This is a genomic window from Vibrio sp. T20, from assembly GCF_007858795.1.
Taxonomy (GTDB): Bacteria; Pseudomonadota; Gammaproteobacteria; order Enterobacterales; family Vibrionaceae; genus Vibrio; species Vibrio satsumensis.
On the sequence record NZ_VFEB01000093.1, the window covers coordinates 173,015 to 215,231 of the forward strand.

The 42,217-nt window shown below is 44.1% G+C and carries 34 protein-coding genes (1 of these 34 only partly in view); 14 read left to right on the forward strand and 20 right to left on the reverse strand.

From position 1 onward, the window contains the following. Positions 1-1,778, forward strand: the 3' portion of a protein-coding gene (locus FTW16_RS12390) for an alkaline phosphatase D family protein (protein WP_146491301.1). Its footprint begins 250 nt before the window's first position; the window shows 1,778 of its 2,028 coding nt (coding positions 251-2,028); its start codon lies off the left edge, out of view; it ends in the stop codon at positions 1,776-1,778. Between the two features lie 112 nt (positions 1,779-1,890). Beyond that, positions 1,891-2,340, forward strand: a complete 450-nt coding sequence (locus tag FTW16_RS12395) for a TerB family tellurite resistance protein (RefSeq protein WP_008222106.1) — start codon at positions 1,891-1,893, stop codon at positions 2,338-2,340. 116 nt (positions 2,341-2,456) lie between these two features. Here the strand turns inward: FTW16_RS12395 and FTW16_RS12400 are convergent, their stop codons facing one another. The 6 genes from FTW16_RS12400 to FTW16_RS12425 form a co-directional block, all read right to left on the reverse strand. Then, entirely contained in the window at positions 2,457-2,894 is a 438-nt protein-coding gene (locus tag FTW16_RS12400) for a hypothetical protein (protein ID WP_146491302.1), read from the reverse strand. After that, positions 2,884-3,768 (reverse strand): transcriptional regulator, encoded by an 885-nt coding sequence (locus FTW16_RS12405; protein ID WP_146491303.1) that lies wholly within the window; start codon positions 3,766-3,768, stop codon positions 2,884-2,886. Before FTW16_RS12405 ends, FTW16_RS12400 begins: the two co-directional genes overlap by 11 nt. A gap of 65 nt (positions 3,769-3,833) precedes the next feature. Then, on the reverse strand, positions 3,834-4,529 hold the full coding sequence (locus FTW16_RS12410) for a hypothetical protein (RefSeq protein WP_146491304.1): 696 nt from the start codon (positions 4,527-4,529) through the stop codon (positions 3,834-3,836). A gap of 15 nt (positions 4,530-4,544) precedes the next feature. After that, the gene (locus FTW16_RS12415) at positions 4,545-4,901 is read right to left on the reverse strand and encodes an antibiotic biosynthesis monooxygenase family protein (protein ID WP_146491305.1); all 357 of its coding nucleotides are present in this window, start codon (positions 4,899-4,901) and stop codon (positions 4,545-4,547) included. 307 nt (positions 4,902-5,208) lie between these two features. Further along, positions 5,209-5,739 carry a 3'-5' exonuclease gene (locus tag FTW16_RS12420; RefSeq protein WP_017068784.1) on the reverse strand — a complete coding sequence of 177 codons (531 nt, stop codon included), beginning with the start codon at positions 5,737-5,739 and terminating at the stop codon, positions 5,209-5,211. Between the two features lie 87 nt (positions 5,740-5,826). Continuing rightward, the gene (locus tag FTW16_RS12425) at positions 5,827-7,365 is read right to left on the reverse strand and encodes a sensor domain-containing diguanylate cyclase (protein WP_146491306.1); all 1,539 of its coding nucleotides are present in this window, start codon (positions 7,363-7,365) and stop codon (positions 5,827-5,829) included. 348 nt (positions 7,366-7,713) lie between these two features. Between FTW16_RS12425 and FTW16_RS12430 the strand changes: the two genes are divergently transcribed. The 3 genes from FTW16_RS12430 (at position 7,714) to FTW16_RS12440 (ending at position 13,300) form a co-directional block, all read left to right on the forward strand. Continuing rightward, positions 7,714-8,346: a DUF2760 domain-containing protein gene (locus FTW16_RS12430; protein ID WP_146491307.1), complete on the forward strand. Its 633-nt coding sequence runs from the start codon at positions 7,714-7,716 to the stop codon at positions 8,344-8,346. Further along, the gene (locus FTW16_RS12435) at positions 8,346-10,307 is read left to right on the forward strand and encodes an Hsp70 family protein (protein WP_146491308.1); all 1,962 of its coding nucleotides are present in this window, start codon (positions 8,346-8,348) and stop codon (positions 10,305-10,307) included. Before FTW16_RS12430 ends, FTW16_RS12435 begins: the two co-directional genes overlap by 1 nt. 152 nt (positions 10,308-10,459) lie before the next feature. Further along, on the forward strand, positions 10,460-13,300 hold the full coding sequence (locus FTW16_RS12440) for an Hsp70 family protein (protein ID WP_146491309.1): 2,841 nt from the start codon (positions 10,460-10,462) through the stop codon (positions 13,298-13,300). Between the two features lie 156 nt (positions 13,301-13,456). Here the strand turns inward: FTW16_RS12440 and FTW16_RS12445 are convergent, their stop codons facing one another. The 8 genes from FTW16_RS12445 to FTW16_RS12480 form a co-directional block, all read right to left on the reverse strand. Beyond that, positions 13,457-13,672 (reverse strand): hypothetical protein, encoded by a 216-nt coding sequence (locus FTW16_RS12445; RefSeq protein ID WP_012604204.1) that lies wholly within the window; start codon positions 13,670-13,672, stop codon positions 13,457-13,459. A 236-nt stretch (positions 13,673-13,908) separates the two neighbouring features. After that, complete coding sequence (locus FTW16_RS12450) at positions 13,909-14,382, reverse strand: DUF2947 domain-containing protein (protein ID WP_048664809.1); 474 nt, start codon at positions 14,380-14,382, stop codon at positions 13,909-13,911. A 140-nt stretch (positions 14,383-14,522) separates the two neighbouring features. Then, positions 14,523-15,110, reverse strand: a complete 588-nt coding sequence (gene rimJ / locus FTW16_RS12455) for a ribosomal protein S5-alanine N-acetyltransferase (protein WP_146491310.1) — start codon at positions 15,108-15,110, stop codon at positions 14,523-14,525. 18 nt (positions 15,111-15,128) lie between these two features. After that, positions 15,129-16,673, reverse strand: coding sequence for a transcriptional regulator TyrR (gene tyrR, locus FTW16_RS12460; RefSeq protein WP_019822554.1), 1,545 nt, complete (start codon positions 16,671-16,673; stop codon positions 15,129-15,131). 123 nt (positions 16,674-16,796) lie between these two features. After that, a complete protein-coding gene (locus tag FTW16_RS12465; protein WP_123322120.1) occupies positions 16,797-17,849 on the reverse strand; it encodes a YcjF family protein in 1,053 nt (350 codons plus the stop codon). Between the two features lie 14 nt (positions 17,850-17,863). Further along, positions 17,864-19,237, reverse strand: a complete 1,374-nt coding sequence (locus FTW16_RS12470) for a YcjX family protein (RefSeq protein WP_123322121.1) — start codon at positions 19,235-19,237, stop codon at positions 17,864-17,866. Between the two features lie 211 nt (positions 19,238-19,448). Next, positions 19,449-19,634 (reverse strand): hypothetical protein, encoded by a 186-nt coding sequence (locus tag FTW16_RS12475; RefSeq protein ID WP_004734731.1) that lies wholly within the window; start codon positions 19,632-19,634, stop codon positions 19,449-19,451. A gap of 164 nt (positions 19,635-19,798) precedes the next feature. Beyond that, positions 19,799-21,316 carry a fumarate hydratase gene (locus FTW16_RS12480; protein ID WP_017068776.1) on the reverse strand — a complete coding sequence of 506 codons (1,518 nt, stop codon included), beginning with the start codon at positions 21,314-21,316 and terminating at the stop codon, positions 19,799-19,801. Positions 21,317-21,570: 254 nt separating this feature from the next. On the opposite strand from FTW16_RS12480, the gene pabB reads away from it, so the two are divergent. After that, positions 21,571-22,950 (forward strand): aminodeoxychorismate synthase component I, encoded by a 1,380-nt coding sequence (gene pabB, locus FTW16_RS12485; RefSeq protein ID WP_146491311.1) that lies wholly within the window; start codon positions 21,571-21,573, stop codon positions 22,948-22,950. A 145-nt stretch (positions 22,951-23,095) separates the two neighbouring features. On the opposite strand, the gene FTW16_RS12490 is transcribed toward pabB, so the two are convergent. Both FTW16_RS12490 and FTW16_RS12495 read right to left on the reverse strand, forming a co-directional pair. Then, complete coding sequence (locus tag FTW16_RS12490; RefSeq protein WP_146491312.1) at positions 23,096-24,814, reverse strand: ATP-binding protein; 1,719 nt, start codon at positions 24,812-24,814, stop codon at positions 23,096-23,098. Between the two features lies 1 nt (position 24,815). Next, complete coding sequence (locus FTW16_RS12495) at positions 24,816-25,358, reverse strand: heme NO-binding domain-containing protein (RefSeq protein WP_146491313.1); 543 nt, start codon at positions 25,356-25,358, stop codon at positions 24,816-24,818. A 302-nt stretch (positions 25,359-25,660) separates the two neighbouring features. Between FTW16_RS12495 and FTW16_RS12500 the strand changes: the two genes are divergently transcribed. The 3 genes from FTW16_RS12500 (at position 25,661) to FTW16_RS12510 (ending at position 29,305) form a co-directional block, all read left to right on the forward strand. Beyond that, a complete protein-coding gene (locus tag FTW16_RS12500) occupies positions 25,661-26,260 on the forward strand; it encodes a CoA pyrophosphatase (protein ID WP_146491314.1) in 600 nt (199 codons plus the stop codon). Positions 26,261-26,569: 309 nt separating this feature from the next. Next, positions 26,570-27,823: an aromatic amino acid transport family protein gene (locus FTW16_RS12505; protein WP_076652937.1), complete on the forward strand. Its 1,254-nt coding sequence runs from the start codon at positions 26,570-26,572 to the stop codon at positions 27,821-27,823. 120 nt (positions 27,824-27,943) lie between these two features. Beyond that, positions 27,944-29,305, forward strand: coding sequence for an L-serine ammonia-lyase (locus FTW16_RS12510; protein ID WP_060981746.1), 1,362 nt, complete (start codon positions 27,944-27,946; stop codon positions 29,303-29,305). Between the two features lie 208 nt (positions 29,306-29,513). On the opposite strand, the gene FTW16_RS12515 is transcribed toward FTW16_RS12510, so the two are convergent. Next, positions 29,514-30,656, reverse strand: coding sequence for an amino acid permease (locus FTW16_RS12515; RefSeq protein ID WP_146491325.1), 1,143 nt, complete (start codon positions 30,654-30,656; stop codon positions 29,514-29,516). Between the two features lie 719 nt (positions 30,657-31,375). Here FTW16_RS12515 and FTW16_RS12520 point away from each other — a divergent pair. Further along, entirely contained in the window at positions 31,376-32,998 is a 1,623-nt protein-coding gene (locus FTW16_RS12520; RefSeq protein ID WP_146491315.1) for a methyl-accepting chemotaxis protein, read from the forward strand. A gap of 130 nt (positions 32,999-33,128) precedes the next feature. Here FTW16_RS12520 and FTW16_RS12525 read toward each other — a convergent pair whose 3' ends face one another. After that, a complete protein-coding gene (locus tag FTW16_RS12525) occupies positions 33,129-34,619 on the reverse strand; it encodes a SulP family inorganic anion transporter (RefSeq protein ID WP_146491316.1) in 1,491 nt (496 codons plus the stop codon). Positions 34,620-35,178: 559 nt separating this feature from the next. Here FTW16_RS12525 and asnS point away from each other — a divergent pair. Then, entirely contained in the window at positions 35,179-36,579 is a 1,401-nt protein-coding gene (gene asnS / locus FTW16_RS12530) for an asparagine--tRNA ligase (protein WP_017060416.1), read from the forward strand. 134 nt (positions 36,580-36,713) lie between these two features. Here the strand turns inward: asnS and FTW16_RS12535 are convergent, their stop codons facing one another. Both FTW16_RS12535 and FTW16_RS12540 read right to left on the reverse strand, forming a co-directional pair. Beyond that, complete coding sequence (locus tag FTW16_RS12535) at positions 36,714-36,920, reverse strand: hypothetical protein (RefSeq protein WP_048668648.1); 207 nt, start codon at positions 36,918-36,920, stop codon at positions 36,714-36,716. A 127-nt stretch (positions 36,921-37,047) separates the two neighbouring features. Beyond that, entirely contained in the window at positions 37,048-38,451 is a 1,404-nt protein-coding gene (locus FTW16_RS12540; RefSeq protein ID WP_146491317.1) for a PLP-dependent aminotransferase family protein, read from the reverse strand. 218 nt (positions 38,452-38,669) lie between these two features. Here FTW16_RS12540 and FTW16_RS12545 point away from each other — a divergent pair, with 218 nt between their 5' ends. The 3 genes from FTW16_RS12545 (at position 38,670) to FTW16_RS12555 (ending at position 42,156) form a co-directional block, all read left to right on the forward strand. After that, positions 38,670-38,969, forward strand: coding sequence for a hypothetical protein (locus tag FTW16_RS12545; RefSeq protein ID WP_017060414.1), 300 nt, complete (start codon positions 38,670-38,672; stop codon positions 38,967-38,969). A gap of 291 nt (positions 38,970-39,260) precedes the next feature. Then, the gene (locus FTW16_RS12550; RefSeq protein WP_261383444.1) at positions 39,261-40,763 is read left to right on the forward strand and encodes an HD-GYP domain-containing protein; all 1,503 of its coding nucleotides are present in this window, start codon (positions 39,261-39,263) and stop codon (positions 40,761-40,763) included. Positions 40,764-40,965: 202 nt separating this feature from the next. Beyond that, positions 40,966-42,156 (forward strand): amino acid aminotransferase, encoded by a 1,191-nt coding sequence (locus FTW16_RS12555; RefSeq protein WP_146491319.1) that lies wholly within the window; start codon positions 40,966-40,968, stop codon positions 42,154-42,156. Positions 42,157-42,217 lie beyond the last annotated feature (61 nt).

The window sequence follows — 42,217 nt, forward strand, 5'->3', positions numbered from 1 at the left end:
CGCTAATTCGCTTACAAGGTGAGTTTCCAACCAATACGCCCCTTGAATATGATATTCACACAGAAACAGGCTCACTAAAAGAGCTCGCCCCTCACCTTGTTTACAACGGTAAATCTCGCGTTGAGTTTAAGATATCGACCTCGGCTGATTACATTTTGCATGGCTCTTGTCGTAATCCACATCATCCAAGCAAAGACAGTTTAGTCGCAGCCGATAACAAGATTGCCGATCAAAGCATCGTAGAAAGACCCGATATGCTTATGATGAGCGGCGATCAGATCTACGCCGACCATGTGGCAGGCCCGACGCTAGATGCTATTCAGCAAGTGATTCAACGACTTGGTCTTGTTGGTGAGAGCTTACCGACTGACTCGCAAATTAAAAAAATCAACAGCAGTGATGCTCTGTATAACAGTGAATACCACTTATATCAGCGTCATCACTATTTGCCGCACCACACCGCTTCAGAATCCATGCTCGATAAGTTCTTCCCGAATCGTGGCGTGCCGATTTTTAGTTCTACCGATTGTGAAAACCACTTGGTCACGCTGTCCGAGTTTATCGCGATGTACTTGTTGGTTTGGTCTCCAACACTGTGGCAATGCGTCAATCGAGAGCGTTTAATTGAGAATAACTTCACTCAAGGAGGACGCCAATTAACACCGACTGAGCAGCAACAGTGGCGTGATGAAAGCGTCATCATCGATGATTTCATTGCTGGCTTGCCGCAAGTACAACGTCTGTTCGCGCACATTCCGACTTACATGATCTTCGACGATCACGATGTTACTGATGATTGGAACCTTACCGTGGGCTGGGAGCATGCTGTCGATCAAAACCAGTTCGCTACTCAAGTGATTGGTAATGGCCTTGCCGCCTACTGGATGTGCCAGGGTTGGGGTAACAAACCGGAAAGCTTTAACGAAGCGTTCATCGAGCAAGCAAAACAGCTTTTTACTGTTCAAGTGCGTGCCATTACAGAAAAGCATAATGAAGCCGGTAATGCAGTGACTACTCACTCTATTAGCCGAATAGAACCAGACAAGCATCAAGCCTTCATTGAGATACTGAATCGCTTTGAAGAGTGGCATTACACGATAGACACTTCACCCAAAGTCATTGTGTTAGATACTCGAACCCGCCGTTGGCGTTCAGAGTCACGCATGAATAAACCTTCAGGTTTAATGGACTGGGAAGCCTTGATTGAGTTCCAACATCAGTTACTGCATCAAGATAAAGTGGTGATCGTTTCTGCTGCGCCGATGTTTGGCGTGAAGTTTATTGAAACACTGCAAAAGATGGCAACGACCATAGGCAAGCCATTAGTGATCGACGCTGAAAACTGGATGGCACACCCGGGCAGTGCTAATACGCTGATCAGCATCTTTACCCATACCAAAACACCGACCAACTTCGTGGTGCTTTCTGGCGATGTTCACTACTCATTTGCTTACGATATCAAGCTGAGATATCGCCGTAACAGCCCGAACATCTATCAAATCACCTGTAGTGGCATTAAAAATCAATTCCCTGCTCCTCTGCTTAAATTCTGCGATGTATGGGACCGTTTGTTGTACAGCCCTCGCTCAGTCTTGAACTATTTCACTAAGCGTAAACGCTTGAAGATCGAAAAGCGAAGCCCTGACAATCAGACCTTCTATCGCCTTTCAAACCGCAGCGCGATTGGAGAGTTAAGGCTAGATAGCGATGGTAAGCCACAATCGATTACCACTCTAAGCGGCGATGGCAAAGTGACGCGTTTTCCGGAGCCGACCTAGGATATGTTCCTTATTGCTGGCTTATACGTAATGTCAGTTTTAAGTAAAGGGGCTTGCGATCACACTCTGTAGGCCCAATAGTTATAATATTCACTATTACTGGAACGCTCATATGTTTAATTCACTTACATCGTTATTTAAACAGTTGGTCGAAGGCTCTGATTTAGGCAAAACACCTACCGCCTCACCAAACTTAGCTATCGCCAGTTTGTTATGCGAAGTCGCAGGCGCAGACCATGAGATCAACGAGTCAGAGCAAGAAGCAAAGTTGAACTTACTGCAACGTCTGTTGGGCATTACAGAAGAAGAGTCGAAAGCCTTGTTACAACAAGCTGAACCGCAAGTTGAACAATCTGTTTCTTTGTATGATTTCACTTCACAACTGCGCGAATTGTCACAGCCAGTGCGAATCGACCTGATTAAGGCGATGTGGGAAGTAGCACATGCCGACGGAGAGATTGATCCACTTGAAGATTCAGTGATTAGAAAAACCGCTGAACTTCTCTACGTTGACCACAAAGACTTCATCAAGAGCAAACTTGACGTACTTGGCGAAGACTAAGCTAGTCATACAAATGAGCTGCGTTAGGCAATGAACCTAACGCTGCTGTTGATTGTTAGTAACGCCCCATTCCAAAAACCTGTCCTAATTAAGCGCTTAGCTTGTCGCATCACCAATTAGCGCATTGCCTTCCCATAGAGAATGCCGTTGAGCTCTAGGATCGTACCGTCTTTCGTAATGTAAGCGCCTCGTTGATCGGATATCAAAACACTGCGCTTATTGTCATGGTGCTTGATAAACAGATTTTTAACGTTGAAGGTTTGGTCTCCGTGGGCTTGGTGCTGTTCAAGCTGATAGAAGTAATAGTGATTGCCCCAACGTAGGAACACACCAAACAACTGCTTGGTTTGCACGACTCGTCCATTTCGGTCATAGCCGACATAGCGCATTTTTGAGCGTCCATTATTTAGCTCAAGGGTCAAAACCTCCCAACCATAATTCTCGTACTGGCTTTCAAACTGATACGAACCTTTGGTCGCTACTCCAGAGACTAAACCAAACGCCAAGATCACAAATACGGTTACAACAATCGGCAGCCAAAAGTTACGCTTCATCTGCAGTTCCTTCTACCTTTACACCCTCTTTCTGGCCTTGTGAACAGCGCCCAAACTTGAAATCTGCACTAATGTCGTGCCAACCACTTTCGTCTAGCACCACCACTTGCATACCACCACACTCGATACCCATGCGGTGGAGATAGATCGCCTCTACGCCCGGCTTCGCAAGTGAAGTTAAGTCTTCCACCAGCTCTTGTTCTAACTCGACGCTATCATGGTATACATCGACACCCTTGATGGAAGCTCTTTCCATAAACAACCCAAGATAAGACAGGATAATAACTATAAACAGACTTACCGCGAGTCCACTAATAAGCGGGATAAACTTAGAAGATGCTTGCTTGCCTTGTGCCTGAACATTCTCTGATAGCCCTTGAGTGTCAGCGACTTCGTTTAAATCAGAAGCTGATTTTGACTCCAGCACAGTGGATTCCGAGCAAATAGAACCTTCCTGTTCACCCAAACTGGCAGATTGGGGGATGCACTTGTCTTGTTCGGCAAGGTTTTCAGATACAATATTGCGCTCAAGAGCGGTACCGCTATCTGGTTCGACACTGTTCTCCGGAGCAACAAAACAGTAGCCTTCCTTTTGTACAGTAATTACTTTGCAGTCGGACCCTACTTCTTTGAGAGCACTGCGAACATTTTTGATTGCGACATTCAGAGAGCTGTTAGTAACAATGCGCCCCGGCCAACAATGCGTTAAAAGGAATTCACGACCTAAAGTTTGTGAACAGTTGTCCATTAAATGCTTTAAAAGCAGGCACTCAGATGGCGACAATGTCACGACTTTATTCAATGACGGGTTAATCAATGTACGGTCATCAAGTTCAATAACCAAATCATACTCTTGTAATTTATTATTATTCATAAGGTGAGTTAACACTGTTAATAATCTCACCTTAGAATAACACGAGGGTTTACATTAATTCAAAATCACAGGGATAATTTAAAGCCCAATTCACTGACATTGACGCTAGCGAAGCCTAATTTAACGGCGTTAAGTTCACTTGCAATATCAAGAGCATGTTGCTCATCCTTGGCCAGTACCGCGATAGAATATATTGGTCGAATCATCGCTATCTGATTTGGCTTTGACTCGGCAATAGACTGATTTTTTATATAAGCCGAAGTAATCACACCTTGAGTGCTCCAATCGACCACTTTTTGCAAATCAACGCTAATAATTTTATCTACCAGCATTTGATCTTCTGGCTCTTTCCAAGTCAACTCAATCGCGTAGTTTTTAAAAGCAACTTGAGTGTCTAGCCATTTACTTCCGATGTCTCTTACTTCTGTTATTTCAGCTAGCTCTTTAAATTGAAAAGGAAGATTTCCAATAACGCGTCTTACTTCCTCTTCACTATCAGCTTCCATTACAAATTTAATTATTGGAAACTGCTTTTCGCCAATAAAGCTTTCAGAAACAAACATATCGTGAATTAAGCCAGCATCAATTAAATTAGCAAATGCTTTTTTCTGCTGAGGCATCACCTCAAATACCGCTTGAGCATCATCGGTTTTCCAAGCCACTGACACGCCGTATGCCGCAGCATGACTATAGCTAGAGAATAGAATCGCTGAAAATAGAAAGCTAAAAATAGCTAAAAAGGTTCCTTGAATTGTTTTCATTATGTGGTTTCCTAATTAGTCGCGAATAATTTCATACAAGTTAGGGTCAGCAGAAACCCCTTCGATTTTTAAAGGTGGTAGCTCTTTTCTCATCACTTGTATTGCATCATGGAATTGCTTCTTACTCTCCCATTCAGCGACATTGATAAAGCGGTATGTCGCGTCCGAACTTAAAGAGCGGTGCAATTTAGTGGATATATATCCGGGTTGCTTCACCAATACATCTCGCGCATCTTCCCAATACGTTAATGTCGCAGCTTCATGGACTGGCTCGACTGAAAAAGTGTTAATCAATACAACGGATTGTGCCGAAACCAATGCGCTCACGCTTAGGGCTCCCAATGCCATTCCATACTTAATAATGTTCTTCATCCTATTCTCCTTGTTTTGGGTGAGCTAACGCTATCATCTAGCCCTACCCAATCAAGGCTACAACCTGCGATTTAATATTAATTAAAAAGCTAAATTTCAAACCAATATTATTCACTCGTTAAATAAGCGATGTAGCCATTTACTATTGATAAACCACTCGCTGATATGAGTTTTCTTTCGATAGTAATTACCCTCAAATAGCAAGTACAAAAAAACCACCTAATAAGTAGGTGGCTCTTAATTTGAATAACTCATAAGAATCAGGCTGGTTTTAAGTTTTTAACCAAGTGCCTGTTTAACGCAATGACTACAGCATCGTCAGCGTTAGCTTAGCCAAGTTGTAAGCATCAACATAACCAGAGTGCTGACGGCCTTCCCACTCAATGTTTTTCGCTTCTTGAGCGGCGCGGTGACCAATGCGTTTGTCTTTCAATCGATTCTGAACTCGATAAAGCGTTGCGATATTCAAGAACTCACTGAACGGAGGCTCGATGCCTTTCTCGATACACTCTTTGTGTAAAATGAGGTCGTCACGTCCCCACGCTGCATAGATTTTTTTTGGACCACCGAAATTTTTAATCATCGACTTGATGACAGACTCTAATGGGCGTCCCTGCTTTTCGATTTTTCGAGGTGTAATGCCCGTTAACTCGGCACAGAATAGAGAGACTTCGTCTTTCTCTGGCTTAACGTAGTATTGTGCTCGCTTCACGATAGTGCCAGATGCTAGATCAATCTCAGCAAGACCTACTTCAATGATCTCACCTGTTGTTCCTACACCGTCTTCGCTCCAACAGCACATTTCCAAATCGAAACACACCACTCGATTGTGATTCATACGTCGCCTAATTCTCTCGTCAAAAATTTCGTGAAATTGTACATGAGCCTAATAAAGAACTCGACCCTAGTCGCACTAAGTGCTCATTTAGCCTGCAATTGTGACGCGATCTCGACCATTTAACTTACTTTGATAGAGCATACTGTCGGTTTTCTGAAGTATCTCTTCAATGTTTTCTGTCGAATGAATAGTTGCACCAATACTCAACGTACAATTTAACTGTTGGCCTTTGTACTCACAATGAGAGTGGCTCACTGTACGAAGAATACATTCCAGGTATCGAGCTAACGATTCATGGTCTGATATGCTGGAAATGATACTGAATTCATCACCACCGAGACGGAACACATAATCGCCCTCCTTCAAGCTAACGGAGATAAGTTGAATCACATGAATCAACAAAGCATCACCCGCGGGGTGACCAAATTGGTCGTTGATGCCTTTGAATTTATCTACATCAAACCCAATCAAACTAAACGATTGACCAGATTCAGTGACCTTTTCTAACTCCTTGTTAAATGCACGTCGATTATAGACTTCAGTAAGGCTGTCATGGTTAGCTAAGAAGCGAAGTTCTTCGGTTCTTTCATCCAACATTTGATATAGACGTTCTTTTTCACGGATTTGCATATTCACGATATAAGCAAGTAGTAATGAAATGGTTGTACCAACCAACGCGATTCCTGTTAACACGAGATAACCATAAAAAGAGATGCAAGAATCTATTTTGTAATCAATTTTCCAATCCCGATTGGTCAATTCAATGGTCTTAGTAATGTGATGCCCTGTCACACCTTCATACCCGGCGGTTTCAAATAGAATTGGGGAATCTTCGGCTTCAAATCCCGTGTCAGTAACACGAATGTAAACATCCATATCACCGACGGCAGAGGCTAACAGGTTCTCAAAGTAGTAAGTTGTGCGAACCACGCCAATCACAACACCAAGTAGGTTATCACTTTCGCCTTCAAACACAGGGTGATAAACCAGCATGCCTGTCTTAGGCGTATCTTGAGCTAGACCATCTTGAATCAGACGTACTTTGTCCGAGATATTCGCTTTACGTGTCTGTTTAATATTGTCTAAAACCAGCTTGAATCGCTCACGAGAGGAGTAGAAACCAAGAACGTTGTCGTTAGCTTCAGTATTGGGGTAGAGGTCACTAGCAATGAACGCTGGCTCGCCATCTAAAATGTAACCAAAGGACTTTGCTTCGTGTTTTGGAATAGTGAACAGTTGATAAGACGGGTATTTTTCTTTCATCTTAGCAGTGTGTTCGGCAATCTCGTCTGCCGGCACTTTTTGCATCCACTGCAAGCCGATTAAGCTTTTTGAGCCGTTTATAGTTTGCTGAGCAAAACGATCAAATTTATCCCAGTTTTCAGGTTCGTTAGAATAGAAAAAATTAGCCCCAGAGCCAATGTAAGCCACATCATTGCCGATAAACGCTTCCAAGCTCAGTGTCTGGTGAGTAGCAAAGCTATCCAGATTCATATTTAGCGCACGGTTTTGGTTGAGTGCGACTAATATAAAACACAACACAGTAATCAAAAAACTGATCGAAAACACGACCAATGGGAGAGTTCGTCTCTTCAACCCTGTTAGTGGGTCGGTGGTGTGAGGCATGTGGCTTCCAAATAGGCTCTGATGAGTTAAAAGTATATAACGGAAGGGAATCATGCTCCATTTAAGTTTGGTTTTAAAAATGACATAAAATAGGCATTGTTTACCGAACCCTTACATCGACGACCAATATTCGAACGAATCTCGACTAAATTTCAAGCTAACACGCCAAAAACCTACTTGATTAAAAACATTAAATACCACTCTTAGGCCTTGAATATGCTAGTATCCATCCATATTTATAGCTTGAAAGTGACCATTTCGGCTTCGTGCCACTGAGTTTCTTTCCAATCTGTATATTCCTTTGAACCGACGAATATACCGTTAAATCAATTTTAAAGAGAAATCACTATGATCGTTGATTTGAACCTAATTCCACAAACGTTTGATATGCTTCACGCAGGCCTAACTGCATCAAGCGTTTTACTACTGCTAATTGCTATTTCTCGTAAATCCAAAGTGGTTGAGAAAATCGTAGAAAAACCAGTAGAAAAGATCGTTGAAGTTGAAAAGCCAGTTGAGAAAATTGTCGAAGTAGAGAAAGTTGTCGAAGTTGAACGTGTTATCGAAAAAGTAGTAGAAGTTGAATCTAAGCTAGCAACAGCACCAACAGATTCAGCAATGCAATTACTGTCTATCATGCAGCAAGAAGCGCGCTTAATCGACTTCCTAAAAGAAGACCTAACGTCATTCTCTGATGAAGAAGTGGGCGCAGCGGCACGTGTTATTCACACTGGCGGCCAAAAAGTATTAGCAGATTACGTAACGCTTTCTCACATCCGCAACGAAGATGAAGAAACTCGTATCACTGTCGCAGAAGGTTTCAACCCACAAGAAATTCGCCTAACAGGCAACGTAACGGGCAATGCACCATTCAACGGCACACTGGTTCACAAAGGTTGGAAAGCAACTGATATGAACCTGCCAAAGCTTGCTGAAAACTACGATGCATCTGTAATTGCACCGGCAGAGGTGGAGCTATAATGGAACACCAAAGTCATTCAGCTCAAGAGCATTCACAAGCACTATCTTCTCAAGAGCAACATCAGGCACCTAAGTTCAGTGTTGGTATCGATTTAGGTACTACACATTGCGTTTTGTCTTACATCGACACAAGCAATGAAGACGCTCGTGTAGAGGTGATGCAAATCCCTCAACTGACGGCGCCAGGTACAGTAGAAACTCGCAGCCAACTTGGCTCGTTCCTATACCAACCGCACGAACATGAAATGAATGCGGGCTCTCGCGTTCTTCCTTGGTCTTCTGAGCCTAAAGCTCTAGTGGGTGCTATTGCGCGTAACCTTGGTTCTAAAACCCCTATCCGTTTGGTCGCAAGTGCAAAATCTTGGCTATGCCACGGTGGTGTAAACCGTCGCGATGCATTCCTTCCTGCAGGTAGCCCAGAAGAAGTGGAAAAGGTATCTCCTCTTAAAACGACTGAACTATACCTTGAGCACCTTAAAGACGCATGGAACCACGCTAATCCAGAACACAAACTGGCAGACCAAGATGTTACAATCACGGTTCCGGCTTCGTTTGATCCTGCTGCTCGCGACCTAACAGCTGAAGCTGCACGTAATGTTGGTTTCACTCATCTAACGCTGTTAGAAGAGCCTCAAGCAGCACTTTACAGCTGGATTGATAACAGCAACGACACATGGCGTGATGAAGTAAACGTTGGTGACATCGTTCTTGTTATTGATATCGGTGGTGGTACTACCGACCTTTCATTAGTTGAAGTAACGCAAGACGACGGCAACCTAAGCCTGAACCGTATCGCAGTAGGTGAACACATCCTACTGGGCGGCGACAACATGGACTTGGCTCTTGCTTACCGCTTGAAGATGAAACTGGCGCAAGACGGCAAAGAACTGGCACCTTGGCAAGTTCAAGCGATGACTCATGCTTGTCGCGATGCGAAAGAAGCACTGCTAAACGATGCTGAACTGCAATCTGTGCCAATCGTAGTACCAAGCCGTGGTTCTAAACTGCTTGGCGCAACGCTGAAAACAGAACTGACTCAGCAAGAAGTACAACAAACACTGGTTGATGGCTTCTTCCCTAAAGTTTCTGTGACAGAGCACCCAGTACAAAAGACACGTGGTGCACTGACTCAAATGGGTCTGCCTTACGCTCAAGATGCAGGTATTACCCGTCACATTGCTGCGTTCCTTTCTAAGCAAGCTAACGCGCTTTCTGGAAACAGCGAAGCCGCTCAACAAGATTTCAACCCGTTTGCAAACATGCCGGGTATGCCAGGTGCTGAAGCGCCTGCAGCAGACTTCATCAAGCCAACGGCAATCCTGTTCAACGGTGGTGTTCTAAAATCTAACCTACTTGCTGATCGTCTTTCAGACACAATCAACGAGTGGTTGATCAACGCTGACGCTGAATTTGCGAAACAACTTTCAGGTTTAGATCTAGATCTAGCCGTTGCAAGTGGTGCTTCTTACTACGGCGCGGTACGTCGTGGTCAAGGTGTTCGTATCCGTGGCGGTATTGCATCTTCTTACTACGTAGGAATTGAAAGCGCGATGCCAGCAATCCCAGGTATGGCTCCTCCAATGGAAGCACTGTGTGTTGCACCGTTTGGTATGGAAGAAGGTTCAAGCGTTCAAGTACCTAGCCAAGAGTTCGGTCTAGTGATTGGTCAGCCTGTTCACTTCCAATTCTTCGGTTCAACAACTCGCCGTGAAGATGAAGCCGGTACACACCTTGATCACTGGGCACCAGAAGAGCTAGACGAGCTTCCTGAAATCCAAGTGACACTGCCTGTTTCTGAAGGCCGTCGCGAAGGTGAAGTGGTTCCGGTTACTTTGGCTTCTCGCGTTACTGAGCTGGGTACTCTATACCTAGAAGCAATTGCCACTGACAACGGTCAGAAATGGCACGTTGAGTTCGACGTTCGTGAAGATTCGAACAACGACTCAAACGAACAAGCATAATGAATCAACGGCACCTTAGCGGGTGCCGTTATTTTATCAATACCGTTCCAACCCAGTTCTGCCTGTTTCTCAGGAACGACGTATACGAATAACAACAATAAGACCAAATCTATAAACACACTGGTCATCACTCTGGAAGAATAAGGTTTTGTATGGCAACTCCTCGTTTTTTAGTCGGCATTGACTTAGGCACAACGAATACGGTTGTCGCTTACTGTGAAATCAACGACGACCTACAACATGCTCCCGTTTCTCTTTTCGATATTGACCAACTCATCGGCCCCGGTGAAGTGGTTCGCAAGCCTCTACTTCCATCATTTCGTTACCACCCAGCACAAGGTCAAATCTCCCCTTCTGACCTGACGATGCCGTGGGAACCAAGCCCAGTTGAAGGCGATATCAAAAATGTTATCGTCGGTGAATGGGCGCGTGAATTGGGCGCTAAGGTTGAAGGCCGCCAAGTATCAAGTGCGAAGAGTTGGTTATCACACCAAGCGGTTGATCGTAGCTCAGACATCCTCCCTTGGGCTGGCGCAGCTGATGTCGATAAAGTATCGCCGGTTGTCGCGAGTGCGAGCTACCTGAATCACATTCGCCAAGCATGGAACTACCGTAATCCTAGCAATAAGCTTGAAGACCAAGATGTTGTGGTTACCGTTCCCGCTTCATTCGATGAGACAGCACGTAAACTAACACTCGAAGCAGCAGAACTAGCTGGCTTAGGTAAGATTCTGTTACTCGAAGAGCCGCAAGCCGTTTGTTATGACTGGTATGCACGTCACCAACAAACCGCAGCAGATGAACTTCAACAGATCCCACTGATTCTAGTGTGTGATGTTGGTGGCGGTACCACCGACTTGAGCTTAATTGAAGCCAAGTTCGATGCGAATAGCGACGGTAATAACGAGCTCGCACTCGACCGTATCGGCGTTGGCGAACACTTGATGCTCGGTGGTGACAACCTCGACTTAGCACTTGCTCACCTTGCTGAGCAACGCTTCAATCAAAACAAAAAGCTGAATGCCTCTAGCCTAACCAAACTGATTCAGCAGACTCGCGCTGCAAAAGAGAGCCTGCTTTCTGCCAATGCACCAGATGATGTGAAGATCACCATGCTAGGTAGCGGTTCTAAACTGCTTGGCGGAACTAAGAGTATTGGTTTAACCAAACAAGAAGTTCATCAAATCGCATTGGAAGGTTTCTTCCCGCTTTCTGAGTTTACAGAAGTGCCAGACAAACGCCGCAGTGCTGTTGTTGAATTTGGCCTGCCTTACGTGGCTGACCCTGCGGTGAGTAAGCATGTGGCAGAATTCCTAGCAACTCACCAACAAGTGTCTAAAGCCGCATTGGAAAACTCAGGCTCTATTGAGTTCGATGACACTAAACCTGCAATTCCAGTTGGCGTACTACTCAATGGTGGTGTGTTTAACAGTGAATTGGTAACAGAGCGAATCACTCAGCTACTGGGCAACTGGAACGGTTCTCCAATCACAGTGCTTGATAACCCTCATCCAGATTGGTCTGTTGCCCTTGGCGCGGTTGCCTTTGGTAAAGCCCGCCGTGGCGCGCAACTGAAAATCGGTGGCGGTGCCGCTCGTTCTTACTTCTTGCATCTACAAGAGAAGAACAAGATGGGCAAAGCACTTTGTCTGCTTGCCAAGGGGACTGAGGAAGGACAAGAGATACGCTTAAACAGCCGTCGTTTCTCGCTGACTTTAGGTGAGCCAGTGCGATTTAATCTACTGACTTCAACACACGATCAAATTGCTCACGACACCGCCATTCAAAACGGCGTGATGGTCAATGTGGATGCCGATTTGTTCTCTCCTCTTCCACCTTATATTTCGACCTTGGAAGGCTCAGGTACTGCAGAACTTCAAGCCAACCAAAAAGAACGCGTCGAAGTTTTACTCGCTTGTCAGTTAACGGAAGTCGGCACACTGAAAATGGAGTGTGTAAGTACAGAAGATGACTCTAAGCGTTGGTTGCTCGAGTTTGAAGTGAGAAACAAGCAAGGCGATGAATCTGATGCCTCCACACTTCATCCAAGGTTGGAAGAGTGCAAGGAGTTGATTTCTCGCCTCTACAGTGGCAACAAAAAGAGTGCTGAATCGAAAGAGATCAAGACACTATCTAAAGATCTTGAGAAGCGACTAGGTAAACGCGATGAATGGGACTTCACGACCCTTCGTCACCTGTTTGATACCTTCTCATTAGGTCGTAAGCGTCGCCGCCGCTCAGAAGCACACGAGAAGAACTGGCTGCGTTTGGCGGGATACTCGCTACGTCCTGGCTTTGGCGATCCGACTGACTCATGGCGTATCGAACAAATTTGGGGCCTTTACCAACAGAACATTCAGTTTAAGAACCATCAAGGTTGGACGGACTGGTGGGTATTCTGGCGTCGTGTCGCTGGTGGACTAAACCAAGAGCAGCAAGAAAGTATCTTGGCAGACATCGCTAAGTACCTTCACCCAGGTGCAATGAAGAACCCCAAAACAGCCAAAGATGCGCAAGACAATGGTTATGAAGCTATGGTTCGTTTAGCGGCGTCGCTTGAGCAACTTGAGGTTGAAGACAAAGTACTGCTGGCAAGTTGGTTCTTAAGCAAAGCGATTAATCATAACCAATTTGAACAAGCGCACTGGTGGGCGCTAGGTCGATTAGCATCAAGAACACCTTTGTATGGTAGCCAACACAGCGTGATTCCTAGAGAACAAGCTGAACAGTGGTTATCGAAACTGCTTGAACAGAACTGGCATAAAGAGCAAATGATCGCCTTTGCAGCGGTGATGATTTGTCGTAAAACCGGTGACCGTCAGTTTGATATCTCTGACGACTATCGCAATCAAGTGATTGAGAAGCTCAAGCAAAGCAAGGTGCCAGAGTCTTGGTTAACGCTAGTGAGTGAAGTAACAGAGCTTTCTGAGAACGAGTCTAAGCGCGTATTTGGTGATGCATTACCAAGCGGCTTAAGCCTGATTAATAACTAGTTTCAGGGCTCAATAGATTGGAGCGCTAACTAGTAAAGAAAAAGCCACTTTCGATTCGTTGAAAGTGGCTTTTTTATTGGTGGCTTAAGGCTGGCATGTTTAGTCGACTTATCGCATCTTGGTTAAGAGCCTTAGCCGTATTGCAGTTCATCATTGTTAATGTTTCGTTCCTGTTGGGTTGATAGGAAAATCCGTATTTTCATAAATATCAGATAACTTTTTCGGTTTCTTCTCTTTAGCTCCTTTATTTGATTGATTATGAGTTTCGCTTAAAAGCCATTCCTCATGCATTTTTGCTGAATCCAAAAACTCTGGATCTTCCATTGCTTCCTTGCGAAGTTTATTTACACGTTCGAGAGTATCCCAAATCATAATACTTCACCTCCACTAAGGCAGTACTATAAATATAGTTAATAGAGACAAAACCTCAACGTTACCAATGAGATAGAGATCTCAATTTTGGAATTTTATTGTTTTAACGCAACTACAGACACCACGAAAAACAAGTTGCAAAACAGATTACGTTATCGACGATCCTCAGCGATCATCAGGCACAAAAAAGCGAGCTCTAGGCTCGCTTTTCTATAGCTTTTAACTCGTTCTACAGCTTATGCTCGGTTCCCGATTTTCACAGTACCGTTTGTTGCAAACCAAAGTGCTTCTGAACGACGGCGACCTAATAAAATTGGGCCGTCATCGTAGAACAAAAAGTTTTTCCAATGCTTCTTGAAAATCGCCCATTTGGTTTCAAGAACATTGTATTTTTCGTAACAAAAATAAACAGTTACGTCATCCTGCCAATCAATAAAGTTAAGAATCTCTTCTGGCATTTCAGGCTCATCCGCTTCCCAATGCGCCATCCAGCTGATCTCTTCATTCCAGTTCGATGCTTTGCTTGGCCAGTCTTGTGAGCTTAGGCGTTCTGCATCTGGGCTTTGAGGGCTCACGTTCTCTTTCCAGAACTGAGATGCTCTCGCCTGTGTCATTGGTTTAATCTTTTCCAAGTCCTCAGCTGGCAGTGGCATTGACTGGTGAGTAAAAATCCATTTTCTTTGGTATTCGTCCAAAGTTGTGTATGACATCAAAATTCCTCAAATATCTTCTCAGGCTGATGGATCTACCATGCCCATATGTTCTTTTTTGATACAGCGGCGATGTATTATCGCTTGATATTCGCTGCCTTTAAATTCGCTGTTAACTTGTACGCTTAAATACTATTTATTTAAACATTACGTTTGTCTTCCCAGTTTGGGTTAACTAACGCGGTCAGTATATGGTCTTCCCATTTACCGTTAATCTGTAGGTAGTCTTTGGCAAAGCCTTCGCGAACAAAACCAAGATGTTCCAACACACCAGCACTTCGCTCATTGTGAGGCATATAACCCGCCATTAAGCGGTGCATGTTCTGCACATCAAACATGTAGTCCCTCGCCATGCTCAAGCCTCTGCGCATGTAACCGTGGCCTTGTGCACTTTGAGCCAATGAGTAGCCAACGTTACACGCGTAGAACGGGAAACGAGACAAATTACTGAACGAGATAGTCCCTAACATTTCGTTAGAGTCCGCATTAATCAATAAACAATAGTAACCAAGCCCCATTTTATGAAGCTCGTTTAACTTAATCAGGCGCTGTGCCCAGCCCGTTCTATCAAAAAATGCATCTTCGCGAATTGGCTCCCAAGGTTTCAGGTACTCTCGGTTAACCTGAAAATACTCACTGATCATAATTGCATCGTCTATCTCAGCGGTGCGCAAAATCAGATTCCCATCTCGCTTGTAAATGCGTTCCGGTGTGCTCAAATCTTCCATAATCTTGTTCTTATTCGATCAGTTCTTTCTGATACCGTAATCGCGCAGTTTGTTGGCAATTGAGGTATGAGATACATTCAAACGCTTTGCAAGCTTACGACTTGATGGGAAAGACTGGTAAAGCTTTTCTAGAATCTGAGATTCGTAGTCTTTCATGATTTCATCGAGCGAGCCGTCTAAGCTCAGGTTCGCCATTCCAGCTGTCATTGTTTCAAGCTGTGGCAGGTGGAATTGCTCAACCGTTAGTGTGTCTGAGTCCAACTCTGTTAGCGCACGAAGAACCATGTTGTCCAATTGACGAATGTTGCCCGGCCATTGGTAATTACCAAGCTGGTCGATTAACTCTTGAGTCAGTTTTGGTTTTAACATACCTAATTGCTGCGCGTACTTTGCAACGAACAATTCCAACAGCGGTGCTACGTCGTTTGAGCGTTCACGCAATGCTGGAATAGACAGAGTCAGTACATTCAAGCGATAGAACAAATCTTCACGGAACGAACCCGAGTCTGCTAATTCAGAAAGACGATGACGCGTTGATGCAATAATACGAACATCCGCGTGCATCTCTTCTTCTTCACCAACACGACGGAATGAACCATCTTGTAGGAAACGCAGCAGTTTGATTTGTAGATGCGGGCTCATCTCGCCAATTTCATCTAAAAATACCGTACCGCCATTCGCTTGCTCGAAAATGCCTTTATGACCTTGCTCATGGTTGAATGAACCCGGCGCATGACCAAACAATTCCGTTTCCGCTACGTCATCAGGCATCGATGCACAGCTTAGAATCAAGAATGGAAAAGAAGAACGATTAGAACGGTTATGACACGCTTTCGCCAGCATCTCTTTGCCTGTACCTGTATCGCCTTCAATTAATAGAGGCTGATCCAGCATAGCCAATTTCTTAGCTTGGCTGATCAAGGCTTTATGGCGATTAGAGACACCAACAAAGTGTTCGAAACCTAGGTTGTTCTGTTCTGGGATTGAATCTGGCGAGTTCATCTCTTGGTTACAAGAACGAATCGTCATTACTGCGCTCGCCAGTACCGCTTCGTTGACATCACCACCAAGGTAAATCGGCAGGATCTCAATAGAGAAATCTAAACCATCCAACACGACAACTTCACGATGGCGCGTTACATCACCTTCGATCCAGCGAGCAAAGTTAAAGCTAGGAACAAACGTCGCTAGTGGTTCACCGATCACTTCGTCTTCTTGCTTGTTGAAGAGGTTCAACGCAGCGTGGTTAGCCATATCGACTGAGCCTTTAAGGTCAATCGCAATAACAGGGTCAGGTAGGTTAGCCAGCAGAGCAATCAGCTCTGTGTTATGCCTTTCGCTTGGCATAAATTGGATTTTACGTACATCCTTCACACCTGAAATTCGGCGAATTTCAGCCATAAGTTCACTAAAAGCATCAAAATCGATATCAGGGCAGTTTAGGTAGATAATGCCTTTAACATCAATTTCGATTCCTCTTAAATCAATGCTTTTTGAGGCCAAGATATCGAGCAACTCACGCGTTAAGCCGAGTCTGTCTTCACACAATACTTCAAGACGCACAAATAGTCCTATTATAGGTGTCAGGATAAGTTGACAGTAGTGTGGATTAAGCTCTGAGTTCAGTCAAGAAGAAGAGTAAACATATGTTTACTCTTCTTCTCAAACTATTGAGCTTTCAATGCTTTATTTGAGAGTAATACGCTTTATTTCTAAAAGAACGGCTTTGCGGAGGTCTGCCAGTTTTACTTTTCGCTCGTTATGCCAAGGCATTGGGCGAAGCAATGTCATGGCTTTTAACCCTAATCGAGCAGTCAGAATACCAACACCTAAGCCCTGACCTGCTCGAGCTGAGACTTTACCCGCAAGATCCATCGAGACTAAGTCCATACTCGCATCAATCGCCAGCTCACTCGCCCCTGCCGCTGCCATGTTGATTAACACCAACTTAAACAGCTTAATTCGAGACCAGTAGCCAAGCTCAATGCCATACACATCAGCAAGCTTGTCTATCATGGTGAAATTACGCCACGCCACCAGCAACATATCAGCAGCAGCTAATGGGCTCACCGCAACCAAAGCCGCCGATTCGGTCGAGAACTTAGTGACAATTTGAGTCGCCACTTTGTCTTGTTGGGCTACAACCAGAGCATCGTACATATCCAACACTTCTGCATCACTGTGCGCTGGGTTAATGCTGTTTCGCCACTTATCGTACGAAGGTGACTCAGCAATAATGCCGCCCTGCTTTGCGATGTTTTCACAGAACACTTTACCCTTGCCGACACTTTGGCTTTGCAAGAGCTCTTCACTCTGCTCTTGCACACTAAAGTGATCTTTAAGCGAGCGCAGTTTCCATAGCTCTTTGCCTATTGCGCCTAAACCCAATGAAGCAATAGCAGCAATAAAGCCAGCCCAACCCAACGCAAGCCAATCGGCAGTTTGAATCGCGATTATGACCGAATCAATTGCCTGCCATCCAACTAGGCCAGAAAAAGCGACCAGTAAGCCCGTTCCAAACCATTTCTTCTTTTTGTTCGGTCGAATCACCTGTTCCAATTGCTGCTCAGCTTCACCATCAAGGTCAGTTTCCACTTGTGGTGCGACAGGTACAAATTTTTCTTGCTCTGTGAACAGTTGTTGAGCGCCTAAATCCGGGCCAACTTCGTTCTTATCTTGCTCATCAAAAGAGGTCTTCAACGGTTCATTAAAGACCTGCTTTGTTTTTAATTCACTCATTTTGATTGCCTCAATTACTTCAACTTGTCGCCAATGAGATACTCTAAAACCTTGTCGACTCTTAGGTGTTGGCAAGGCTCATCGGAATGTTGCTCCATCGGCCTAAAGCTCGTGAAATCAAACTGGTTGTTTTCCCAATACTGTTTATTGGGCAACTTACGCGGCACTTCTCCCGGATACATGGTTTGAGAGACATTATCCAAAGTCACACCTTGCAACGCCGGAACATTGTCTGAGCCCGACGAGATATAACCCGCACTGGTCGCTTGAATAGACGCGATACTCATACAACTCATGTCTATGTGTTCAAACGCCGCTTGTTGCCAAGCCGGATGCACCATCTGTTGTAACAGTGACACCAAGTTCGGATGTTGATCCGGTGTCACGTGGTCAGCTTTAGTGGCTGCAAACAAGATCTTGTCGATCTTCGGCGCGAATAAGCGTCTTAAGATATTGCTTCGACCGTACTTAAAGCTCTTCAATAACTGCTCTAACGCGCCACGCATATCCATAAAAGAGTCATAGCCCGCATTAAGTGGTTGCAAGCAATCCACCAACACGATTTGTCTGTCGAACGTCGCGAAGTGATTCTTGTAGAACGCTTTCACGACCTTCTGTTGATACTCTTCATAACGCGCTTTCAGTACCGCATAGTTACTTGTTTTTGAGAACTTACCCTCAGGTGCGATACACGGGAAGAATTGCAGCACAGGCGCGCCTTCAAGCTCACCGGGTAATACGAATCGACCCGGCTGTACCCAATGCAGTCCGTTACTTTTACAAGTATGAAGGTACTGGGTGTAGCTATCGGCAATCGCGACCAGTTTCTTTTCGTCCGCTTCTGCTAGCAAGTCGATATCACCACGCATTACGTTCCACTCTTGCGAGTAGGTTTCTCTATCCCCTTTCAACGCAGCGAATTGAGAATGACTCCAGGTTTCAAAATCCATATCCAGTAAGGGTAAATCAAGCAGCCATTCGCCTGGGTAATCGACAATATCGAGATAAAGGGTGCTGTTTTTACTCAGTAGTTTTTTTGCGCCCTTCACTGGCTTATATTTGATAGCTAGACGAATCTCACTGACATCACGCGTTGGCACAGGCCATTCTGGTGGCTGTGCATTCAACGACTCCATCGCTTCATCATATGAGAAACGTGGAATCATCATGTTGTGTTGAGGGATCCGCTTTGCACCAATAATTCTTCCATCTCTCGCCGATGCAAGCAGTGGTAGGTTTTTATGGGTAGACGTATGAAGAAGCTGATTAACCAGCGAAGTAATGAATGCTGTCTTACCCGCACGAGAAAGCCCCGTGACCGCTACTCGAATATGAGAATCCGTTCCTCTGCTTATAAAGTCACTCATTTCTTGAGTTAGGTGTTTCATTTGAACGACTCCGTGATAATTAGGCTAGCTGATTATGATAATAGCGAGGCAAGCCTATGTTCTTTCCCAGATGGGATAGATTGTATGCTTATGCTTATGCTTATGCTTATGGTGATTAGTATGCAATACACATTCTTAATGCTAGATGAATAAAAGCCCCTGACTACATTCATAATCAGGGGCTTTAAAATTTTTGCACGATATCCGACGTTTAATCGTCTTCAATCAACTTGTAGATAACAAACAGTGCAATCTCTGCAATTAGCCAAAGCGCACAAGTAATCGTCACGTATTTATTATCAAAGATACTAATCCCTTTCAAGATCAGGTCGTAGCCAACAAAAGCACCAATCACCACTGCCAAGATAATCTGTAGGATCTGAATAAAACGAGGCATTCCTCTCTCCTATGTTCTTATATCAAACTATGTGTTTATCACTATATCATTGATAATATGACAAAAGTGCAGATAATGCTGCACTTTTGTCTTCAACTTTCTGTCAAAAATTGCAATTCAAACGCTGAAGTTAGCGACAATTACGATTTTTTGGCTTCGGTTAATTACGCTTTCTCAGCTTCAGCAATCTTCACTTTCCACGTGTCAGGGCCGATCTGGTGTGCGTTCACGCCGTTAGAATCAACTGCTACCGTTACTGGCATATCTTCAACTTCAAACTCGTAAATCGCTTCCATACCGAGATCTTCAAACGCAACTACGCGTGCTTTTTTAATTGCTTTCGCGACTAAATAAGCTGCACCACCAACCGCCATTAGGTACACCGCTTTGTGTTCTTTGATTGATTCAACCGTTGCAGGACCACGTTCCGCTTTACCGATCATACCCATAATGCCAGTTTCGTTCAGCATCATGTCGGTAAACTTATCCATACGAGTAGACGTTGTTGGGCCAGCAGGACCTACCGCTTCATCACCTACAGCATCAACAGGACCCACGTAGTAAATGAACTTGCCTTTGAAATCAACGCCAGCAGGTAAGCCTTCGCCGCTTTCTAGCATGCCTTGAATACGTTTATGAGCAGCATCACGACCTGTTAAGATCTTGCCAGATAGAAGAACCGTTTCGCCGGTCTTCCACTCTTGTACGTCTTCTTTAGTCACTTCATCAAGGTTAACACGGCGTGTATTTGCGCCCGCTTCCCAAGTGATGTCTGGCCACTCTTCTAGCTTAGGTGGTGTTAGCTCTGCAGGGCCGCTACCGTCTAGTGTGAAGTGAACGTGACGCGTTGCTGCACAGTTCGGGATCAAACATACTGGTTTAGAGGCTGCATGCGTTGGCGCTGTTTTGATTTTGACGTCAACCACAGTCGTTAGACCGCCAAGACCTTGTGCACCAATACCCAGTTTGTTTACACGGTTGAAGATGTCTAAACGAAGCTCTTCTTCTGCGTTCTCTGGACCTTTCTCGATAAGCTCTTGGATATCGATGTGTTCCATCAGAGATTCTTTCGCTAGTACTGCTGCTTTCTCAGCTGTACCGCCGATGCCTATACCAAGCATACCCGGAGGACACCAGCCAGCGCCCATTGTTGGTAGCGTCTTCTCTACCCACTCTGCAATATCATCAGAAGGGTTCAGCATAACCATCTTGGTTTTGTTCTCAGAACCGCCGCCCTTTGCCGCGATTTGAATTTCAACTTTGTTGCCTGGAACCATATTAATGTGGACAACCGCTGGTGTGTTGTCTTTTGTATTAATACGCTTACCTGCAGGGTCCATTAGGACAGATGCACGCAATGGGTTATCTGGGTTGTTGTAAGCTTGACGAACGCCTTCATCAACCATCTGTTGTACTGTTTGATCCGTTTCCCACCTAACATCCATACCGATGTTCACGAAACAAGTAACAATACCCGTATCCTGACAAATTGGACGATGGCCTTCCGCAGACATGCGCGAGTTAATCAGAATCTGAGCGATAGCATCTTTTGCTGCTTGGCTCTCTTCTTTCTCATACGCTTTTTCTAGGGCTTGGACAAAGTCTAAAGGGTGATAATAAGAAATGTACTGAAGTGCATCAGCGACACTGCTGATCACATCTTGCTTACGAATAACCGTCATTGCATGCCTCTTTATTGTTCTGGTTCCATGTGGGTTCACAGCTTGGCTATATATGCCAAATCGAATTAGGTGGTTTAGCTTTTTATTGTGTTGAGCTGTATTTAGTTGCTTTAGCAATCGCTTGCATAGCTTTAAACTAAACCACTTGGATTACTCCGTTCTAATCAAGAACCCATTTTATTTTCAATTTATGATACTCTTGCTTCCTCTCACACGCCATGCAGTGATCGAACTCTTTGTCACAAATTAAACAAATGAATAACAACGAATTTCGCTCTACCCAAATCAAGCCGCTTGAATATCAATCAACTTTAGCTAAACAGCTGTTTTCCCATATTGAAAACCTCCCGTGGGCTATGCTATTACGCTCCGCTTCAGAAAGCCACGTTGATAGTCGATACGATATTTTAGTTGCTCAACCCATCGCCACCTTCGAGACAATCGGTGCAGAAACAACCGTTAATGTTAATGAAACGTGCGAGGTTTCAGACTCTGATCCTTTCGAACTACTCGACCAATATCAGCAACAGTTATTACCTGCGACTAAAGAGCACGCTGAGTTGCCATTTGTTGGCGGCGCTTTAGGCTACTTTAGTTATGATTTAGGGCGCAGAGTAGAGACACTTCCTTCACTCGCAAAGCGTGATATTGAAGCACCTGACATGGCGGTTGGCTTGTATGAATGGGCAGTGATCGTTGACCACAAATTGAAAACGGCGTGTATTGTCGGCAGCAATATCGATGAACATCATGATTGGCTGATGCAGAAAATGGCTCAATCAAACGTAACACATGCGCCCTTTGGATTAACCGCGCCGTGGCAATCCAATATGAGTGAAGAGCGCTACGCGACCAAGTTCGATAGTGTTCAAGAGTACCTGTTATCCGGTGACTGCTATCAGATTAATTTGGCTCAGCGCTTCAATGCCCAATACCAAGGCAGTGAATGGCTGGCTTACGAAAAGCTTGAGCAGTACAACTCAGCGCCCTTTTCTGGCTTTATCCGTTTGGCCGACTGCGCAATCATCAGCGTTTCGCCAGAGCGTTTCTTAGAACTCAAAGACAATGTGATTGAAACCAAGCCAATCAAAGGCACACGACCTCGTTCTGACGACCACGTGATTGATGACGCTAACGCGCAAGACCTAGCAAGCGCCGATAAAGATCAGGCAGAGAACTTGATGATCGTCGATCTTCTTCGCAACGATATTGGCCGAGTGGCAAAACCGGGCACGGTTCATGTGCCAAAGCTGTTCGATATTGAGAGCTTCCCTGCTGTGCATCACTTGGTTAGCACGATACGAGCTGACCTTGATGACCAATATTCAGCGACTGACCTTCTGAGAGCTTGTTTTCCTGGCGGGTCAATTACCGGCGCACCAAAGGTTCGCGCTATGCAGATCATTGAGGAATTAGAGCCGCATCGACGTTCAGCGTATTGCGGCAGTATTGGTTACATCAGCCGAAATGGCAGAATGGACACAAGCATTACTATTCGTACTTTGGTGGCAGAGAACAATACGCTTTATGCTTGGGCTGGCGGTGGTGTGGTATTTGATAGTGATTGTGCTTCTGAATACCAAGAAACACTGGATAAGCTGAGTCGAATTCTACCGATACTTGAAGATTGCTAAGCATAGCGTCATTAATCGCCATTCCGCAGCTTTGCAACTAGCAAAAACTCGATATAACAAGAAACCGAAGGACCGCAAAATCACTTCGGTTTTTTTAGTTTCTAAATCAGGGGGTTCACAATTAATCACTCGTTATTAGCGTGGCTTAAACGACCTTCACAGCAGAAGCACCCCACTTCTTGAGCATTTCTTTAAGGTCGATAGCTGTATAAGGCTTACTAAGAATGTCGTCCATCCCACACTGAATACAACGTTCGCGCTCTTCTAGCGTCGTTCCGGCGGTGAGTGCCACAATAGATTTAACGTAACCCTTCTCTCTAAGCTTCTCTGTCGCTTCAAAACCGTCCATGACTGGCATTCTGCAATCCATAAACACTATGTCATATTCATTACCTGAAGCAAGCTCTAGCCCTTCGACTCCATTGCTGGCAATAGCAGGCTCTATCTTGTGCTTACGCAACATCTGTTGGATGATGATCTGGTTCATCTTAATATCATCAACCACCAGCACTTTTAATAAAGACAAGCCGACATCTGATTCAGTATCTTGCGACACTCGACTGTTTTCATCAGAAACATCGATTACCTGCAAAGGCAGTGCAATAGTAAAAGTCGTCCCACTTCCCACGATGCTGGTCACGCTAATATCACCATGCATCAATCCAACTAGCTTACGACAAATAGCCAGACCTAGCCCTGTGCCTTCATAATTTCGGCTACTTGAATTATCGGCCTGAGTAAAAGGTTCAAACAGTGTTTTATAAGCGGACTCAGCAATACCGACTCCGGTATCTTCTACAGAGAAAACGAAGTGCTGGTCACGCCATTCGATATCAACGTTTACATGTCCTTCCTCGGTAAACTTAATCGCATTACCGATTAAGTTTACAAATAACTGAGTGATACGCTCTAAATCGCCTTTGAAGTGAGAAGGAACATTGGTTGCCACACTGATATTAAATTCAAGCTGCTTCTCTTTGGCTCGATTAATAAAGATGCTTTCAATGGTATTTCTTAAATCAAGCAGTGCAAACTTCTTTGGAATCAACTCCAACATTCCCGCATTAATTTTACTGTAATCCAGTAGGTCATTAATGATGGTTCTGAGAAACTCTCCAGATTGGCTCAGGTTATTCACTATCTCACGCTGAGATCCACTTAATTCTGTATCACTGATCAGTTCTGCACTACCGAGTAAGCCATTAAGAGGGGTTCTTAATTCGTGATTAATCATCGCGACAAAATCACGAGTTGCCCTTTCGGACTCCTCTGCTCGTTTACGCGATTCAACATTTCGATTAATAGCAAGCTGATGAGTTAGTGCACTACAGATAAGATCAGTCACCAACATCAGTTGACTCTGTATAAATTCATAGTCTTGATCTAACAACCTGACCTTCACTATTAACGCACCGACTATCACCTTTTCTACCTCTAACGGCACGGTAAGTAGGCAGCCTTGCCAATGAGGCTCTTGAATATCTTGATCTAGTACCTCGACAGCTTCATCGCCATAGTCGTAGGTTTTTAGCTGAGGAAGTAATTTTGGAGGCAATATCAAGCGACTGCCTTCAATCAAATAACTGTTGGTCACATTCGTCGTCAACTGTGACAACATGACATCGTCTAGATCATTCATAAGAAATGTACGACCGAAATCAATCAACAGGTTATCAATCTGTTCTTGGAATTCAATCCGACGTAAATTTGCGTTGGAGCGCTTTTCTAACTGACGCAGCGCAAGCTCAAGTTGTTGGTTTGCCTCAAACAGTTCGAGACTTTTTTGTTCCAACAATGCTTCGGCCACTTTCCGTGAAGCAATTTGACGTTTAAGCTTTTTCTCTAGGGCTGATACCAGATCCATATCACTTTTCTACTTTGAGATTAAACCTAACCACGCTTTGGTCATCATTTTGTGGCGTCATTTCTACCACAATAGATTCACCATGGTATTCAGCACACCCTTCGATAAGCCCTAAACAAACGTGAGACATACACCTTGCGCTTTTGTAGTCAAAAACAAGTTGTGCTTCGGTCGTAGTAATAAAACTGAATTCAGGTGGCTCAGCATCCGGATAGAGCTTCTTCACTTCAACGTGAATGTAGCGCTCTACGTGCTGAATAAATTGAAAGGTGGTATTGCTATGAGCAAGGCTCGCTTTATTAGGTAAAGAGGCGAGTAAGTTCTTAAATACAGACTGCCCGAAAACGCGTTGCAAGCTTGCAGCATCGATATCCGTTTTTTTGCTCAAGTTAATAATGAGCTTAACCAGATCTCTGTGATCATAACTACCAACGGACGTGTAGATCCCTTCATCTTCTGACATTTCTAGAACTTCTTCCAAAAGCTCTAAACCAAACTTGTCTTCAACAAGCTCTAAAAATTCGGTGAATATGATTCCTTTCATCTCATACCTTTTCTTCTATTTCTTTTTAGAATGGGCCACTAAGTTATTGTTATCAAATTCTTAAACGAAAAATCTACGTTTCGTCACCCAATTTTATGACATGGATAACGCTTGCTCGCCTGTATACACATATTGAATATAGCAAAAATCGTCATTTCGAGGAGATTCATCGGTAAACAACCCCTCATGACGCCCAATTCATAATTAAAGAGGGAAAGTAAATGAAGAAAAACTCAGTATTGGTAATCAACCCACTGTTATGTCTATACTTAAAATCATAACAATCAATATATTGGCTTGATATGAATAAAGAAAACTTCCTTCAACAATTCCAACTTAACCCTACCGTTGGCTATCACCCAGAGTCAGTAGAGCGTGTTTCGCATATCAATGGCGATCAATTACGTAAAGCGGCGGTGGTGGTAGGTTTAGTTGAAAGAGAAGATGGTTTACATGTCATTTTTACTAAAAGAGCCGCTCATTTAAAGCATCACCCCGGCCAAGTCAGCTTTCCTGGAGGTAAACACGAACTTTCTGACCCTTCTATGCAATTTACTGCACTCAGAGAGCTCCATGAAGAGGTGGGAATTCGATCGGATCAAGTTAAAATTGTTGGGCAATTACCTGCATTGAGTACTATTAGTAAATTTTCTGTGACGCCGATTGTTGCCATGGTCGATCCTGACTATAAAGCCATCATTGATGAAAACGAAGTTGCCTCAATTTTTGAGGTACCCGCTACCTATGTTTTAGACCAAGCCAAGTTACACAGCCACACTGTTAACTTCAAACAAATCAAGCATCGTGTTTTTGCGATGCCCTTCCAAGAGCACCTAATTTGGGGCGTTACGGCGCAAATCATTCAATCACTGCAGCAACATGTAGTGCAACAAATTACATAGCAACTACGTTTTGTTTAATCTCTGTTAACAAAAAGCAGTCTTTCCATGGAACAGATTTATTAATGCAATTTTACGCAAACGTTTCCCTGGTATAAATCTATACAACACCTCCTTTCGCATTAATAAAACTAATACCAAGCATAAGCATAAATCACCTGTGGCACGCTATTTTCGTGATCAAAAATCCGTTTTTCGCATATCATGTGACACGCCGTTTCATTACATGATTTAGATCTATTTTTTGTAGAAGAAAATTCTGCAGAATTAGCCCCGACTTATTTCCTGTTCCCAAAAAATGAGTAATTTAACATGAACACAACAACTTCTTCGGCAAATGCCGTTAAAGATTCAAGCAAGTTTAACTACAAAGATTTTACCTGGTGTTTATCACTATTCGGTACAGCAGTTGGTGCTGGCGTACTATTCCTTCCAATCAAAGCTGGTGCGGGTGGTTTTTGGCCATTAGTTATCCTAGCTTTAATCGCGGCACCAATGACTTGGTTCGCACACAAATCTCTAGCTCGTTTCGTACTGTCTGCTAAAAACCCTGAAGCTGATATTACAGACACAGTTGAAGAGCACTTCGGTAAGACTGGCGCAAACATTATTACTTTTGCTTACTTCTTCGCTATCTACCCGATCGTTCTTATCTACGGTGTTGGTATCACAAACACAGTTGACTCTTTCCTAGTAAACCAAATGGGTATGGAATCAATTCCACGTCCTCTTCTTTCTGGTGCACTTATCCTTGCTATGACAGCAGGTGTTGTATTCGGTAAAGAGCTGATGCTTAAAGCAACTTCAGCGATGGTTTACCCACTAGTATTCATCCTACTAGCACTATCTTTCTACCTAGTTCCTGACTGGAACACTTCAATGATGGATGTAAGCCCAGAATGGTCAACAATGCCTTCTATTATCTGGCTTGCTATTCCAATCATCGTGTTCTCTTTCAACCACAGCCCAATCATTTCACAGTTCTCTAAAGAGCAACGTCGTGTATACGGTGAAGACGCAGTTAAGAAAACTGACCAAATTACTGGCGGCGCAGCAATGATGCTGATGGGCTTTGTAATGTTCTTCGTATTCTCTGTAGTACTTTCTCTATCTCCAGAGCAACTAGCAACAGCACAAGCACAGAACATCTCTGTTCTTTCTTACCTAGCTAACGTTCACGAGTCTCCACTTATCTCTTACATGGGTCCTCTAGTAGCGTTCGCGGCAATTACTTCAAGCTACTTTGGTCACTTCCTTGGTGCTCACGAAGGTCTTGTTGGTCTAATCAAATCTCGCTCTGGTTCTTCAGTAAGCAAGATTGAAAAAGCATCTCTAGCGTTCATCGTTATTACAACTTGGATTGTTGCGGTAGTTAACCCAAGCATCCTAGGTATGATTGAAACAATGGGTGCTCCAATGATTGCAGCTATCCTGTTCCTAATGCCTGTATTCGCAATGAACAAAGTACCAGCAATGGCTAAGTACAAAACTTCAGCGCCTGTACAAATCTTTACAGCTTTATGTGGTCTAGCGGCTATTAGTTCTGTAATCTACGGCGCTCTTTAATCTCAAGCCCTTTTTATAAGATGTGCTTCATCTTATATCGCGAGATTAGACACAAAATATAATGATAATAAATGAGCCTCCCTACTCCCCTTGGGAGGCTCTCTTTTTGAGGTAATCGCTATGATTAGTGTATTTGATATCTATAAAATCGGTGTTGGTCCATCGAGCTCACACACAGTTGGACCAATGAAAGCGGGTAAAGAATTTATTGATGACCTACGTTCAATGGGAAAATTGCGCGACATCACTAAAATCACCGTGGACGTATATGGATCACTATCACTGACAGGGAAAGGTCACCACACAGATATCGCAATCATCATGGGTCTTGCTGGCAATACTCCTGAGCGTGTTGATATCGATTCTATTGCTGGCTTCATTGCTCGCGTAGAAGAAACTGAGCGCCTTCCTGTTGGCATGCACTGTCATACAGTATCGTTCCCACGTGATGGCGGTATGAACTTCCACACTAGCAACCTTTCTCTACACGAGAACGGCATGAGCATTCATGCTTGGATTGGTGACGAAGTTGCATACTCAAAAACGTACTACTCAATTGGTGGCGGTTTCATCGTTGACGAAGAGAACTTCGGCAAAGAAGAAGAAAACCCAATTAAAGCACCTTACGAATTCACAACAGCTGAAGAGCTGGTTAATCAGTGTAAAGAAAGCGGCCTTTCTATCAGTACACTGGTTATGAAAAACCAAGCGGCTTTCCACTCAGACGAAGAGTCTCGTACTTACTTCGCGAACATCTGGAAAACGATGCGTGAATGTATGGATCGCGGTATGAATACTGAAGGTATCCTGCCTGGTCCACTACGTGTTCCTCGCCGTGCAGCAGCACTTCGCCAACAGCTAATGACTTCAGAAAAAACAACCAATGATCCAATGTCGGTTGTTGACTGGGTAAACATGTTTGCTTTCGCAGTAAACGAAGAAAATGCAGCTGGCGGTCGTGTAGTAACGGCACCAACAAACGGCGCATGTGGCATTATCCCTGCTGTATTGGCTTACTACGATAAGTTCATCCAAACAGTGACAGAGAAAGATTACATCCGTTACTTCGCAGCTTCTGGCGCGATCGGTGGTCTTTACAAGCGTAACGCTTCTATCTCTGGTGCTGAAGTCGGCTGCCAGGGTGAAGTTGGTGTGGCATGTTCTATGGCTGCTGCTGGTCTTGCTGAACTTATGGGTGGTAGCCCTGAGCAAGTATGTATGGCTGCAGAAATCGGTATGGAGCACAACCTAGGTCTAACGTGTGACCCAGTTGCTGGCCAAGTACAAGTACCATGTATCGAGCGTAACGGTATTGCTGCAGTTAAAGCAATCAACTCGACTCGTATGGCACTTCGTCGTTCTTCTGCTCCTACTGTTTCTCTAGATAAAGTTATCGAAACGATGCTAGAAACAGGTAAAGACATGAACGCTAAATACCGTGAGACTTCTCAAGGTGGTTTGGCTGTTAAGGTTGTTTGTTAATTAGCATTCGTTTGTTAGTTAACGTTGGTTTGCTAGTCCGTATTCGTTTATTGGCCAGCATAAGTTAACAAGCCAACACTTAACAGAGCTTGCTTGGTAACGAGCAGATAATAAAAAGGAACGCCGATGCGTTCCTTTTTTTGTATCTGAATTCCGGTCACTTATATCTAAGATGCTTGATTCGCATCTTAGATAATGGACCACAGAACTAGATCACTTGCGAGATAAGCAAGAAGCAACCAAACAGCAATGAGAACAACATCATTGCGCTGCCACCTTCTGCTCGGTATCGGTCATCAGCTACTTTCATGAAGCGTTGCTTATGAACCATCACTAGAGGAACAAACACAGCCAAGAACACTAAGATGATACCTGCGTAGTTCAGCACTTGTAGGAACTTGTCTGCTGCAAGCAGTGAACCCGCCAACGGTAAGATGAAGCTAATGCAGTACGTTACCGCTGTGTTTTGGTTGAACATGTCTTTGTTCTGGTTGAACAACGCCATCGCCACACCAAAGAAAGAGGTCAACAATGCCAAACCAGTGAAGGTAGACAGAACGTTACCTACCCAAGGAGATTGAGCCTCAAACGCCGCCATCAAATCTGATACGTTCTTGAAGCTTCTGAATTGCTCTTCACTCAAGTTACCTACCACAGCAAATAACCAACACAAGTAACACACTAATGGGATCAGAGAACCGACGATCACCATGTTACGCAGCTGTTTGTCTGTCGCTTCGTGGTTGTAAGAAACCAAGGTTGGAATCACAACCATAAAGCCAAAGCTTGTAAACAGGATGGCACTGGTTTTGATTAGATCAACGTGGTCATGGCTGGTCACCTGCATCAAGTTTTCTTGAGTCATGCTCGGCGCTAAGAACGCCATGGTTGCAAACAAGCTAGCAAGCATCACGAAGAACAATGCACGGTTAAGTTTATCAATAACACCAGTGCCACTTGCGACTATAGCGCCAGCAACCAAGGTGAATCCGATTTGGCTTGCCGTAGCGGTGACTTCAATACCAAAGTTAGACAGTAGCTTACTCAGCAAATCACCTGCGCCCAGAATGTAAGCCATTAGCAGGCAAATCAATAACGCGTATAGCAAGCCGTTAGTAAGCAACTGACCTTGTTTACCCAAGGTTTTTCGGGCAATTGAGTTTAGTCCTAAACCGCCACCCGCTTTGATGGTCGCTTCTAGAAGTAGTAATGCTGCGTAAGTCGTACCGAAGCAGATCAGTACCATCAGCAGTGTGCCGTAAAGCAATCCGAATTGAGCTAATACCATTGGGATTGCAAGCATACCAGCACCGAGAGCGGTACCAGCGATAATTAGGGAGCTACCCATCATTTTAATATTCATTGTCTTTAACTTATTTATTTTGTTTTTAATAGGTGTAGTTCTCTGTCATCAACCAAGATGCAAAGAAAAATCGAAAGAAGTTAAGCTTTAAAACGAATATCGATAGGAGCGATAAGCGGAGTTAAATCGCGAAAAGGCAGTAGAAAACGAGTAGTACAAGCGAGAGTATAGAGAGGAGTGATCAGACAAAGAAGCCGTCTTCTGATGTGGTGACCCTTCTGTGGGTTCGATGATCGGGGATGTAATCTTGAATTTCATGTATGTGTCCAATATCAATAAGTCACATTCCATAGTATTTGAAGCAGCGTATCCGTTGCTGCCCTACCTCTATCATTAGAGGTCACTTCATCTTATCGAATGAGCCTCGAAACACAACGCTATAACCACATTTTTTGCTATTAAATTGAACAAAATAGCCATTTGGGCACAAATTGACCACCAAACCTTCTAAATACAATAATCTTCATTGATAAAAGACAAGCTGATAAATACATCTAGCTCATAGCATCCGAGACTCTCTTCTCTAATTAGAATCAAATTCACAACTCAACGTTATATTTTGGCATAACACATAATACAAACTTGCTACATCACAGAAACATAACCACAACCGGAGTATGGTCACACAATTAGCCATACCCCATAGGTGGTAGTGGTTCTTACACGTACAGTATGCGCGTCATTAAAAAATAAAAAATTGATACCTTATGCGCTCAACTATAACCTTCAAAATTCTAGTGGCCCTCGCTATTGTGTTCACTTTTTTGCTAGCAATATCGACCTACTTTCAATATTCGCAGCAAAAACAACTTGTTAACTCTGTATTGAGTGAACAGCTTCACGATAAGGCAAGTAACTATTTCGATAGCCTCAATATGATGATGCTGACTGGCACAATGGCGCAAAAAGAGACCTTGCGTCAAAAAGCGTTAGCACAAGAAGGCATTGAAGACGTTCGTGTTTTGCGCGCTGACGCTGTAAGCAAGTTATACGGTCCCGGTAATGACAATCAAAGACCTGTTGATGATATCGACAAGCGAGCACTAGCAGGTGAAACGGTTATCGAACCCTTTTCTGCCGATTGGGGTAAAGGCTTAGTCATTGCCCTACCAATGAAATCCAGTGAAAACTACCGTGGCACCAATTGCGTGGCATGCCATATGGCGCCTGAAGGCGAAATATTAGGTGCGATTCGCCTCGAATATAACCTTAGTCATGTCAATTCGTTAATCAACACTCAAACCATAACTGCTATTGGCATTATGGCTGTGATCTCGTTTGCAGGATTCGTTCTTACAATGGGGCTCATTCGTAAGATTATCGTTCGTCCGCTGCAACAAACTTCTCGCTTTATGACCCAAGTCAGCAACGATAAAAACCTATCCACTCGGCTGCCTGAACAAAGTAAAGATGAGATCGGTACGCTCGCGAACTCCATCAACTCATTCATGGGTACCGTTTCTCACAGCTTAGAGAAGGTACAAGACACCTCTCACAAATTGAATGCGTCTGCCAACCAGCTGACCAGCGTTGCACAAATTACCGAGCAAGCCGCCAGCGATCAGCAAAATGAAACCGCTGAAGTACAACACAATGTTGAAGGTATCCAAGCGCAACAAGTCAATGTAGAGCAAGCCACTTTAACCGCGTCGGAGCTCATTAATCACACCGCCGATGTGGCGTGCAAGAGTGCTAACCAAGCACATGAGGCAAGCGGTGAGATAAAAAACCTCGTCACCAGCATAGAAGAGGTGAAATACAAAATACTGACACTCAACGAGCAGACTGGAGAAGTCTCTTCTATATTGAGCGTGATTCGTGGTATTGCCGACCAAACCAACCTTCTGGCCTTGAATGCAGCAATTGAAGCGGCACGTGCGGGAGAACAAGGGCGTGGGTTTGCGGTAGTGGCTGATGAAGTTCGTCATCTTGCATCACGAACCGCAGAAGCAACAGGCAGCATTGAGTCAATCATTCATCAATTCCAGCAAGGCAGTGAAGAATCGCTAGCTTCTGCTGATCACGTTTGCGAACAAGCGCATCAAAGCTCAACAGATATCGATGCACTTTCAATTGAAATGAATGGTGTTGTAAAAGAGATGAAACAAGTGCTAGCTCATGCACAAAATATTCAACAACAGACACAATCGACCACACACGCTACCCAAGATGTGCAGCAAAAAGTTGAGACCATTACCTCTCATGCCGATAATACGTCGCGCTCTGCTGGTGAAACTCGTGGGATCAGTAATGACTTGGAAGAACTGTCCGATCACCTTGAGTCACTGATTAATCAATTTACTTTGTCGAGTACCAAGAAGAAGTCATAGATCGTCTATTCTCTGTTAATAGAACAGCATATAAATAGACTTTCAATCGCCAACAAAAAGCGCTCAACAATGAGCGCTTTATCTTCCTAGCAATGTCTAGTTCAGGCTTTCAAAGAACCTTAGACAATGATTAGTGCGTAATGGAAACCGCGGTTAAGTCTTTATGCTTGTGATACATCGCGTGTTTGAATATGAGATTCGCACTCACAGTATCCATTCCGGAAACCTCCACATAAGCTCCCTTTTTACGGAACTTAAACACGACCTTATCAAGCGCCTCTACCGATGTATTATCGAGAAACGATGCATCAGATATGTCGATGGTCACTAAAGAGGTCGCGTTGTCGTAATCGAATAGGTCAACAAACGCATCTGAAGACGCAAAAAAGACATGGCCTTTTACTCGGTGAATAGTGTGCATTTCGTTGGTCACGACTTCATCAGATATAAACACCATGGATTTGCTGGCATGTGCGTAAAACAGAGCCGATAAAACCACGCCAACCGCAACCCCAATCGCTAAGTTATGAGTAAACACCACAACCGCCACAGTCGCTAACATGGTTACGTTAGTTGGAAGTGTATGGTCTTTAAGTTCAACAATAGAGCGCCACGAGAACGTACCGATTGAAACCATAATCATCACAGACACTAAAGCCGCCATCGGTATCAACTTCAACCAATCCGAAACAAACACTACCATTAATAACAAAACAACCCCGGCGATCATGCTAGATAATCGGGTTAAGCCGCCTGATTTGATGTTTATGATCGACTGACCGATCATCGCACACCCCGCCATTCCACCAAATAATGAGGCAACGATGTTCGCAACGCCCTGCCCTTTGCACTCATTGTTTTTATTACTTTCAGTCTCTGTCAGGTCATCAACAATTGTCGCCGTCATCAATGATTCCAATAAGCCAACCAGAGACAGAGCGATAGAATATGGAAGGATGGTCGCAAGCGTATCAAACGTGAATGGAATATTAGGGATCAATAACACAGGCAGTGAATCAGGAAGCTTACCCATATCGCCAATCGTTCTGACATCTAACCCAAACAACAAACTAATGATTGTCAGGGTAACAATCGCGACCAATGGAGAAGGTATTGCACGACCAAACTTGGGAAAATAAGGAAGCAGATAAATGATCACCAAACCCAAAGCGACTAATACGTAAACACTTGAAGGGACATTGATCAATTCAGGGAGCTGGGCCATGAAGATTAGGATGGCGAGCGCGTTAACAAATCCAGTAATCACCGATTTGGAAACGAAATTCATCAGGTTACCAAGCTTGAGATACCCAGCCGCGATTTGAATGACGCCAGCTAGGAATGAAGCTGCGAGTAGGTACTCTAGTCCGTGCTCTCTCACTAATGTGACCATTAAGAGCGCCATAGCGCCTGTTGCACCGGAAATCATCCCCGGACGACTGCCAACCAAAGCGGTGACAACACAGATACAAAAAGATGCATAGAGCCCTACCTTAGGGTCTACGCCTGCGATAATTGAAAATGCGATGGCTTCAGGGATCAATGCGAGTGCAACCACAATCCCAGATAATGAATCTCCTTTAACGTTTGATAACCAGTGTTTTTTTAAATAATTAAGCATGTAATTCTCTTTTACTTGTACAGCCAGTCCTGCCTTGTTCAGACATAATTTGATCGACTGTTTTTCTTGAATGAGCGAGCGCTCGAAAAGTGCGGGTGTAGAGAAAATGCAGGGGCTAAGGCGGCGTAATTAACACGTAAATATTAAACTCCTCTTGTTGCTTTAGTGGGAAATTAAGAAAGTGATCAAGTCCAATATGACTGAATCCGCGCCAATATAGAGCGAGTCTCAACACAATCACACTCCCATTATTGAAAACAAAGGTTTCGATTACGCCTTGCTCGTTCAACGACTGACATTGGGCTGAAAGGTAAGGTGCAGGCTAAGATCGAACAAAAAACACACCCTCAAACGTATTTATGGTCAGTAGACACAATATTTCTTTCACCAAGCAAGAATAAAGGTTGAAGCTGTCGGTATGACAGGTAATATGTTCAATCGATTTAAAAAGTTTATACAACTTAATGTTTCGGCTAATTATTGTGCAAATGTATGTTTATATGCAGCAATGCCAGAGACTTTGAGTTGAATTTGTCCCTCAATGGAGAATGAAATCAACATGACTTACGCGCCTGTAACAGACGTACTTGGCGGCAAGCTAGCGGTAGACAGTGAAGTAACTGTTCGCGGCTGGATCCGTTCACGTCGTGATTCCAAAGCTGGAATCTCTTTCCTTGCCATTTATGACGGCTCTTGTTTCGACCCGATTCAGGCCGTGGTTCCTAATAATCTTAATAATTACGAAAACGAAGTATTAAAGCTAACGACTGGCTGCTCTGTTGAAGTAACAGGTAAGATTGTTGAGTCTCCTGCGAAAGGTCAAGACTTCGAACTAGCAGCAACTGACGTTAAAGTTGTAGGCTGGGTTGAAGACGCTGACACTTACCCAATGGCTAAGACACGTCACTCTATCGAATACCTTCGTGAAGTTGCTCACCTACGTCCACGTACAAACGTGATTGGCGCAGTAGCACGTGTACGTAACTGTCTATCTCAAGCGATTCACCGTTTCTACCACGAGCAAGGCTTCTTCTGGACTTCTGCTCCGCTTATTACTGCATCTGATGCAGAAGGCGCAGGTGAAATGTTCCGCGTTTCTACGCTAGACATGGAAAACCTACCACGCACTGAAAAAGGCGACGTAGACTTCAACGAAGATTTCTTCGGTAAAGAGACGTTCCTAACAGTATCTGGCCAACTTAATGCTGAAGCTTACGCTTGTGCACTAAGCAAGGTTTACACGTTCGGTCCGACGTTCCGTGCTGAAAACTCAAACACAAGCCGCCACCTAGCTGAGTTCTGGATGGTTGAGCCTGAAGTTGCGTTTGCAGACCTTAACGATGTAGCGAAACTGGCTGAAGACATGCTTAAGTACGTTTTCGCTGCTGTTCTTGAAGAGCGCCGCGACGACCTAGAGTTCTTCGCTTCTCGCATCGACAAGCAAGCAATTACTCGTCTAGAGCAATTCGTTGACGCTGACTTCGCACAAGTTGACTACACTGACGCAATCCAAATCCTACTAGACTCTGGTAAGAAGTTTGAGTTTGACGTTGAGTGGGGCATCGACATGTCTTCTGAGCATGAACGTTACCTAGCTGAAGAGCACTTCAAAGCACCTGTTATCGTTAAGAACTACCCGAAAGACATCAAAGCTTTCTACATGCGCTTAAACGACGACGGCAAAACAGTTGCGGCAATGGACGTACTTGCACCAGGCATCGGTGAAATCATCGGTGGTGCACAACGTGAAGAGCGTCTAGACATTCTAGACGAGCGTATGATTGCTATGGGTATCGACCCTGAGCACATGAGCTGGTACCGCGACCTACGTAAATACGGCACAGTGCCACACGCTGGTTTCGGTCTTGGTTTCGAGCGTCTAGTATCTTACGTAACAGGTATGGGCAACGTTCGTGACGTGATTCCATTCCCACGTACACCACGCTCTGCAAACTTCTAATTCGAGCCTAAATCGAATTTAAAAGTTAAGAACAAATAAAAACCTCCGCACTAGCGGAGGTTTTTTTATGTTCGGAATAAAACGAGACGATGGCTGTTTCTGCGTACTACTATCTAAGACTCGTTATTCAAAAGCTAATCCACGTCTTGGTCGATAGCGTATTTTATTGCGAGACCGCAGATTGCCATCATAACGAATGGGATCGCGGCAGTGGTGTATTCCGCCCACGCCATATCAGCGAATGCTTTTGCCAGCAGTACGTGGCCAAGAATAAGCAGAAGCGCACACACAATCGCGACGACAATCAGCTTAACTTCATTTCCCATAGTCATTTTCAACATAACGGTATCTCCAATATTTGGTCTACCGTTATTGAATCACAACTATCTGGTCAATTAGGCGTACAGTTACGCCACAAACAACCCGTACAGTTGCAATCATTTTCTGTTTTATGAGCGACTTAAGGTTTTACGAGTGCGTAAGTTGATGTGCAAGCTTGCCTAGTAAGATCAGGGCTTGCTCTTTCTCTTCGGTAAGATCGTAAGAGAAATTCAACCGAATCGCGTTGTCTACCCTGCCCTGCTCACTAAACAAATCTCCCGATGCGACACTGATACCTTGGGAGATCGCTAATTGATGAAATTGCTGACTGTCGAATTTTTCAGAGAAACGAACCCAAACGAAATATCCACCAGCAGGCTCTTCAATCTCGATGGAATGCGGGAAGTACTGTTTAATCACACCAATAAAGCGCTCTTTTCTCAGTAAAAGGTTTTTACGCAGTTTACGAAGGTGATTATCGTAGCTTTCATGAGTAAGGAAGTGCGCAACCCCTAGCTGGACGGGTGCACTGCTTGATAACGTAGAAAGAAGTTGAAGCTTTTGAATGGCATCGTTAAAACGCGTGTTCACAACCCATCCGACTCGATAGCCCGGACATAAACTTTTTGAGTATGAACCACAAAGCAACACAGAATCTGTCTTATCGAAAGCCTTTAGTGGTTTCGGCTTATGCCCTTCGTAATAAAGGTCACCATACACATCATCTTCAATAATGTAGGTTTCATGTTGTTCTGCAATCTCTACCACACGGCGCTTTGCCTGTTCCGACAAACTGGTTCCCGTCGGGTTTTGAAAAGTCGTCATCAGCCAACACGCTTTAACATCTTGGTTTCGTAGTGCGTTTTCAAACTGCTCTATATTCAGCCCATTGATTGGGCAAACGTCCACTTCGATAGGGTTAAGCCCTAGCCTCTCAACGGCCTGCAGTGCACCATAGAATGCAGGAGACTCTATCACGACGTTATCACCCGACTTAGTGACCGTTTGCAGGCTCAAGTTGAGCGCTTCCATTGCACCTGACGTAATCACGATGTCTTGATGATTAACCGTAATACCTTGCTGCAGATAACGCTGTGCGATTTGCCTTCTTAAAGACTCACTTCCAGGTGGCAAATTGTTAATCACACTGGTACCCGTCATCTTCCTGCCAGCACTGGCTAGATTTCGAGTCAAGGTAGGTAATGGGAAAAGATCAGGATCTGGGAATGCAGAGCCGAAAGGAATCACACCCTCGGCTGAACTCGACTTCAAGAAATCGAATAAGCGGTCATTAATGGCTTTCTTTTCACGAACGAATGGCTCTACGTAATCAACGCCGTCCAGTCTCGGCGCGACAAAGTAGCCCGACTGAGGTTTAGCGATGATCCATCCTTCGCTTTCTAGCAACTGGTAGGCTTGTAAGACAGTACTATTGCTGACGTTGTAATTGCGACAACTCATGCGTACCGAAGGGATCTTCTCTCCGGATCGCCACGTATTGTTGGCTATCTGAATCCGAATATCCTTTGCAAGCTCTTCATAACGCGCCATCTAATTGTACTACCTAGAGAAATTCTGTAAGCCGGTGATTTTATCACTTACGCCAACAACTATTGCTGCTATCCATATGATCGCACCTAATTTCCACAATAGTGTGAATTACTTCACAGATAACTTTGTAAGCTTTGCTAAGTTTGTACCCAAGGTAGGAGCTAAGTTGGCTTTCTACCTCAATAATTTGATGTAACCCAAAAACATGCGAGATAACAATGAAAAAAATAGAAGCAGACCAATTAAGTTATAAAGGAGAGTCAAACGGTGTTCACAGTTGGACAACACCGAGCGGCCAGCCATATTACTGGCACCCAGATTGGCTCCATATTGCTGAAGATGCGACAGGCTCACATCCAAAGCAAAAGATCGATGTTGAACAAGACCAAGCACCAACGGAAAAACACGCAGTGTCTGCTATTCTGAAACACATCAACCAATGGGCTGCAGACAAACTAGCGTCTCACCCTGAGATTGAAACAGGCTCTATTGAAGCTGAAATCAATCTGAAAAAGTAATTTGATTTAGAGTCGGTCGCGAACTCAATCACTCGCGACTTAAGTCAAATATACCGACTGAATAGCCTCGAACCTCGACCGAGGCTATTCAAGTATCTTCATAAAAATGCTGCAATAACCCTCACCTAGCTAACAAATATCTAACACAAACCAGTTTCTTGTATCAATCCACGAAAGCTATCGATAGAATTTTCGGTCTTATTCACGTCAATTATGCTAATCATTCATAACTCTAAAGTCGTGAATCAATGAATACGTAAATCTAATAAGAATGAGAACAAAGGCTTATCGATGGATACTTCAAATTACAATCAATCGCTAACGACTAAGTTATACGTCATTGCTGGCGTGCTGTTTGGCACCTACGGCAGTAGGGTGTGCCCTATGCTCGAGAGCTTAACGACGTTAGAGATTTTCACACAAGTCAGTATTGTGTTTGTCTTATTATGGCTCGTGCGTTATTACTTATTGGCGCAACATTCCTTAGTCAAACAAGGCCGATTCGCCCAGCTAGATACCCTGCTATTTTTTGCTGCAAGTATCCCTTTCGCGCTCTATTACAACTTAAGCTATGAATTCACGATAGATAGCAATTTGAAAGTGCTATTTGGCATGAGCCTATTTGGTTTCTTTACCGGAACCATTCTTCAATTGAACGCCAAGATCAGCCAAATAGATAAAATGGAGACGACTGGGCAATTTGACTTCCAACTGGTTGGTGAAAGGAGTTCGCTGGTTAAGCAAATGATTGGTTTAGTCATCGTACTTCTGGTAACACTGACGACTATGTTGACGATGATTGCCGTCAAGGACATCTTTTGGCTAGAACATAACCCTGACCGCTTATTGGATGGCACCGGCAAGATCAGCGTGATCAAAGAGTTTACTTATTTGGCTGTGGTACTGGGTGGATACGCAATCACCATCATGACACTGTGGAGCAAACTGATTAAACGTATTCTCCTTAGCCAAGAATGCGCATTGAACAAGGTAACCAATGGCGAGCAAGGCGTTCGTTTACCGATATTCGGCTACAACGAGCTTGGTTCAATGGCATCAATGACCAATACCATGCTTGATAGCCTCGAAAACGCGCAAAACGAAGTCAAAACAACACGTGACGTTGCTATTGTGAGCCTATCTGCGCTGGCAGAATCTCGAGACAATGAAACGGGTGCCCATATCCTAAGAACTCAAGAGTACGTAAAGGTACTCGCGCAAGAGCTCAGCAAGTCAGAAACTCACTCAAGCTTGTTAACACCCAACTACATCGAGCTGCTCTACAAATCTGCTCCACTACACGATGTAGGCAAAGTAGGCGTTCCTGATAGCGTGTTATTGAAACCGGGCAAATTGACGGACGAAGAGTTTGAGATAATGAAAGGTCACCCTGCTATTGGCGCCGAAGCGTTATCTATTGCAGAAAGACAATTAGGAAGCAGCTCTTTCTTAAGAGTCGCGAAAGAGATTTCTCTCACTCACCACGAGAAATGGAACGGCAGCGGTTATCCAAAGCAACTGTCTGGTGAAGAGATTCCACTGTCGGGTCGTTTAATGGCATTAGCTGATGTTTATGATGCGCTAATATCAAAACGCGTTTACAAGCCAGCCTTTACTCACGAACAAGCTAAACAGATCATCTTAGAGGGCAATGGGACGCACTTTGATCCGCAAGTTGTCCAAGCTTTTCTGGCCGTCGAACAGGAGTTCGTTTCAATTGCCGCGCTCTACAAAGATGGCAAAAATGTACCCAGTGAACTTGAGCGTGAAAGCTTTATTGCTCAACCTGCTTAATCTATTCAAAAACCACTAACTTCTTGCACCCTATAGGTTAATCCGTAGGGTGTTTTGTTATCAAATACCCTCTTTAATCAATAAATCTGATTGAAATGGATTTTTTTTGTCCTTTCTGTTCACTTCGTATTGTCTTAAAAATTCCATACAGGTATAACTACCCATAGATACTATCCCCTCTCAATTGACATGGATGAAGATTATGTTTGAAAAAGTGTTAGCTGCTCCCGCCGATCCTATCCTCGGCCTTACTGAAGAGTTTAAAAAAGACTCTCGTGCAGAGAAAATCAACCTTGGTGTTGGCATCTACAAAAATGAAGATGGTCAAACGCCTGTACTTAAAACAGTAAAGAAAGCAGAAGCTGCACTTCTTGAAAACGAAAAAACCAAATCTTACCTAACGATTGAAGGCACAGCTGAATACGGTCTAGCGGTTCAAAAACTTCTTTTCGGTTCAGACGCAGAGATCGTAACGTCTCAACGCGCTAAAACAGCACAAGCTCCAGGTGGTACAGGTGCACTTCGCGTAGCGGGTGAATTCATCAAGCGCCAACTGGGCGACGTAAAAATCTGGATCAGTAACCCAACTTGGGCTAACCACAACGGCGTTTTCGCTGCTGCGGGTATCGAAACGGCTCAATACAGCTACTACAACGCTGAAACTAAAGACAAAGACTTCGCTGGCATGGTAGCTGACCTAGAAAAAGCTTCTGAAGGCGACATCGTTCTTCTTCACGGCTGCTGTCACAACCCAACAGGTATCGACCCAACTGCTGATGAATGGGAAGTACTGGCTAAGTTGGTTGCCGAGAAGAAACTACTGCCTCTATTCGATTTTGCTTACCAAGGTTTTGCAAAAGGCGTTGAAGAAGATGCGGCTGGCCTACGTGTTTTTGCTAAGTACAACAAAGAGATCCTTGTTGCTAGCTCGTTCTCTAAGAACTTCGGTTTGTACAACGAGCGTGTAGGTGCATTCACTCTGGTTGCAGAATCTGCAGACGTAGCAACGACAGCGTTCTCTCAAGTTAAGAGCATTATCCGCTCTATCTATTCTAACCCACCAGCGCACGGCAGTGCTGTAGTCACTCACATCCTTGGTGATGCTGAACTACGTGCAGAATGGGAAGCAGAAGTAGCAGAAATGCGCGACCGTATCCAAGAGATGCGTGAGCTATTCGTAACAACACTGAAATCTGAAGGTGTTGATGCAGACTTCACATTCATCGAACGTCAAAATGGTATGTTCTCTTTCTCTGGCCTAAGCAAAGAGCAAGTAACTCGCCTGAAAGATGAATTCGCAATCTACATTGTTGGTTCTGGCCGTATCAGTGTAGCTGGTATGACTAAATCAAACATGGGCCCTCTATGTAAAGGCATCGCTGCGGTTCTTTAATTGTAAAGTTAAAACTGTATTTGCAGACCGATAGATATACAAAAGCCAGTCGAATATTTTG

Excerpts from the sequence above, each read along its gene's own strand:
- FTW16_RS12520 (WP_146491315.1), top strand. The coding sequence starts at position 31,376 with ATGCGCTCAACTATAACCTTCAAAATTCTAGTGGCCCTCGCTATTGTG.
- FTW16_RS12430 (WP_146491307.1), top strand. The coding sequence starts at position 7,714 with ATGATCGTTGATTTGAACCTAATTCCACAAACGTTTGATATGCTTCAC.
- asnS (WP_017060416.1), top strand. The coding sequence starts at position 35,179 with ATGACTTACGCGCCTGTAACAGACGTACTTGGCGGCAAGCTAGCGGTA.
- FTW16_RS12525 (WP_146491316.1), bottom strand. The coding sequence starts at position 34,619 with ATGCTTAATTATTTAAAAAAACACTGGTTATCAAACGTTAAAGGAGAT.
- FTW16_RS12510 (WP_060981746.1), top strand. The coding sequence starts at position 27,944 with ATGATTAGTGTATTTGATATCTATAAAATCGGTGTTGGTCCATCGAGC.
- FTW16_RS12395 (WP_008222106.1), top strand. The coding sequence starts at position 1,891 with ATGTTTAATTCACTTACATCGTTATTTAAACAGTTGGTCGAAGGCTCT.
- FTW16_RS12535 (WP_048668648.1), bottom strand. The coding sequence starts at position 36,920 with ATGTTGAAAATGACTATGGGAAATGAAGTTAAGCTGATTGTCGTCGCG.
- rimJ (WP_146491310.1), bottom strand. The coding sequence starts at position 15,110 with ATGGAAGATTTGAGCACACCGGAACGCATTTACAAGCGAGATGGGAAT.
- FTW16_RS12445 (WP_012604204.1), bottom strand. The coding sequence starts at position 13,672 with ATGATTTGGGATACTCTCGAACGTGTAAATAAACTTCGCAAGGAAGCA.
- FTW16_RS12555 (WP_146491319.1), top strand. The coding sequence starts at position 40,966 with ATGTTTGAAAAAGTGTTAGCTGCTCCCGCCGATCCTATCCTCGGCCTT.
- FTW16_RS12515 (WP_146491325.1), bottom strand. The coding sequence starts at position 30,656 with ATGATGGGTAGCTCCCTAATTATCGCTGGTACCGCTCTCGGTGCTGGT.
- FTW16_RS12400 (WP_146491302.1), bottom strand. The coding sequence starts at position 2,894 with ATGAAGCGTAACTTTTGGCTGCCGATTGTTGTAACCGTATTTGTGATC.
- FTW16_RS12420 (WP_017068784.1), bottom strand. The coding sequence starts at position 5,739 with ATGAATCACAATCGAGTGGTGTGTTTCGATTTGGAAATGTGCTGTTGG.
- FTW16_RS12475 (WP_004734731.1), bottom strand. The coding sequence starts at position 19,634 with ATGCCTCGTTTTATTCAGATCCTACAGATTATCTTGGCAGTGGTGATT.
- FTW16_RS12545 (WP_017060414.1), top strand. The coding sequence starts at position 38,670 with ATGAAAAAAATAGAAGCAGACCAATTAAGTTATAAAGGAGAGTCAAAC.
- FTW16_RS12540 (WP_146491317.1), bottom strand. The coding sequence starts at position 38,451 with ATGGCGCGTTATGAAGAGCTTGCAAAGGATATTCGGATTCAGATAGCC.
- FTW16_RS12465 (WP_123322120.1), bottom strand. The coding sequence starts at position 17,849 with ATGAGTGAATTAAAAACAAAGCAGGTCTTTAATGAACCGTTGAAGACC.
- FTW16_RS12505 (WP_076652937.1), top strand. The coding sequence starts at position 26,570 with ATGAACACAACAACTTCTTCGGCAAATGCCGTTAAAGATTCAAGCAAG.
- FTW16_RS12435 (WP_146491308.1), top strand. The coding sequence starts at position 8,346 with ATGGAACACCAAAGTCATTCAGCTCAAGAGCATTCACAAGCACTATCT.
- FTW16_RS12470 (WP_123322121.1), bottom strand. The coding sequence starts at position 19,237 with ATGAAACACCTAACTCAAGAAATGAGTGACTTTATAAGCAGAGGAACG.
- FTW16_RS12415 (WP_146491305.1), bottom strand. The coding sequence starts at position 4,901 with ATGAAGAACATTATTAAGTATGGAATGGCATTGGGAGCCCTAAGCGTG.
- FTW16_RS12495 (WP_146491313.1), bottom strand. The coding sequence starts at position 25,358 with ATGAAAGGAATCATATTCACCGAATTTTTAGAGCTTGTTGAAGACAAG.
- FTW16_RS12405 (WP_146491303.1), bottom strand. The coding sequence starts at position 3,768 with ATGAATAATAATAAATTACAAGAGTATGATTTGGTTATTGAACTTGAT.
- FTW16_RS12440 (WP_146491309.1), top strand. The coding sequence starts at position 10,460 with ATGGCAACTCCTCGTTTTTTAGTCGGCATTGACTTAGGCACAACGAAT.
- FTW16_RS12500 (WP_146491314.1), top strand. The coding sequence starts at position 25,661 with ATGAATAAAGAAAACTTCCTTCAACAATTCCAACTTAACCCTACCGTT.
- FTW16_RS12425 (WP_146491306.1), bottom strand. The coding sequence starts at position 7,365 with ATGCCTCACACCACCGACCCACTAACAGGGTTGAAGAGACGAACTCTC.
- pabB (WP_146491311.1), top strand. The coding sequence starts at position 21,571 with ATGAATAACAACGAATTTCGCTCTACCCAAATCAAGCCGCTTGAATAT.
- FTW16_RS12490 (WP_146491312.1), bottom strand. The coding sequence starts at position 24,814 with ATGGATCTGGTATCAGCCCTAGAGAAAAAGCTTAAACGTCAAATTGCT.
- FTW16_RS12480 (WP_017068776.1), bottom strand. The coding sequence starts at position 21,316 with ATGACGGTTATTCGTAAGCAAGATGTGATCAGCAGTGTCGCTGATGCA.
- FTW16_RS12450 (WP_048664809.1), bottom strand. The coding sequence starts at position 14,382 with ATGTCATACACAACTTTGGACGAATACCAAAGAAAATGGATTTTTACT.
- FTW16_RS12550 (WP_261383444.1), top strand. The coding sequence starts at position 39,261 with ATGGATACTTCAAATTACAATCAATCGCTAACGACTAAGTTATACGTC.
- FTW16_RS12410 (WP_146491304.1), bottom strand. The coding sequence starts at position 4,529 with ATGAAAACAATTCAAGGAACCTTTTTAGCTATTTTTAGCTTTCTATTT.